The following is a 56,939-nucleotide window of genomic DNA, read 5'->3' as shown; positions in this document are numbered from 1 at the left end:
CGGACGCGGCCGACGTACTTCCCGGCCGCTGTCTGCCTGCGGATGTTCTGGCACCAGTCACTGTCGAGGTCACACGGCGCTTCGCCGGTGGCAAGGAACGCGTCGAAGCCGAGGTCTTCGCGGTCGGAGGCGTAGCCGCGGCGCGTCTCCAGGTGCCATGCCGAGTGCTCGAAGGTGTGGAAGAGCCGACCGAACTCCTCGGGCCCGACCAGCTTGGGCACGCGGCTCATCTCCTTGGGGCCGTGGTTCACGAGCAGCTCGCGGGGGACGGCCACCGCGGCGTCGTCCGGCCCGAGGTGCTGTAGCTGTGCCAGGTCTGCAGGGTCGGTGACCGGCCGCCCCTGGACGATGATCTCACCGCTGTCGACGTTCTCGTGCACAGCCGGGCAGCTGCCGTTCTTGCTGTCGGTGCCGTTGAACCGCAGTCGTCGTGCCATGGGTTGGCCCCTTCTGTCGCTGGTGCACCCAGCTTCGCCAGGCTCAACGCCTCGGTTCTACAGCGTGCACCCTGCCGTGTGAGACCACACCGGAACATTCGGCCAGACCTTGAGAACATTCGAGAACATCGCCTGGCAGCCCCCGCTCTTCGCTTCCTAGCGTCCTGTTCATGGCCGATACCGATGTGCTGCCGCACAGGGACGACGTCGACCCGTTCACGGCGACGGAGTCGCTGCGCGCCGCGCTCGACCAGGCCGGGACCGTCCTGCTCTCCCTCACCGCGGACCCCGGCTCACCCGCCCCGTATCTCGTCGACCTCGGACGCGTCCACGCGGACGTCGCCCTGAGACTCGCCACCGCACTCCAGCGAGGAGCAGCCGCGTGACCGACGCGTACAGGATCAGCGCCGTCCCCCCGAGCGTCGTGAGCGCGCTCGGCCTCCCCCCGCTGGAGGGGCTGACGGGGGGCCAGGCCCGGGGCGTCGAGTGCGTGTGGTGCCGCACGCCGCTCAGCACCGAGAGCGCCCTCGACATGGGCGAGCACGGCACCGCGGCCGACGGCCGGCGCTGGTACCCGCGCGCCTGCCACCCGTGTACGGGCGAGCAGGCGTACGGCGCCCTGTTCAGCCACGCACCGGGCTGCCGGGCGTGCACCGACTCCGGGGCAGGCTGCGACGTCGGCCGCACCCTGGTGCGCCTGGCCCGGCAGGGCCGCCGATGACGCAGGAGCAGCGGCCGCGGCCGCTGGCGGAGCGGCTGCGGGAGGCGGAGCGGTCCGCCGGCCGGGCGGGCGGCTACTGCTGGCTGGCGCACCCGGACGGCGGCGCGACCTGCACACGGCGCCCGCACAGCGACGGCCGGCACGTGGACCACTACAACGGCCGGACCTCCCACACGGACACGCACGGCACGGTGTGGGTGGAGTAGCCCGGGACCTGCGGCCGCTCCTACTGCCCCGTCGGGGTGGCCGCACCGGGATCCTGCGGCCGGCCGGTCATGGGCGGTGCGGGTCGTGGGTGGGAGCGGCCGCCCGACGGCGTGCAGGACCGGACGGCCACCCGACATGGGGACCGGCGCAAGCGGCTCGCGCCCCCCTGAACGCGCCGGGCGTCCCGGAGATGTCGCCCCTCCCCACGGCGTCCCGGCACAGGTGACCCCCGTCCTCCCGGTGGAGGGCGGGGGTCGCTGCTGTGGTGTCCGACCTGCCGCCTACGCAGTGATCGTTGAGGACGAACTCAGGAGGTGGGCTCTCGGAGTGAGCGTGTAGCGAGAGTGTGCGAGATCGCAGCCGCCCTGTCCGGCGGTAGCGCCTCTGAAGGCTCACACCACCGCCGGACGTGCGCGAGGAACCAGAACTACCAGGTGGGCGCGGACGGTTTCGAACCGCCGACATCCTGCTTGTAAGGCAGGCGCTCTACCCCTGAGCTACGCACCCGAGGACGAGTCGACAGCCTACATTGCCCGAGGCCGTGCCCCGCAAACCCGTATCGGGTGGACACGGGCCGCATGGGCGGGGAGCGCGGGCGGGAGCCCGCGACCCCGAGGACGCCCCTGAGCGCCTCTGGGGGATGTCCCCAGCAGAGATCCGGGAGCGGCCCGGATCCCCCGGGGTGCGCGCGGGCCGTACCGTCGAAGAGTCGCGCAGGCCAGGGGGCCGCGCACCCGGTTCACCAGGGGGAATGTCATGGGGCGCTCCATTCGGGCCCGCTCGGCCGTCATCGCCGCCGTCTGTGCGGCCGTCACCGCCGGAGCAGTGCTGACCGGCTGTTCCTCGCCGGACGACGACGCCGAGCCCGAGCACCGCTCCTTCGCCCTCCAGGGCCGCACCCTGACCGTCGACTCCGACGACTCCGAGCTGGAGCTGGTGGCCGTGGACGACGGGCGGCCGGGCCGGATCGAGGTCACCCGGTGGTTCGACGGCAGCGTGGTCCTCGGGGGCGACCCGAAGGTCACCTGGTCCATGAGCGGCGACCGGCTCACCCTGCGGCTGCACTGCTCCGGGTTCGTCGCCGACTGCAGCGCCCGGCACCGCGTCGAAGTGCCCCGCGGCGTCGCGGTGAAGGTCGAGGACGGCGACGGCAGCGTCCGCGCGAGCGGGTTCGAGGAGGCGCTCGGCATCCGCACCGGCGACGGCTCCGTGCGGGTCGCCGACAGCAGCGGCCCACTGGACCTGCACACCGGCGACGGGTCCATACGCGCCGACGTCGACGCCCGGGAGGTCCGCGTCAGCACCGGCGACGGTTCCGTCCACCTGGTGCTGGGCGTCGCGCCCGACCTCGTCCGGGCGCAGAGCGGCGACGGCTCCGTCACGGTCGAACTGCCGCGCGCCGCCTATCAAGTGAGCACCCGCACCGGGGACGGCCGGATCCGGGTCGACGTACCGCGCGCGGACTCCAGCAGCCATGTCGTCTCCGCCCGTACCGGCGACGGCAACATCACCCTCCGCACCCGCTGACCCGGGCCGCCCGTCCCCGGCAGCCGCCGAGGGAGGGGCTGCCGGTCGGACAGCGCCCGGCCGCTGACCACGGCCACCACCGCACCGGGCGGCCGGCCGCGGGAGCCAACCGCTGCCAGGAATGCAGCCCGGAATGCACCCCGGAATGCAGCCGGAACCGGACGGGAGGCGGAAGGACCCCCGTGGAGCGGCCCGGATCTCCGCGAGCGCACCTTCGCGACTGCGGAGCAGGGCTCGTCGGGGCCGGCGGGCTCCGGACGAATCCGGAACCCGCCGAGGCGGCACGGGCGGGTTCCGGTTGCCCTCCGGCCGCGGCGGGAGGAGGAGAGGAAGAGGGGAAGAGGCTCGCTGGGCGGGGACGCCGGAGGCGGGGCACAGGGTGACGCGGGGGGCTCCGGTTGCCGGTGGGGCGGCGGTGGAGGCGGGCTCGCCGCCCTGGGGTGCCGTATCTGTCTGCGATATGTTTTCCCTCGTCGACGGGTACGGGTGCACTGCGGAGGCAAGCGGAGGCAAGAGGACGCCGGCAGGAGGACGACACCGGCCGGGTGCGACAGCACGGGAGAGGGATGTGACGGCGAGACCACCCCAGCCGTATGCGGCGCCGCCGCGGCACGTCCGCCGCCCCGCGGCGGCCCCCGCCAGGGTCTCCCCCGCCCGCGGCGCCCTGCGTGACGCTCTCGCCCTGGCCGCGCTGCCGCTCGTGCTGGCCGTGGCGCTGCCCGCCTCGTTCGCGGGCGGCGGTACCCGGCGCTGGTTCGGCGGGCGGGCCGAGAGCCAGCGGGCGCAGGCGCAGGCCGCGAAGGACGACGCGGCGGCCGCGTTCTACGAGCTCGACACGGCCCAGCGGGACCTGCGGATCTCGATCGAGACCATCACAGCGGTCGACGACAGCCCGGCCGCCCGGCGGGCCACCGCCGGCTTCGCGGAGCTGGGCCACCGCATCGACGAGGCCAGCCACCGGTACATCCAGGCCGTGGACGCCCATGACCTGGACCGCGACGACCTGGAGGCGTCGGCCGCGGCCCGCGCCCGCACCGAGCTGACCGCGGCCAAGGACGAACTGGGCCGGGTCAAGCAGGACCTCGACCGGTTCGCCCAGAGCCTCGGCCCGCTGCTCGGCAAGGCGGAGACCCAGCTGGCCCGGGTCGCACCCGCCCTGGAACGGGCCCGGCAGGCGCTGCGGTCCGCTTCCGAGGCGCTGGACTCCGTACGCGGCTCCGGGCTGCGCGCGGACGGCCTCGCCGCCCGGCTCGCGGCGCTCGCCCCGGAGCTGACCCTGCTCAACCAGGGCGCCGGGCAGCACGGCGTGCCGCAGACCCTGGAGCGGGCCGAGCGGGTGTCCCGGGAGGCCGGGGCGATCCGCGCGGAGGCCGAGCGGCTGCCGGAGCGGGCCGCCGAGATCGACCACCGGCTGGTGTCGCTGCGCACCCGTGCCCAGGCCCTCACCACGCGGGCCGGACAGGTCGAGCCCGTGCTCAGCGAACTGCGCCGTCGCTTCACCGCCGCGTGCTGGCAGGACCTCCAGCAGGTGCCCGAGCGGGCCGGGGAGCACGTCCGGCAGGCCGAGCGGAAGCTGGCCGAGGCGCGGACCGCGCGTGACGAGCAGCGCTGGGCGGACGCGACCGCCCTGCTGTCGACCGTGCGGGTGCTGCTGAACAGCACCGACGAGGCCGTCTCGGCGGCCGGTGACCGGCTCACCCGGCTGAACGCGGTACAGAAGGACCCACAGCAGGAGGTCGAGCGCACCCGGTTCGCGATCCGGGACGCGCAGCGGCTGGCCATGACCGGCCGCACCACACCCGACCCCCGGCACGCGCGGCCGCTGGACGAGTCGGTGGCCCGGCTGGAGCGGGCCGTGGACACGCTCCAGGGGCGCCACCCCGACTACTGGCACTTCCTGACCGAGACCGAGGCGGTGCGACGGAACGTGGCGCGGGTCGTGGGGCAGATCCGGGAGGAGCGCGGAGCCGGGCACTGAGCCGGGGACCGGCCGCCGGGGACCGCCGGGCAGCGCGTTCGCCGTCGCCGGGAAGGGGCGGGGAGGCGTGGCCCCCGTCCGGCGGGTGCGGCGGCGGCGTGGCCGGCCGCGCCGCTCCCCGCGCCCCCGGGCACGGCCCCGCGCCGCACGGGCCACAGCGTGCAGGGCGGCATCCCAGTCCGGCGGGTGCGGCCGCGGCGTTGGCCGGCCGCACGGCTCCCCGCGCCCCCGGGCACGGCCCCGCGCCGCGCCGCAAGGGCCGGGGCGCGGGTACGGTCTCGCCGGTGCGGTGGGGTGGGGGCGTTTGCGCGGGTGGGCGGGCGGGGCGGATATTGGGGAGTGGTACGGCCTGCGCTGGCACCGCGCGCCCAAGGGAGGCGGACATGGCCACACACACGCTCCACTCCGGATCGCGCCGACGGATCAGGCTCGACGAGCACCTTCCCGTGGACCACCGGCTGAGCCGGGTCTACCGGGTCGGGGCCGGGCTGATGGGCCTGGCACTCATCGTGTTCGGCGTCCTGGGGCTGACGAACAACATCGGCTTCTTCGACACGGGCGGGGACACGGTCGCCGGCCTCAACACCAACGGCGCCCTGAGCGTGGTGTCCCTGTGCGTCGGCGGACTGCTGTTCGTCGGCATGGTGATCGGCGGCAACTTCGCGTCCACGCTGAACATGACGCTGGGCGTGCTGTTCATCCTCAGCGGCTTCGTGAACATGGGCCTGCTGGAGACGGACTACAACTTCCTCGCCTTCGAGATCCAGAACGTGCTGTTCAGCTTCGTCGTCGGGATCGTGCTGCTGTTCTTCGGCATGTACGGCCGGGTCGGTTCCGCCCTGCCGCACGACAACCCGTACTGGCGGGCCCGGCACGGCGAAACGGGGGGCGGGCAGGCGCGTGGCGGGCAGCCTCCGGGGGCCGAGCCCCCCTCGTCGGCCGTACCACCGCCCTCGTCGGCCTCGTCGGCCTCGTCGACGGGACGGCTCCCGCAGAGCTCCCCGCCGCCGGAGGACGCCGGTTAACCTGTGCGCATGCCTCGCTACGAGTACCGGTGCCGCACCTGCGGAGACACCTTCGAACTGAACCGCCCCATGGCGGAGTCCGCCGCCCCGGCGTCCTGCCCCGCCGGACACGCCGACACGGTGAAGCTGCTGTCGACCGTCGCCGTCGGCGGCACCGCGAGCACTGCCGCACCCGCGCCGCCCGCCGCGGGAGGGGGCGGCTGCTGCGGCGGAGGCTGCTGCGGCTGACCGACCCCCTGGCCGGGCCCGGCCGTCGCCCGGCCGGCCTCCTGGCCGGGCGGACGCCGGGCCGGGCGGACGCCGGGCCGGGTCCTGCCCCGGAGCACGGACGGGCCCGCCCCCCTACGGCGTTCCGCCGCGGGTCGCCTTCAGGAGCTCCCGGATGATCCGCTCCCCGGCCAGCGCGCCCCGCTCCGGCAGTGCGGTGACCGTCGGCGCGGTCCAGCCGGCGTCGGCCAGTTCACCGTGGCCCGGGCGCCAGGCGCGGTCGGCCACCAGCAGCAGGTCCGCGTCCAGCAGGGAGTCACCGGCCGTCAGCGTCAGTCCGGCGCCCGTCCGCCGGGCCACCTCGCGCACGGCCGCGCTCTTGGTGAGCGGCTTGGGGACGGCGTAGAGCTTGCGGCCCTGCAGGGAGACCGTCCAGCCGCGGTTCTCCGCCCACGCGGCGAGTTCCTTCACCCACTCCTCGGGCAGCAGCTCCCGCTCCACGACGAGGTACGCGAACAGGTCCTCCGCGACGCGGTGCTTGCGGACCCAGGACGGGTCCGCGGAGTCCTCCAGATGGGCGCGGACCTCGGCGAGCGGGGCGCACTGCGCGGCCAGCCGGGCCGTGACGGACGCGTGCCAGTCACCGTCGGAGACGCCGTCGACCAGGAGGTGCCCGCCGTTGGCGCAGATCGCGTACTCCGGGACCGGGCCGGGCAGGTTGATGCGCTGGTACTGCTTGCGGGTACGGGTCGTCGTCGGCACGAACACCGCCGCGTCGCCCAGCTCCGCCAGCAGGTGCGCGGCGGTCTCCGTCAGATACGACAGCGGCCTGCTCTCGTGCACCTCGACGCACAGCAGCCGCGGCGCCCGCGCGTCCGGCATGGTCAGTGCGAGGGCCGCCGAGGAGTAGATCAGCGTACGGTCCAGATCGCTCGCCACCAGCACCGGCATCAGAGCGCCACCGCCTTTCCGTCGGCGCCCGTGGCGCCGCGCGTGTACTTGGGATGGATCAGCCCGACACAGGTGTAGGGCAGTTCGGCGACCTCCTCGACGGGCACGCCGCGCTGCCCGGCGAGCAGCCGCACGTGGTCGAGGTCGGCGCCCGCCCCGGCGCGGGCCAGGATCTTCCAGGGCACCCGGCGCAGCAGCACCCGGGTGGTCTCCCCGACACCGGGCTTGACGAGGTTGACGTCGTGGATGCCGTACTCCTCGCTGATCCGCTCGACGGCCGCCCAGCCCTCCCAGGTCGGGGTGCGGTCCTGCGCGGCGAGTTCCTTCACCGCGCGGTCCACGTCGTCGGCCACCTCAGGGAAGCAGGCGGTGACCGCGTCGAGGAAGCCGTTCGAGACGTCCGCTCCGGCGAGGTCGCGGTAGAACTTGGCACCGTGGTAGTCGTCCGGGCCGACCAGGTCGGACCTGAGCACTGTACGCGAGATCAGGCCGGACACGGTGGAGTTGAGGCAGGCGGACGGGATGAGGAAGTCCTCGCGGGTGCCGTAGGTGCGCACGCAGGAGCCGGGGTCGGCGAGCACCGCGATCTCCGGGTCGAAGCCGGCCGCGCCTCCGGCCGCCTCGAACTCCGCTATCGCGGCGGCCAGTTCCCGGGTGATGGCGCCCTTGCCGGTCCAGCCGTCGACGAACACGACGTCGGCCGGGTCGTGGTGGGCGGCCAGCCAGCGCAGCGCGTTGGCGTCGATGCCGCGGCCGCGCACGATCGACACCGCGTAGTGCGGCAGATCCAGGCCGTGCCGGTACTCCGCCCAGCGGCGCATCAGCACGCCGACGGGGGTGCCCGCGCGGGCCAGGGACACCAGGACCGGGCGGCCGGCCGGGGCGGCCGCGGCGGGCCGGGAGCGTTCGGCCAGGACGAGTCCGGTGACCGCGCCGACCGCCTGGGCGAGCCGGGCCGCGGACGCGTCCAGCGCGGTGCGGAACAGTTCCTGGTACTGCTCGCTGGGCTGGTACTCCACGGGCAGCGACTCGGCGTAGTGCGCGCCGCCGCCCTGGATGGCCTCCTCGCGCTCCTCGACCGGCGCCTCCAGCGTGACCTCGGAGAGGTCCTGGAGCAGCCAGCCGACCTCCTCGGGCGCGTAGGAGGAGAAGGCGGGGCCGCGGAGGGGCGCGGGCAGCATGGCGGGTCCTTCGGCGGGAGCGGCGGACGGGCGGACGGACGGACGGGCCGCCGGGCGGGTGAGCGGGCCCGCGGGCCGCCGGGCAGAGGCGGGTGCGGGTACCGGCGGGAGCACGGCGACGGGTGCGGGCGCGGCTGCGGCGGGGCGTGCGGCCCCGGGTACGGCCGCGGGTACGGCCCCGGGTACGGCCGCGGGTACGGCCGCGGGTACGGCCCCGGGTACGGCCGCGGGTACGGCCGCGGGTACGGCCGCGGGTACGGGGACGTAGGACGGGACGACGGCGAGCAGGACGCGCGGGGTGTGGACCGCGAGCCGGGCCAGCAGCCCCCCGGGGGCGTGCAGTTCGGGGGTGTCGGCGGCGGAGTCGACGACGGCGACGACGGCGTCGAAGCCGGCGCCGGCGACGTTGTAGGCGTAGCGCTCGCCGGGGCCGTCGGCGGGCCCGTCGTGGGCGGGGAAGACCAGCCGGGTGCGGATCGCGTAGCCGGGGTCGTCCACGGCCAGCACGGGTGAGCGGGTCGTGGTGGAGAACCGCACCTGAGCCGCGGGCAGCAGCCGCTCCAGTTCCCGGGCGAGGCGGAGCGGGACGTACATCAGCTCCTCGAAGCCGAGGACCAGCACGCGGCGCGCGTCACCGGGCAGCGCCCCGGCCAGCCGGGCGGCCATCGTGGGCAGCTCGGCCTCCAGCCGGGTGCGGTGGGCGGGCGTGAAACCGTGCCGTCCGCCGTCGGGCAGGCCGTCCGGCCAGCGCAGGTCCACCCGGGCGGCGCCGGAGCCGCCGACGAGCGCGTGCGTGGCCGTACGCGGCTCCGTGGCCGCCGTACGCGACTCCCCGGCCGTACGCGACTCCGCGACCGTACGCGGCCCGGCGGGCGTACGCGGCTCCGCGACCGTACACGGCTCCCCGGCCGTACGCGACTCCGCGACCGTGCACGGTCCGGCGGGCGCAGTGGCCGCAGGGCCGGGGTCGTGCCGGGCCACGAGGGCCTGGCCCTTCTCCAGGACGCCCTCCGGGAGCGTCACGGTGCCCGAGGCGGTGGCCACCAGGTCCACGCGGACGCCGGTCTCCCGCGCGAAGTCCTCCAGCCGGCCCGCGTCCGCCGCGGACCGCATGTCGACCAGGGCGGCCACCACGTAGTGCCGTCGCGGATGGCTGCGATGCAGGTCGCGGATGGTGTTGAGCACCGTGTTGCCGGTGGAGAACTCGTCGTCGACCAGGACCAGCGGGCCGTCCCCGGCCAGCAGGTCCGGATCCTCGGGCAGCAGCAGGTGGGAGGTGGCGTGGGAGTGGGACTCCTCGAAGCCGCCCGCGCGGACGGCGCCGGTCACCGGGCGGCGGGTGGAGTGCAGATAGGGGGCGTGGCCGAGGCCGTCGGCGACGCAGTGGCCGAGGCCGGTGGCGGTCTCCGCATAGCCGAGGACGACCGCGCGGGCCGTCTCCCGCTCGCCGAGCAGTGCGCGCACCCGGCGGCCCAGGGCGAACCCGTGGCCGTGGACCACGGACGGCGCCTGCGGCACGTGCTTGCCGAGCACGTGGGACACCAGCAGGTGCGCGCGCTTCGGGTTGCGGCGCAGGGCCAGTCCCAGCAGTTCCGGCAGACGGTCGTCGCCGGCCAGCCGGACCCCGAGCCGCTCGGCGACCCAGGTCCCGGACCAGACGTCCACACCGGCCGCGCCGTCCACACCGGCCGCGCTGCCGGCGCGGCCGGCGCCGGCCGCGCCGTTCACGCCGGCCGCAGCGTCCGCGCCGGCCATGCCGTTCGCGCCGGCCGCGCCGTTCGCGCCCTCGTTCTCCGCGTTGTTCATGTGATCCCGTGTGTTCCCGTCGTCCGGTGTGATCCCGTGGTGCCGCGCACGCGCGTCCTGTCGTCCCGCGTTCGGGTGGCCCCGCGTTCCCGCGTGCTCAGCCGGGGACTCCGGCGGCCAGCAGCTCGACGAAGCCGACGTCCTCGCGGGCCACGCCGAACGCCTCGGCGCGCAGCAGGGTCCGCTCGGCCCAGGCGCGGTGCGGCTTCACCTCGTTCATCTTGTTGGTGTACGCCGACCGCAGTACACCCCCGCCGAGCCGTTCCGGGCGCAGGATGTCCTGGGCGTCGCTGTACTCCTCGTGGCTGACGACGGACAGCGCGTGCACCGGCAGCACGTGGGAGGGGTGGATGCAGGTCTTGCCGATGAGGCCGTTGGCCCGGTCCAGGGCGATCTCGCGGAGCAGTCCGTCCATGGCGTGCTCGATCAGCCGCTCGCGCAGTTCCTCGGCCTGGCCCGCCAGGAAGGGGCTGTGCCGCAACTGCGGCTTGAACATACGCTCCTGCACGCGGAAGTACTCCCAGACCGGGCCGGTCACGGTGAAGCCCGTGCCGTCGGCGCGGCCCAGCATGTTCACCACGTCGGCGATCACGGAGGCCACGATCTGTACGTCGTAGGCGGTCATGTCGGGACCCCGGCGCAGGCCGTAGGAGGAGCAGAAGTCGGTCACGCCCAGGCGCAGCGCCAGAACCCGGTCCCGGTACTTGTCGACGGCGCGGGCGATGCCCTCGAGGGTCTCCACCCGGGACTCCCGGTAGAGCAGCTCGGGCGACTCCAGCACGGGCATCGCGAACAGCCGCCGGGCGCAGGCCGCTTCGGCGGCGCCGAGCGCCTCCAGGAAGGGGATGCCGCGTTCCTCGGTGAACTTCGGCAGCACGAAACCGGACAACAGCCGCACGGCGGGGCCGATCCGCTCCACCAGGTCGGGAATCTGCTCGGGTGTGCGGACGCGGACGAAGAGCAGCGGCGGGTCCGCGGCGAGGGGTTCGCGGGCGGCGAGCGCGGCGAACTGGCGGACCAGGTTCTCCTCGGCCTCCGGGACGTCCGCGTCGTCGATCGAGTCCTCCAGGCACAGCACCATGGAGACCACGCCGCGGGCCGCCTGCTTGACGATGTCGTCGGCGAGCCGGGGCCGGGTGGCCGGGCTGTACAGCGTGGCGCCGAGGGCCGTGGACAGCAGCCGGGCCGGGGAGTCGACGGTGAACGCGCTCGGCTCCCGGTGGAACAGGCGCTGCCGCACCTCGGGGGCGATGTGCCCGAAATGACGCATGGAGCTCCCCTGGGTGTCGGATGGGTCCGAGAGACGGATGTGAGTGGCCGGTAATAGTACGTAGGAGTCCATGTCCGGGGTTCCCGCCGGGCATGAATTCGAGGTAACGCGGATGCGCACGGACGGCCGAAGGCCGTCGTCCCCCCGCATTGTCGTGGCCAGGACCGAGAGGGCAGGATGACGGCATGACGCACGCGATGCTGAAGGGGTCGAACGTCCCGCTCAAGGCCACCACGGTACGCGCCGTGCTGCGCTGGACCTCCGGGCCGGGGGTGCCCGACGTGGACGCCTCGGCGCTGCTCCTCGGCCGGGACGGCCGTGTGCGCTCCGACGAGGACTTTGTCTTCTACAACCAGCCCCGGCATCCGTCCGGGCACGTGTGGCGGCTCGGCAAGAAGCGCGGCCCCGAGGGGCTGACGGACACGATCCAGACAGATCTGGCCGCGGTCGAGCCGGGGGTCGGGCGGATTCTGCTCGTGGCTTCGGCGGACGGGGTGACCTTCGACCAGGTGCGGTCACTGCGGATCTCGCTGTTCGACCCGTCGGACGGCGCGGGTGACGCGCTCGCCTACTTCGACATCACGCCGCAGACGGGGCGGGAGACCGCGCTGATCTGCGGTGAGCTGTACCGGCGGGGTCAGGGGTGGAAGTTCCGGGCGCTCGGGGAGGGCTACTCGGACGGGCTGCGGGGGCTGGCCACGGACTACGGGATCTCGGTGGACGAGTCCGAGGGGGAGGTGCCGGACGGTGAGGCCGGGGAGACCTCCGCTGCGGCGTCCGTGCCGGAGGTGGCCCAGCCGTTGCCTCCGGAGGCACCCACCGCCGCGGTGCCTCGGCAGCCGGAGGGCGCGGGGGGCGCGGCGGGGACGCAGCCGGCGTACGGGTACCCGCCGGCGGGGGGCGCGGGGGCGGGGCCCGGGTACGGGTATCCCCAGCCCGTGGGGGCACCGGCGGGAGGGGCGGTGCGGTTGCCTCCTCAGGGGCCGCAGTTCGTGGGGCGGTAGTCTCCGGGGGCCTGCCGTCTGCTGGTGCGGCCGCGCCGTGACCTGTCGCGCCGTTCCCCTCGCCCCCCGGGGCATCACCGACGGCGGCGCACGAGGATCGGCACTGATCGGCCGGACAGCGACCCCGCGCGTGGGCGGGCACCGCCGCGCCGTGACCTGTCGCGCCGTTCCCCGCGCCCCGGGGCATCACCGTCGGCCGCGCACGAGGATCGGCACTGATCGGCCGGACAGCGGCCCCGCGCGTGGGCGGGCACCGCCGCGCCGTGGCCTGTCGCGCCGTTCCCCGCGCCCCCGGGGCATCGCCTGCGCCCCGGCCTCGGGGGCGGCCCACGCCCCCACACGCAGCGGTCTGCCCGGGCACGAGTGCGGCCACGCCGTGGCCTGTCGCGCCGTTCCCCGCGCCCATTACCTTCTTCGTAGAGCCCGGTTCGGGCTCGTGGCCTCCGGGGCCGCGGTCTGGCGGCAGGTGGGGCGGGGTCAGGTCTTGGTCTTGTAGCCCCGGCCCCACTGGAGGCCCCAGCCGTAGAGACGGTCGAGCTCGGCCTGGAAGCCGTAGACGAACTTGACCTCGCGGCGGACCACGATCTCGTCCTTGACGTTCTCGATGAGGACGATGGCGCAGGAGCGGGCCTGGGGGTGGCGTTCGTCGAGGCTGATCTCGACGCGGGGGCCGTTGGTGGGGTAGAGGGTGACGATCGCGTGGGTGCGGTCGAAGGCGGGGGTCTGGTCGTAGATGTAGGCGAAGACCAGCAGGCGCTTGAGGTGCTCGCGTTGGTCGAGGTTGACGTACATGGTCTCGCCGGAGGCGGAGCCGAAGCGGTCGTCGCCGCTGAGCTTGACGTAGGGCGGGGCGTTGACGTCGCCGAGGTAGCCGCCGAGGGGCTGGACCACGCCCTTGGTGCCGTCCTGGAGTTCGTAGAGGCAGCCCAGGTCGAGGTCGACGTTGACCATGCTCTGGCTGTGGCCCATGACCTCCGGCGGCTTCAGCGCGCGGAAGGGATGCCGCAGCAGGCTCTCGCGCTGGGGGCCGCCGATGTCGGACGTGCGCATCCGCCAGGAGAGGTTGATGCGCAGATGGCCGGTGGCGGCGCCCTGCTTGGTGAGGGAGACCTGGCTGTGCCGTTTGGTCAGCTCGATCGCGTTGGATGCCGCGCTTCCCGAGTCGAACTGTTGGTCCCGCCCGCGCCAGAGCCCGTCGAGCAGCCCCATGTCCCGCCCCCTGTGAGTTCGTCGAAGACCGGCGGGGCGGCGCCGAGGACCCGGTCCTCGACACCGCCCCGCTCGAAGCGTTCCTCACCCGTGAGGGTGTCACACCCCCGAGGGCACCTCGGTGCGTTCGTCCGAGCCCGCCTCGCCGTCGGCGGCCGCGAGAGCGCGGTTGCGGCGTACGGAGGACCAGAAGGACCAGGCGATGAGGACGACGCCGATCAGACCGGTGACGATCTCGCTGATCTCGTACCGGATGGTGACGAGGAGGATCGCGGCGAGGGCGCCGATGGCGTAGTGGGCGCCGTGCTCCAGGTACACGTAGTCGTCGAGGGTGCCCTGGCGGACCAGGTACACGGTGAGCGACCGGACGTACATGGCGCCGATGCCGAGGCCCAGGGCCATCAGGACGATGTCGTTGGTGATGGCGAAGGCGCCGATGACGCCGTCGAACGAGAACGACGCGTCGAGGACCTCGAGGTAGAGGAACATGAAGAACGCCGCCTTGCCGGCCAGCAGGGTCGCGGAGCGCGGCCTTCCGGCGCGCTCGGCCTCCTCCTCGGCCTCGTGCTCACGCTCCTCCTCCTCTTCGAGGCGGTCCTCGAAGAAGCCGGACAGACCGCCGACGACCATGTACGTGATGAGGCCGGCGATGCCGGAGAGCAGGACCGTCTCCGCCTTGTCCGCGTGCCCGGCGTGCAGGTGCGCCTGGGTGGCGAAGGTCATCGACGTGACGAGCAGGACGATCAGGGCGACGCACACGGACAGCATGTCGATCTTGCCGAGCTTGGCGAGAGGACGCTCCAGCCAGGCCAGCCACTTGATGTCCCGGTCCTCGAAGATGAAGTCCAGGAAGATCATCAGCAGGAACATGCCGCCGAAGGCGGCGATCGACGGGTGCGCGTCGGTGACGAGCTGCTGGTAGCGGTCCTTGTCGGTGAGGGCGAGGTCGACCGCCTCCAGCGGCCCCATCTCGGCGCTGACGGCCACGATGACGACGGGGAAGACGAGCCGCATGCCGAAGACGGCGATGAGCACGCCGACGGTGAGGAAGATCCGCTGCCAGAAGGCATTCATCTTCTTCAGGATTCCGGCATTGACCACCGCGTTGTCGAACGACAGCGAGATCTCGAGGACCGAGAGGATCGCCACGATACCGAAGGCGGTCCACCCCCCGTAGAAGACCGCCGCGACCAGGCCGAGCGCGGTGACCGCGAACGACCAGCCGAAGGTTTTCAGAACCACTGGCTACCCAATCCTTAAGGGGGTCCCCCCAAGCGAAGCTTGAGGGTGTTCCACCCCCGCACCGCACTCGGCTTTACGAAACGTTGACTCCGAAGTCTAGAGCGATGCCCCGCAGGCCGGACGCGTACCCCTGCCCCACGGCCCGGAACTTCCATTCGCCCTGGTAGCGGTAGAGCTCGCCGAAGATCATCGCGGTCTCGGTGGAGGCGTCCTCGCTCAGGTCGTAGCGGGCGAGCTCGGCGCCGTCGGCCTGGTTGACGACACGGATGAACGCGTTGCTGACCTGGCCGAAGGCCTGGCCTCGCTCGTCGGCCAGGTGGATGGAGACCGGGAAGACGATCTTGTCGCACTGGGCGGGGACCTGGTACAGGTCGATGATGAGGGACTCGTCGTCGCCGTCACCCTCGCCGGTGAGATTGTCGCCGGTGTGCCGCACCGAGCCGTCCGGGCTGGTGAGCTGGTTGTAGAAGACGAACCACTCGTCCCCGAGCACCCGGCCGCCGCTGCACATCAGGGCGCTGGCGTCGAGGTCGAAGGGGGCTCCGGTGGTGGAGCGCGCGTCCCAGCCGAGCCCGATCATCACCTGCGTGAGGTTCGGTGCGGCCTTGGACAGGGAGACGTTTCCTCCCTTGGCGAGCGTGACGCCCATGTTGCTGATCCCTCCCCGTGTTGATGCTGTGGTGCCGGACGCCGCGGCAGCCGGTGCCGCGGTGTCTGTCCTGCGCGTCCGGCGCCGCACACGAGCGGTGCGGCGCCGGACGGAGACCTCGAACGAACGGCTCAGACGTTGACGCCGAAGTCCTGCGCGATGCCGCGCAGGCCCGAGGCGTAGCCCTGGCCGATGGCGCGGAACTTCCACTCCGCGCCGTGCCGGTAGAGCTCGCCGAAGACCATGGCGGTCTCGGTGGAGGCGTCCTCGCTCAGGTCGTAGCGGGCGATCTCGGAGCCGCCGGCCTGGTTCACCACGCGGATGAACGCGTTGCGGACCTGGCCGAAGGACTGCTGGCGGTTCTCGGCGTCGTAGATGGAGACCGGGAAGACGACCTTCTCCACGTCGGCCGGGACGCCCGCCAGGTCGATCTTGATCTGCTCGTCGTCGCCCTCGCCCTCACCGGTGAGGTTGTCGCCGGTGTGCTCGACCGAGCCGTCCGGGCTCTTGAGGTTGTTGAAGAAGATGAAGTGCTGGTCGCTGATGACCTTGCCGGTGTTGTTCAGCAGCAGCGCGCTGGCGTCGAGGTCGAAGTCGGTGCCGGTCGTGGTGCGCACGTCCCACCCCAGACCGACGATGACCGCGGTGAGGCCGGGGGCCTCCTTGGTCAGCGATACGTTGCCGCCCTTGCTGAGGCTGACTCCCACGACTCCTCCATTGGTGTCCAGGGGCGCGGTGCCCCGTCGTGCGTCGGTATCGGATCAAACGACTCGATCCTAGTGACGGGTTCCCGACCTGCGCAGGTGCGGGGCCGAAGAATCAGAGGGTGTCGAGCGCGGAGACGTACTGGTCCAGGTCACGGGCGTCGGGGAGACCGTTGACGACGGTCCAGCGGACCACGCCTTCCTTGTCGATGACGAAGGTGCCGCGCACCGCGCAGCCCTTGTCCTCGTCGAAGACGCCGTAGGCGCGGCTGACCTCGCCGTGCGGCCAGAAGTCGCTGAGCAGGGGGTACTCCAGGCTCTCCTGCTCGGCGAACACGCGCAGGGTGTGGATGGAGTCGTTGGAGACGGCGAGCACCTGGGTGTCGCGGTCGGCGAAGCGCGGCAGGTTGTCCCGCACCTCGCACAGCTCGCCGGTGCACACGCCGGTGAAGGCGAACGGGTAGAAGAGCACGACGACGTTCTTGTCGCCGCGGAACTCGGAGAGCCTCACGGTGCGGCCGTGGTTGTCCTTGAGCTCGAAGTCCGGTGCCTTCTCGCCGACCTGGATGGCCATCTCGGGCGGTTCCCTTCGGTAGCTGTTCGGGTGGAGGCCAGCCTACGAGGCGAAGCGGCCGGGCCGGCGCAGGGGCCGGGCAGCGGGCGGACCCGGCCGGCACCGGCCGGGACGGCCGGGACCGTCGGGCAGGACCGTCGCAGAGAACCGGCCGGCAGGGCCTGCGGTCGTCCCTGCCGGCCGGGCCGGGAGCGTGCGGCGGACCGGGAGGGCCTGGCGGGCCGGGGTTCGCGGGGGCCGGGGGCACACGCGGCCGGGGGACGCGGGGCGGCCGCAGGGCACGCTCGACGGGACCGGGCCCCGGCGGGCGCGGCGGCACGGGAGCCGGCAGGTGCGCCCGGGTCCGGCAGGCCCGGGGCGGGACCGACAGGCCGATGACTGACCGGCAGGGGCCGGCACACCGGCCGGGTGGGCGCAGGGCGGAAGGACACAGGACCCGGGAAGACGCAGGACCCGGGAAGACGCAGGGAACTCCGGGGCGGGCCGAGGAGGCCCGGGCGGGCCCAGGAGGGCGCAGGAGGCCCGGGGCGGACACGGGGCGAATCGCCGCGCGTGCGCCCGCACGGGCGCCTCACCCCTGGGCGTGCAGGCGGGGGGGCCGGATGGCGGACGGGCCGAGGCAGGCTCGGCCCGTCCCCCGGTTCACGACGAGACCGGGCTCAGCGCTTCTTGGCCGCCGACTTCGGCGTGACCAGGCGGCTGGCGTTCCAGTCCTGGCCGGCGTTGATGCTCTTGCTCTGGGTCAGCCCGGCGGTGGTCGCGGCCTCGCCGATGTCGCTCGGCTCGACGTATCCGTCGCGGCCGGTCTTCGGCGTCAGGAGCAGGATCTGCCCGCCCTCTTCCATGTAGGCGATGGCGTCCACCAGCGCGTCGGTCAGGTCCCCGTCGTCCTCGCGGAACCAGAGCACCACGGCGTCGGCCACGTCGTCGTAGTCCTCGTCGACGAGCTCGGTACCGGTGGCCTTCTCGATGGCCTCACGGAGCTCCTGATCGACGTCCTCGTCGTAGCCGATCTCCTGGACCACCTGGTCGGGCTGGAAACCCAGCCTCACGGCCAGGTTCGTCTCCGCGTGGTCCGCGGTCGCGCTCACGGCTTGCCTCCTGATCATGTCTTGGGAAATAACTCAGCCACGCGCGTGCGCGAGGCATTGGCCGTAGTCCACACGGGCCGGGCGGATCGCGCAAGTACCCGGCCGTCGAGACCGCCGAAACGGTGACGATCCTGGCCGTGTCACCGCAACTCCCGTCACCCTCTCGTGATCAAAGGTGACACACACCACACCTTTCTGCCCCCTTTGGGCGTTTGGGAACCGTCTGCGGGTACCAGACTCGAACGTGATTCCACCGACATGCCGTGCTCGCCGGTTACCTCACGGTAGAGATGACGATTGCCGCCCCTAGGTACACGATGGGGAGCGGTGCAGGCGGACCGGAACCCGCTCCGGCGGGTAGCCCGGCAGACCGGCATACGGCCCTCCGAAAGGTAAGGAACAGCGTGGCTCCCGGATCCGATCGCAATCCGATCATCATTGGCGGCCTCCCGAGTCAGGTTCCTGACTTCGATCCCGAGGAAACCCGGGAGTGGCTCGACTCCCTGGACGCCGCCATCGACGAGCGCGGCCGCGAGCGGGCCCGCTACCTCATGCTGCGCCTGATCGAGCGGGCCCGCGAGAAGCGCGTGGCCGTGCCCGAGATGCGCAGCACGGACTACGTCAACACCATCGCCACCAAGGACGAGCCGTTCTTCCCCGGGAACGAGGAGATCGAGCGCCGCATCCTCAACGCCACCCGCTGGAACGCGGCCGTGATGGTCTCCCGCGCCCAGCGCCCCGGCATCGGCGTGGGCGGTCACATCGCCACGTTCGCCTCCTCCGCCTCCCTCTACGACGTCGGCTTCAACCACTTCTTCCGGGGCAAGGACGAGGGCGACGGCGGCGACCAGGTCTTCTTCCAGGGCCATGCCTCCCCCGGCATCTACGCACGCGCGTACCTGCTCGACCGGCTCGGCGAGGAGAACCTGGACGCGTTCCGCCAGGAGAAGTCGAAGGCACCGTACGGTCTGTCCTCCTACCCGCACCCGCGGCTGATGCCGGACTTCTGGGAGTTCCCCACCGTCTCGATGGGCCTCGGCCCGATCGGCGCGATCTACCAGGCCCGCATGAACCGCTACATGGACGCGCGCGGCATCGCCGACACGTCCAGGTCGCACGTGTGGGCGTTCCTCGGTGACGGCGAGATGGACGAGCCCGAGTCGCTCGGTCAGCTCACCATCGCCGCGCGCGAGGGCCTGGACAACCTCACCTTCGTCGTGAACTGCAACCTCCAGCGCCTGGACGGCCCGGTGCGCGGCAACGGCAAGGTCATCCAGGAGCTGGAGTCGGTCTTCCGGGGCGCCGGCTGGAACGTGATCAAGCTGATCTGGGACCGCTCCTGGGACCCGCTGCTCGCCCAGGACCGCGACGGCATCCTGGTCAACCGGATGAACACCACGCCGGACGGGCAGTTCCAGACCTACGCCACCGAGTCCGGCGCGTACATCCGCGAGCACTTCTTCGGCGACGACCACCGGCTGCGCGCGATGGTCCAGGACATGACCGACGACCAGATCCTGCACCTGGGCCGCGGCGGCCACGACCACAAGAAGATCTTCGCGGCGTTCTCCGCGGCCAAGGCGCACAAGGGCCAGCCGACGGTGATCCTCGCCAAGACGGTCAAGGGCTGGACTCTGGGCCCGAACTTCGAGGGCCGCAACGCCACCCACCAGATGAAGAAGCTGACGGTCGACGACCTCAAGCGCTTCCGCGACCGGCTGCACCTGCCGATCTCCGACAAGGACCTGGAGAGCGGTCCCCCGCCGTACTACCACCCCGGCCGGGACACCGAGGAGATGCAGTACATGCACGACCGCCGTCAGTCGCTCGGCGGTTACGTCCCGACCCGGGTGGTGCGCTCGAAGCCGCTGCCACTGCCGGACGACAAGACGTACGCGACCGTGAAGAAGGGTTCCGGGCAGCAGTCCATCGCCACGACCATGGCGTTTGTGCGGCTGCTGAAGGACCTTATGCGGGACAAGGAGATCGGCAGGCGGTTCGTGCTGATCGCGCCGGACGAGTACCGCACGTTCGGCATGGACTCGTTCTTCCCGAGTGCGAAGATCTACAACCCGTTGGGCCAGCAGTACGAGGCGGTGGACCGGGACCTGCTGCTCGCCTACAAGGAGTCGCCGACCGGGCAGATGCTGCACGACGGCATCTCGGAGGCGGGCTGCACGGCCTCGCTGATCGCGGCGGGCTCCGCCTACGCCACCCACGGCGAGCCGCTCATCCCGGTCTACGTCTTCTACTCGATGTTCGGTTTCCAGCGCACCGGCGACCAGTTCTGGCAGATGGCCGACCAGCTGGCGCGCGGCTTCGTGCTGGGCGCGACCGCGGGACGCACCACGCTGACCGGGGAGGGTCTCCAGCACGCCGACGGGCACTCGCAGCTGCTCGCCTCCACCAACCCGGGATGCGTGGCCTACGATCCCGCGTTCGGGTACGAGATCGCGCACATCGTGCAGGACGGCCTGCGCCGGATGTACGGCGGCAGCGAGGAGCACCCGCACGGCGAGGACGTCTTCTACTACCTCACCGTCTACAACGAGCCCATCCAGCACCCGGCGGAGCCCGAGGGCGTGGACGTCGAGGGCATCCTCAGGGGCGTCCACCGTGTCGCCGAGGGCACCTCCGGCTCGATCCCGGCGCAGATCATGGCCTCCGGGGTGGCGGTGCCCTGGGCGCTTCAGGCGCAGCGGATCCTGGCCGAGGAGTGGAACGTACGGGCCGACGTGTGGTCGGCGACCTCGTGGAACGAGCTGCGGCGGGACGCCGTGGCGTGTGAGGAGCACAACCTGCTGCACCCGGAGGAGGAGCAGCGCGTGCCGTACGTGACGCGCAAGCTGTCCGGGGCGCAGGGACCGTTCGTGGCGGTGTCGGACTGGATGCGGTCCGTGCCGGACCAGATCGCACGGTGGGTGCCGGGGACGTACCAGTCGCTGGGCGCGGACGGCTTCGGCTTCGCGGACACCCGCGGTGCGGCGCGCCGGTTCTTCCACATCGACGCACAGTCGGTGGTGGTGGCCGTGCTGACGGAGCTGGCGCGGGAGGGCAAGGTGGACCGGTCGGCGCTGAAGCAGGCGGTCGACCGGTACCAGCTGCTCGACGTGAGTGCGGCGGACCCGGGCGCGGCGGGCGGCGACGCGTAGGCCGCGGGCCCGGCGCCGGGCCCGGCCCGGCCCGGCCCGCGACCCCGTCGCGGGCCCGGCGCCGGGGTCGCGGCAACGGCGTGGGCCGTCGCACACGTGCGGGGGCCCTGCCGGTGCCGCGGGCGCCCCTACGATGCTGGGCATGAAGGAACGAACCGCGCTGGTCCGCTGGGAGCAGCACACGCAGCGGCCCCTGCTGGCGCTGGCCGTCCTCTTCGCGGTCGCCTACGCGGTGCCGATCGTGGCGACCTCCGCGAGCGGCACGATCACCTGGGCGTGCGCGATCACCGAGTGGGTGGTGTGGGGCGCCTTCGCGGTGGACTACGCGGTGCGGCTGAGCCTGGTGCGGGACCGGCGGTCCTTCATACGGCGGCACTGGCTGGACCTGTGCGCGGTGCTGCTGCCGTTGATACAGCCGCTGCGGCTGCTGCGGATGGTCTCCACGCTGCTGCTGGTCGGGCAGCGGGCGCGGATGGCCTCGCAGATCCGGCTGACCACGTACGTGGCGGGCTCGGTGGTGGGGCTGCTGATGTTCGGCTCGCTGGCCGTGCTGTCCGTCGAGCGGGACGCGCCGGACGGGAACATCCGGACGCTGGGTGACGCGGTGTGGTGGTCGTTCACGACGATGACGACCGTGGGGTACGGGGACCACTCGCCGACCACCGGGATGGGGCGGGTCCTCGCGGTGGGGCTGATGCTGTCCGGGATCGCGCTGCTGGGTGTCGTCACGGCGAACATCGCGGCGTGGTTCATCGCCCGGTTCGACCGGGAGGACGCCGAGGAGCGGCGGCAGACGGAGGCGATCGCCCTGCTGACGGAGGAGGTGCGGTTGCTGCGGGCCGAGGTGGCTTCCCTGTCGGGGGCCGCGAGGTCCGGGGAGGGGGGCTCGTTCGCGGGGGCCCGGGTGCCGGCTCCTGCGGAGGATGCGGGGCCGGGGTGAGCGCAGGGCTCCGCCGGGGTGTCCTGAGCTGCGGGAGTGCGGCCGCGTCGTGGCCTGTCGCGCAGTTCCCCGCGCCCCTGACCAGACGGAACCGCCGTCCCCCGGGTGACACACCGTCGTCGCTCCTCGCGCAGTTCCCCGCGCCCCCGGAAGGGGGAACCGCCGTCCCCCGAGTGACACACCGTCGTCCCTTTTCGCGCAGTTCCCCGCGCCCCTGACCAGACGGAACCGCCGTCTCCCGAGTGACACACCGTGGTCGCTCCTCGCGCAGTTCCCCGCGCCCCCGGAAGGCGGAACCGCCGTCCCCCGAGTGACACGCCGTCGTCCCTTTTCGCGCAGTTCCCCGCGCCCCTGACCAGACGGAACCGCCGTCCCCCGAGTGACACGCCGTCGTCCCTTTTCGCGCAGTTCCCCGCGCCCCTGACCAGGGGGAACCGCCGTCCCCCGGGTGACGCGTCGTGGTCGCTCTTCGCGCGGTTCCCCGCGCCCCCGGGTGGGCCGGCCGCGGCGCGTGCCGCGGTACGGGTGGCTCGGGTCGCCCTCGGCAGAGGCCTTCGGCGGCGTCCCGGGTGGGCGCCGCCGAAGGGGTGGGTCAGATGTGGGCTGCGCCCGGACCGGCTTCGGCGTTGGCGCCCCGCTTGGTGAGGAGGGCGACGAGGACGGCCACGGCGGCGACCGCGGCGGCGACGAGGGAGGCGAGCGACATGCCCGACATGAAGGTCTCGTGCGCCACGTCGGTGATCTTCGCGGCGATCTGCTCGGGGGTGCCCGGTGCGACGGGGGCCACGCCGACGCGGACCGCCTCGGAGGCCTGGTCGAGCTGGTCGGGGCCGAGCCGGGGCAGACCCGCACCGGCCCAGTTGCCGGCCAGGTCGCGGTCGACCTTGGAGGCCATGACGGCGCCGAGGACGGCGGTGCCGAGGGAACCGCCGATCTGCATGGCGGCCTGCTGGAGGCCGCCGGCCACTCCGGACAGCTCCAGCGGGGCGTTGCCGACGATGACCTCGGTCGCGCCGACCATGACCGGGGCGAGGCCCAGCCCGAGCAGCGCGAACCACAGGGACATCAGGGCGCTGCCGGTGTCGGTCTCCAGGGTCGACATGCCGAACATGGCGGTCGCGGTGAGGATCATGCCGCCGGCGAGGGGGACGCGCGGGCCCAGCCTGGTGATCAGGGCACCGGCCAGCGGGGAGCCGACGATCATCATGCCGGTCAGCGGCAGCAGGTGCAGGCCGGCGTCGACGGGGCTCATGCCGTGGACGTTCTGGAGGTAGAACGTCACGAAGAACAGGCCGCCCATGAACGCGATGGCCATCATGACCATCAGCACCACGCCCGCGGACAGCGGCACCGAGCGGAACAGGGTGAGCGGGATCAGCGGCTCGCGCACGCGTAGCTCCCACAGCGCGAACACGGCGAAGCCGAGCAGCGACACCCCGATGAAGGTCCAGGTCAGGCCGTCCCCCCAGCCCCACTCGGGAGCCTTGATCAGCGCCCAGACCAGGCAGAACATCGCGCCGGACAGCAGGGCGATGCCGAGCAGGTCGAAGGAGCGGGGGGCGTTCTCGGCGCGGTGGTCGAGGAGGATCAGCGCGCCCAGGGCGAGCGCGAGGACGCCGACGGGGACGTTGATGAAGAACACGGACTGCCAGTTGACGTGCTCGACCAGCACGCCGCCGAGGATCGGGCCGCCCGCGGTGGAGGCGCCGATGACCATGCCCCAGATGCCGATCGCCATGTTCAGCTTCTCGGCGGGGAAGGTGGCCCGCAGCAGGCCGAGCGCGGCCGGCATGAGCAACGCGCCGAACAGTCCCTGCAGGACGCGGAAGGTGACGACCGCGGCGATCGAGGAGGACAGGCCGATCGCGCCGGAGGCGGCGGCGAAGCCGGTGACGCCTATCAGGAAGGTCTGGCGGTGACCGAAGCGGTCGCCGAGTTTGCCCGCGGTGATCAGGGTGACCGCGAGGGCGAGGAAGTAGCCGTTGGTGATCCACTGGACGTCGGCGAAGCTGGCCCCCAGGTCCTTCTGGATCGCCGGGTTGGCGATGGCCACGATGGTGCCGTCCAGGGCCACCATCATCACGCCGACGGCGACGGTGAGCAGGGTGAACCACGGGTGCCCGCGCAGGCCCCGTACCGGTGCCGGGTCCGGTGGGAGCGGTGCGCCGTCCCCCGGGCCCTTCGTGTCGATGGTGGTCTGACTCGTCATGCTCCGAGGCTAGTGTCAGGGACTGACAGTTGACAAAGGATTTCACTAGTCGGTAACTGACACGTATGGAAACCCTGCGCGACCGCAAGAAGCAGCGCACCCGCGAGGCCCTGGTGCGGGCCGCGCTCGAACTGTTCACCTCACAGGGGTACGACCGGACCACCGTCGACGAGATCGCCGAGGCCGTGGAGGTGTCGCCGCGTACGTTCTTCCGCTACTTCGACGGCAAGGAGGACGCCGCCCTGGCGGTCGCACGGCTGGCCGAGGAGCACTTCTACCGGGCGGTCCGCGCCCGGCCGCCGCACGAGCCTCCGCTGGAGGCGCTGCGCCGGGCCGTACTGGAGGGCTGGGACACCATCAGCGAGGTCATCGAGTCCGTCGTACCGCTGGAGCTGTATCTGCGGATGTACCAGGTGATGGAGTCGACGCCGGTGCTGCTCGCCGCGCATCTGCGGCGCTCCGCCGACACCGAGGAGCGGTTCGCGCGGCTGGTCGCCGAGCGCGAGGGCCTCGACGTGGACGCCGATCCGCGGCCGCGGGTGGCGGTGGCCGCCTTCGGCGGGGTGATGCGGATGGCCGAGCGGCAGTGGAGCGCACGGGAGGATCTGAGCGTGGCGGCGATCCGTGAGCTGACCGCCGCGTACCTCGACCAGGTGGGACCGGCCCTCGCGGGCACCGGCCGGCCGGCCCGGAGCGGATCCCGCGACGGAGACACCCGTCACGAAACGTGATCCGCGTCACTCGGTTCACGCGAGACCGCGCCGTTCTCCTAGTGTGTCCTCCCAGTGACTTCCTTCGACACCTCCCCGCAACTCAACGTCTGGCGCATGCTGCTCGCCCTGGCCGTGGTGTTCGTGATGCTGACGACCAGCGGCTGGACCGCGCTGCGCGGCCATCGCGCCGGCTCCGAGCTGACGGCCTCGCGGTCGGCGTGGGAGGGCGGGAGTGTCGGCGGGCACCGGCTGCCGGAGCTGCCGGCCTCCCCCGCCCTGCTGTCCCGGTTCTTCGCCGCGCTCACCGACGGCCAGCAGGCCCTGCTCGCCCGCCGCTACCCGCTCGCCGTCGGCAACATGAACGGCGCCCCGGCCGCTCTGCGCTACCGGGCCAACCGCATCGCGCTCGGCGAGGCGCGCGAGGCGGAGCTGGCCCGGATGCACGACGGGCGGCTCACCCCCGAGGGGCAGCGTCTGGCCGGCCGCCGGATGCACCGGTTCGAGTCCCTGATGGAGCCGGGGCGGCAGATCCTGGCCTTCGACCCGGCGGGCAGCGGACGGGTCGCCGAGGTGCTGGGCGACCTGGGGCGCGCCGAGCGGGTCTCGGTGGTCGTGCCCGGCGTGGGCACCGACCTGCTCACCTTCCAGCGCACCCGCGGCCGCTACTCGGCTCCGGCCGGGATGGCGGGCGCCCTGTACGACGCGGAGCGCGCGGCGGACCCGGCGACGTCCACCGCCGTGATCGCCTGGGCCGACTACACCGCCCCCGGCGGACTCGGCATGGACGCGGCGACCGCGTCGCGCGCCGAGGCGGGGGCCGTGCGGCTGACGGCACTGCTGCGGGCGCTGCCCGGGGCGGCGCCGGTGTCGCTGTTCTGCCACAGCTACGGGTCCGTGCTGTGCGGGGTGGCGGCGCGTGCGCTGCCCGCGCGGGTGGCCGACATAGCGGTGGCGGGGAGCCCCGGCATGCGTGCCGCGACGGTCTCCGGGCTCGGCACCCCGGCCCGGGTGTGGGCGATGCGCGACGCCGACGACTGGATCGAGGGCGTGCCCCATCTGGAGCTCGGCGGTCTCGGCCACGGCGCCGACCCGATGTCCGACGCGTTCGGGGCGCGGGTGCTGTCGGCCCGGGACGCCCGGGGGCACGCCGGCTACTTCGTGCCGGGCACGGACAGCCTCAGGAACTTCGCCGGGATCGGCACCGGCGCATACCGATCGGTGGACTGCGCCGACGAATCCGGCGCGTGCCGGGCGGGTTTGTCCGGCGCCGCGACGGCCGGACGCGCGTAGCGGCGGAAGAACCGCGGTGTGCGCGGGAAGGGGACGGAGGAGCTCGTGCCGCATACGATGAGCCGCATGGGTGACGTACTGGCCGGATTTCATGCCGCCTGGGAGTTCGAGTCCGACTCCGTGCTCATCCGCTACGAACGGGGGATTCGGACGCCCAGGCTGTTCCAGACGCTCCGGGAGCGGCGGGTGCCGCTGGCGGCGCTGCGCGGGGTGTCGCTGACGCCGGGTCGGCGGGGCACGGTGGTGCTGAGGGCCGAGTTGCGGCCCGGTGCCGATCCGCTGCTGGAGGCCGCCGCCGGCCAGCTGAAGGAGGGCAGCGACCCCTACCGGCTGGTGCTGCCCGCCGAGCGCGAGGTGCTGGCGGAGTACTACGCCGACGAGCTGCGGGCCGGGCTGGACGGTGACCGCGGCGAGGCCGCCGACCGCTTCCTGGTGGCGCCGCCCGAGGCTCCGCTGCAGTTCAAGGCCTACGACGGCAAGGCCACCTTCGACGGCTCCACGGTGCAGTTCCGCTGGTTCTGGACCGGGGCGTCCTCCGCCAAGTGGAAGGCCGGGGACCAGAGTTTCACGGTCGACGAGCTGAGCGGCGTGGAATGGCGGTCGCCGGAGGTGTTCGAGGGGCATCTGCGGCTGCTGACCCGCGACGAGGGGCAGGCACCGCAGGCCGACCAGGACCCGGCGGCGGTGGTGTTCGGGCTGGGCTACGGGCCGGTGCACGAGTCGCTGCCGTTCGCGGCGGCGGTGCTGGCGGCGGTGCGGGAGAAGGGGCCCGTCGCCGCGGTGGCGGCCGCACCCCGGCGCAACCCCGCCGACATCGCCGAGCGCATCCGGCACCTGGGCGAGCTGCACCAGGCCGGCCTGGTCACCGACGAGGAGTTCTCCGAGAAGAAGGCCGAACTCCTCGCCGAGCTCTGAGTCTCCGGGCGCCGGGCTCCGGGCTTCCGGGCTCCGGGCTCCGGGCTTCCGGGCTTCCGGGCTTCCGGGCTTCCGGGCTCTGGGTTCCGGCCTTCCGGTGCCTCCGGTGCCTCCGGTGCCTCCGGTGCCTCCGGTGCTTCCGGTGCCTCCGGTGCTTCCGGTGCTTCCGGTGCTTCTCAGCCTCCGGGCTCTCCGCCGCACGTGCCGCGGCGGGACGTCGGCCGGCCGCGGCGCGGCGCCGTCGTCGTCGGCCGCGCGGCTTCCCGCGCCCCGTCGAGCGCGCCGCCGGTCCGCGGCGGACCTCGCCCGCCCGCTCAGTGCCCGGCGTCCAGGGCTGAGGTGTCCTCTCCGGCCGGGGCCGCCGCGCCGGCGTAGATGCCGATCTTGCGGTCCAGGACGCTGAGCGTCTCGCGCAGCTCGGCGATCCGGGAGAGCACGTCCCGTCGGGTGGACTCCAGCAGTGCGCGGCGTTCGGGGTAGGTTCCGGGGCCCTGCCGGACCAGTTCGGCGTAGCGCACCATGTCGGCGACGGGCATGCCGGTCAGCCGTAGCTTTCCGACGAGGTCGAGCCAGTCGAGATCGCGGTTGGTGTAGCAGCGCTGGCCGGTGTGGGAGCGGTCGACGTGGGGCATCAGGCCGATCCGCTCGTACCAGCGCAGGGTGTGCGCGGTGAGGCCGGTGAGGGCGGCCACCTCGCTGATGGTGTAGCCGTCCGCGCCGTCGGGGCGGGGGTGCCGGGGCGGCTCGGCGCAGGTGTCCGTCCGGGATGCCGGTTCGGTGGTCACGGCCGTGGTGTGCGTCACCGTCATGGTGACCACGCTATGACCTTCGAGTGCGCTCCAGGCAAGCGGATCGCGCAAGGGGTCGCCGTCCCGTGGGCGTGAATCCCCACCGGAGGTGCCGCCGCCGTACGGCGTCCCGGGTGCCGGGCCCCTTGATGCAGGCGCGGGCGGCGGGCGCATAGGCTCGGGCACATGTCGCTGAAGAGCCTCGCGCTGATCGAGAACTGGCCGGTTCCCACCGCCGCGGCGGGTGTCGTCCGTGCCGACGGCACCGTCCTGGGGGTGCACGGTCCGGTCGGGCTGCGCCTGCCGCTGGCCTCGGTCACCAAGCCGCTCGCCGCCTATGCCGCGCTGGTGGCGTACGAGGAGGGTGCGATCGACCTGGACGAGCCGGCCGGGCCCGCCGGGGCGACGGTGCGTCATCTGCTGGCGCACACCTCGGGGCTGGCCTTCGACGAGCACCGGGCGACGGCCGCGCCGGGCGAACGACGGCTGTACTCGAACGCCGGGTTCGAGGAACTCGGCGACCACATCGCGAAAGCCACGGACATCCCGTTCGCCGAGTACCTGCGGCAGGCGGTGCTGGAGCCGCTGGGGATGACCGGCACGTCGCTGGAGGGCTCCTGCGCCAAGGACGGCGTCTCCACCGTCGAGGACCTGCTGCGGTTCGCGGCCGAGGTGCAGGCGCCGCGGCTGCTGGACCCGCGTACCGTGGCCGCGGCGATGACCGTGCAGTACCCGGGCACCAAGGGCGTGCTGCCGGGCTACGGGCACCAGAACCCCAACGACTGGGGCCTCGGTTTCGAGATCCGCGACGGCAAGTCCCCGCACTGGACGGGTGCCTCGTCCTCGCCGCGGACGTTCGGTCACTTCGGCCAGTCGGGCACGTTCCTGTGGATCGACCCGGACGCCCCGGTGGCGGGCGGCGGCGCGGGCGCGGCCTGCGTCGCCCTGACGGACCGGGCGTTCGGGCCGTGGGCCGTCGAGGCGTGGCCGGTGTTCACCGACGCGGTCCTGGCGGAGCTTGGCCGGTAGCGCCGGACGGTCCCGGCCCGGTGGTGAGGAGTTCGCCCTCGCCCTCGGTGTCGATGTGCGGCAGGATGCGGTCCAGCCACCGCGGCGTCCACCAGGCGTGCCGGCCCAGCAGGGTCATCACGGCGGGCACCATCAGCAGCCGGACCACGGTGGCGTCGATGAGCACGCTGACGGCGAGGCCGAGGCCCAGCATCTTGACCACGATGTTGTCGGTGATGATGAACGCGGCGAAGACGCTCACCATGATCAGGGCCGCGCAGGTGATGACCCGGGCGGTGATCTCCAGCGCGTGGGCCACGGCACCCTTGGCGTCCCCGGTGCGCAGCCAGAACTCGTGCACCCGGGAGAGCAGGAAGATCTCGTAGTCCATGCTGAGGCCGAAGATGATGGCGAACATCATCATCGGCACATAGCTCTCGATGGGCACCTTGCCGTGCACGCCGAGCGCGGGTCCGCCCCAGCCCCACTGGAAGACGGCGACCACCACACCGTAGGAGGCGGTGATGGACAGCACGTTGAGGATCGCCGCCTTCAACGCGACGAGCGGACCGCGGAAGACCGCGAGCACGATCAGGAAGGCCAGCGCCACCACCACGCCGATGATGAGCGGCAGCCGTTCGGCGACGATGTTGCGGAAGTCGACCTGGCCGGCCGTGGTGCCGGTGACGTAGCCGCGGGCGTCGGTGCCGGAGACCGCCTCGGGCAGCGTGTCGTCGGCGAGCCGGTTGACCAGGTCGGTGGTGTCGGGGTTCTGCGGGGACACCGTCGAGTAGACGGTGCCGAGCAGGACGTCGCCGTCCTGGGTCGGGGTGAGCGGGGTGACGAACGCGGCGCCGGACACGTCGTTCAGCGTCTGCTGGGCGTGCGAGGCGAGGTCGGAGCGCTGCGCGGAGGGCACCGCGGACTGGTCGATGACGATGGTCAGGGGCCCGTTGGAGCCCGCTCCGAAGGCGTCGGTCATCAGGTCGTAGGCGCGCCGGTCGGTGAAGGACGTCGGGTCGGCGCCGTCGCCGATGTGGCCCAGCTCGATGGTGAAGACCGGGATCGCGAGGACCGCGATGACGGCGACTCCGGCGGACAGGAAGCGCAGCGGTCTGCGCTCCACGCGCTGGGCGTAGCGGTGCCAGGTGCCCCGGGCCGCCTCGCCGGGTGCGGCCCCGGTCTCGGCGACCGGCCGGCGCACCGCCCAGCGGTCGACGTTCCTGCCGATCAGGCCGAGCAGGGCGGGCAGCAGGGTGAGTGCGGCGAGCACCGCGGAGACGACGGTGACCGCGGCGGCGAGACCGAGTTTGCCGATGAAGGTCACGCCGGAGGCGTACAGGCCGAAGAGGGCGACGATCACGGTGGTGCCGGAGACGAGGACGGCGCGGCCGCTGGTGGCGGTGGCGTGCCCGGCGGCGCGCACCGGGTCGGCGCCGTCGATGAGGTTCTGCCGGTGCCGGGTGAGCAGGAACAGGGCGTAGTCGATGCCGACGCCGAGGCCGATCATCGTGGCGAGGGTCGGGGACACGGTGGCGAAGACGAAGGCGGTGGCGATCAGCCCGAGGCAGGCCAGGCCGCCGACCACGCCGACCAGCGCGGAGACCAGGGGCAGTCCGGCGGCGATCACGCTGCCGAAGCCGATCAGCAGGACGACGACGGCGACGCCGAAGCCGATGGCCTCGCTGAGCCGGTCGTTGGGTGCGGGCCGGGCCAGCTCACCGAGCCCGCCGCCGTACTCGACCTCGGCCCCGGCGTCCTTCAGCGGCTGGACGGCGTCGTCGACGCCGTCGAGGTAGGAGTCGCCGAGGGTGTTGGGCTGCTTGTCGAAGCGGACCGTGATGTAGGCGGTCTGCCCGTCGGAGGACACCGGCCCGACCTGGGTGGAGGGGACGTCCAGGGGGTTCTGCACGCCGAGGACGTGCGGCAGCTTCTCCAGGTCGGTGACGGTCCCCGAGATCTGGGAGGCGAGACCGGTCAGGGCCTGGTCGTCGTGGAGGACGATCTGGCTGCTGTAGCCGCCGGCCTGCGGGTCGTGCTGCTTGAGGACGTCCAGGCCTTCCTGGGACTGCGTGTCGGAGAGGGAGAAGTTGTCGGAGTAGGTGCCGCCGTAGAGGTGGTTGAGGGTCTGGACGACACCCAGGGCCACGACCCAGGCGACGATGACGACGACGAAGCGGCGCGCGCACCACTCTCCGAGCCTGCGCAGTCGGCCGGCCGAGGCCTTGGCCTCTCCCCCGCCGGCTGCCTGCTCCCCTCCCTCTGCACCGTCGCGGCTCACCATACGCTGGCTTCTCCCCTGTCGGGCGGGTGTTCCGGGCTCTCCCAGTAGACGCCGGGGGCGGCCCGGCGGCATCTCAAACCCGCCGTGATCCCGCCGTGCGGGGGACACCCGCGGCCGGGGCGGCCCGCAGCCCTCCGGCCCTCCGGCCTCCGGCGGTCAGGCGGGACCGGGGTCCGCGGAGCCGGAGTCGGCGGGACCGGAGCCCGCGGAGCCGGAGCCCGCGGGACCGGAGCCCGCGGGACCGGAGCCCGCGGAGCCGGAGTCCGGTCCTGCGGACTCCGCCATCTCCCAGAGCAGCAGCTCCGCGGAGGTCACCGCGGTCGCGGTGACGCCGTCGGCGCCGGTGATCCGCGCCGAGTCCCCCGCGCCGAGCACCGCCCCGGCGTCACCGTCCAGGATCTCCGCCTCGCCGCGCACGACATGGACGTACAGGTACGGCGTGCCGGGGACGGCCGTGCGCTCGCCCGGGGCCAGCCGCCGCACGTGCAGCAGGGCGCCGGCCTCGGGGACGGCGTACGGGGTGGAGTCGGCGATGCCGGTCACGGTGCGGTAGGCCGGCTCACCGCCGGGGTCGAGGGGCGCCAGCCACATCTGAAGGAACGTCAGCGGGGTGGCGCCGTCGTTGCGCTCGACGTGGCGCACACCGGCGGCCGCGCTGAGGTGCTGCACGTCGCCCGGACGCACCCGTGTCTCCCGCCCGGTGGAGTCGCGGTGCGTCAGCTCGCCCGCCACGACCCAGGTGACCAGCTCGGTGTGGCTGTGCGGATGCTCGGTGAAGCCGGCGCCGGGGGCGAGCCGCTCCTCGTTGCAGGCGACCAGCGCCCCGAAGCGGAGGTTGCCGGGGTCGTAGTGCGGGCCGAAGGAGAACGCGTGCCGGGTCGCGATCCCGGCCTCCGGCTCCCCGCCCGGGTAGCGCTCCGCGGCGCGCCGTACGTCCATCACGGACCCACGGTAGCCCCTCGCGGGACCGCCCCGGGGCCCCCGCAGGCCCCCCGTAGCGCATGCTCCCGTCCGGATAAGGCAGTCTTGTCCCCGTGCCCGAACCCGAAGCCCGCGCCTCCGACGCCGCACCGCACCCCGTCCACCCGCACGCGGCGACGCTGCGGCGACTGGAGAAGTCCTCCGGATCGCTCGCCGCCCAGGCCATCGCGCGGATGGACGAGACGCTGCCGTGGTACCGGGCGATGCCGCCGGAGAACCGCTCCTGGATCGGGCTCGTCGCCCAGGCGGGCATCGCCGCGTTCACCGAGTGGTTCCGGCGCCCGGACGCCCCGCAGGCGATCTCCACCGACGTCTTCGGCACCGCCCCGCGCGAGCTGACCCGGGCGATCACCCTGCGCCAGACCGTGGAGATGGTGCGCACCACCATCGAGGTGATGGAGAGCGCGATCGAGGAGGTCGCCGCGCCCGGCGACGAGCGCGTGCTGCGCGAGGCGCTGCTGGTCTACGCCCGGGAGATCGCCTTCGCCACCGCCCAGGTGTACGCGCAGGCCGCCGAGGCACGCGGTGCCTGGGACGCGCGCCTGGAGTCGCTGGTGGTGAACGCCGTGCTGAGCGGCGAGGCGGACGAAGGCGCCGTCTCGCGGGCGGCGGCGCTGGGCTGGAACGCGCCGGAGCACGTGTGCGTGGTGCTGGGCACGGCACCCGACGGGGACTCCGAACTGACCGTGGAGGCGATCCGGCGGGCCGCCCGGCACGCCAAGCTGCAGGTACTGACCGGGGTGCTCGGCGACCGGCTGGTGGTGATCGCGGGCGGCAGCGACAACCCGCTGGGCGTGGCCCGGTCGCTGATCGGCCCGTACGCCGCCGGGCCGGTCGTCGCCGGGCCGGTGGTGCCCGACCTGCTGGCCGCCACCCGGTCCGCGCAGGCCGCCGCGGCCGGCCTCAAGGCGTGTTCCGCCTGGCAGGACGCCCCGCGGCCGGTGCTGGCGGACGATCTCCTGCCGGAGCGGGCGATCGCCGGAGACCCGAGCGCGCGCGAGCAGTTGGTGGAGGAGATCTACAGACCGCTGGAGGAGGCCGGTTCGGCGCTGCTGGAGACCCTCAGCGTCTACCTGGAACAGGCGAGCAGCCTGGAGGGTGCCGCACGGATGCTTTTTGTGCACCCCAACACCGTGCGCTACCGGCTTCGACGTGTGACTGACGTCACTGGCTGGTCGCCGTCGGATGTTCGGTCGGCGTTCACGCTGCGGATCGCGCTGATCCTGGGACGTCTGGCCGACGGCGACCTCCCTCTGTAGCGCTTTGTGGGAAGTCCACAAAACCCCTTCGCGTTCTTCGTCCTAGTCCCCACGGGCGGCTCCGCCCGTCCACAAGAGAGAGTGTGAGAGTGTTCGTACTCGTCGCTCCCGGCCAGGGCGCCCAGACGCCCGGCTTCCTGACCCCCTGGCTCGAACTGCCCGGCGCCGCCGACCGGCTGGCCGCCTGGTCCGACGCCATCGGGCTGGACCTCGCCCACTACGGCACCAAGGCCGACGCCGACGCGATCCGCGACACGGCCGTGGCGCAGCCGCTGCTGGTCGCCGCCGGACTGCTGTCCGCCGCGGCACTCGGTGACATCGCACCGGGCGCGGTCGCCGGCCACAGTGTCGGCGAGATCACCGCCGCCGCCTTCGCCGGGGTGCTGGACGACACCGCCGCGCTCACCCTGGTGCGCCGGCGGGGCCTGGCCATGGCCGAGGCCGCGGCGGTCACCGGGACGGGCATGTCGGCGCTGCTGGGCGGCGACCCCGAGGTGTCCGTGGCGCATCTGGAGAAGCTGGGCCTGACCCCGGCGAACGTCAACGGTGCCGGCCAGATCGTGGCCGCGGGCACGCTGGAGCAGCTCGCCGCGCTGGCCGAGGACAAGCCGGAGGGCGTCCGCAAGGTCGTTCCGCTGAAGGTGGCCGGCGCCTTCCACACGCACCACATGGCCCCCGCGGTCGACGCGCTGGCCGAGGCGGCCGAGGAGCTGTCCCCGGCCGACCCGAAGGTCTCCTACGTCTCCAACAAGGACGGCCGCACCGTCGCCGACGGCACCGAGGTGCTCTCCCGCCTGGTCGGCCAGGTCGCCAACCCGGTCCGCTGGGACCTGTGCATGGAGACGTTCAAGGAGCTCGGGGCGACGGCGCTGATCGAGGTCTGCCCCGGCGGTACGCTGACCGGTCTGGCCAAGCGGGCGCTGCCGGGTGTGGCGACGCTGGCCCTGAAGACCCCCGACGACCTCGACGCGGCCCGCGCACTGCTGGCCTCCGCGGCGGACTCCGCTGCGGCGGGCGCCTGACCCCGTCCCCCGAAGGAGCCGAACGGACATGTCGAAGATCAAGCCCGCCAAGGGCGCCCCGTACGCGCGGATCCTGGGCGTGGGCGGCTACCGGCCGACCCGGGTCGTCCCCAACGAGGTGATCCTCGAGAAGATCGACTCCTCCGACGAGTGGATCCGTTCGCGCTCCGGCATCCAGACCCGGCACTGGGCCGGTGAGGACGAGACGGTCGCCGCGATGTCCGTGGAGGCGTCCGGCAAGGCCGTCGCCGACGCGGGGATCACCGCCGAGCAGATCGGCGCGGTGATCGTGTCGACGGTCTCGCACTTCAAGCAGACCCCGGCGGTCGCCACCGAGATCGCCGACAAGCTCGGCACGGACAAGGCGGCCGCGTTCGACATCTCGGCCGGCTGCGCGGGCTTCGGCTACGGCCTGACCCTCGCCAAGGGCATGATCGTCGAGGGGTCCGCGGAGTACGTCCTGGTCATCGGCGTCGAGCGGCTGAGCGACCTGACCGACCTGGAGGACCGCGCGACGGCGTTCCTGTTCGGGGACGGCGCGGGCGCGGTCGTCGTCGGCCCCTCGGACGTTCCCGCGATCGGCCCCACGGTCTGGGGCAGCGAGGGCGACAAGTCCGAGACCATCAAGCAGACCGTGCCGTGGACGGACTACCGCGACGGCGGTGTCGAGCGCTTCCCGGCCATCACGCAGGAAGGCCAGGCGGTCTTCCGCTGGGCCGTGTTCGAGATGGCGAAGGTCGCCAAGGAGGCGCTGGACGCCGCCGGGATCTCGCCCGACGAACTCGACGTCTTCATCCCGCACCAGGCGAACGAGCGGATCATCGACTCGATGGTGAAGACCCTCAGACTGCCGGAGTCCGTCACGGTGGCCCGTGACGTGCGCACCACCGGCAACACCTCGGCCGCCTCGATCCCGCTCGCGATGGAGCGGCTCCTGGCGACCGGGGAGGCGAAGAGCGGCGACACCGCGCTCGTCATCGGCTTCGGGGCGGGTCTCGTCTACGCCGCCACGGTCGTTACCCTCCCCTAGGCACACCGCCACACCCTCTGAAACATCTACGAAGGAGCGCCGACATGGCCGCCACTCAGGAAGAGATCGTCGCCGGTCTCGCCGAGATCGTGAACGAGATCGCCGGCATCCCGGTCGAGGACGTCCAGCTGGACAAGTCCTTCACCGACGACCTGGACGTCGACTCGCTGTCCATGGTCGAGGTCGTCGTCGCCGCCGAAGAGCGCTTCGACGTCAAGATCCCGGACGACGACGTCAAGAACCTGAAGACCGTCGGTGACGCCACCGAGTACATCCTCAAGCACCAGGCCTGATCAGCCGATCACTGCTTTGGGCTGACTGCCCCGCCACCCGGCGGTGGCGCCGCTGATTCCTCGAATCTGGAGAAAGTATTCCCGTGAGCTCGACCAATCGCACCGTGGTCGTCACCGGTATCGGCGCAACCACACCGCTGGGTGGCGACGTGGCCTCCACCTGGGAGGGCCTGGTTGCCGGCAAGTCCGGTGTCCGGCCCCTGGAGCAGGAGTGGGCCGCCGAGCAGGCGGTCCGCATCGCCGCCCCGGTCGCCGTGGAGCCGACCGAGGTCATTCCCCGGCCGCAGGCCCGCCGCCTCGACCGCTCCGCGCAGTTCGCGCTGATCGCGGCTCAGGAGGCCTGGCGGGACGCCGGCTTCACCACCAAGGCCGGAGAGAACGGCGAGGACGGCAACGACGTCGACCCCGACCGTCTGGGCGCGGTCATCGCCTCCGGCATCGGCGGCGTGACGACGCTCCTCGGCCAGTACGACGTGCTCAAGGAGAAGGGCGTCCGCCGCGTCTCCCCGCACACCGTCCCCATGCTCATGCCGAACAGCCCGTCGGCGAACGTCGGTCTGGCCGTGGGCGCCCGCGCGGGCGTGCACACGCCGGTCTCCGCGTGCGCGTCCGGCGCCGAGGCGATCGGCTACGCCATCGAGATGATCCGCTCCGGCCGCGCCGACGTGGTCGTCGCCGGCGGCACCGAGGCGGCGATCCACCCGCTGCCGATCGCCGCGTTCGGCAACATGATGGCGATGTCCAAGAACAACGACGACCCGCAGGGCGCCTCGCGTCCCTACGACGTCGCCCGCGACGGCTTCGTCCTGGGTGAGGGAGCCGGTGTCGTCGTCCTGGAGTCCGCCGAGCACGCCGCCCGGCGCGGCGCCCGGGTGTACGCCGAGGCCGTCGGGCAGGGCATCTCCGCCGACAGCCACGACATCGTGCAGCCGGAGCCGGAGGGGCGGGGCATCTCGCACGCCCTGCAGAACCTGCTCGACAACACCGACCTGGACCCGGCGGAGATCGTGCACGTCAACGCGCACGCGACGTCCACCCCGGCCGGTGACATCGCCGAGCTGAAGGCGCTGCGCAAGGTGTTCGGCGAGGACGCCGACCACATGGCGGTGTCCGCGACCAAGTCGATGACGGGGCACCTGCTCGGCGGCGCCGGCGGTGTCGAGACCGTCGCGACCGTGCTCGCCCTGTACCACCGGGTGGCCCCGCCCACCATCAACGTCGAGAACCTCGACCCCGAGGCGGAGGCCAACGCCGACGTCGTCCGGGGCGAGGCCCGCAAGCTGCCCGTCGAGGGCCGTATCGCCGCGCTGAACGACTCGTTCGGCTTCGGCGGGCACAACGTGGTCCTGGCGTTCCGGACGGTCTGACGGACGCCGTCGCACCGACACGTCGAGCGGCCCGGACTCCTCGGAGTCCGGGCCGCTTCGTGTGCTGTGCCGACCCCGCCGTGGGGCCGCCGGGCGGCCCGCGGCGGGGGCTTCTGCGTCCGGGAGAGGCGGCCCGTGCCGACAGGACCGGGCCGGCCGGGGCGGGCCGGGGCGGGCCGGTGCGGACGGCTGACGGCCGGGCGGGCGGGCGGGCGGTGCGAACGGCCCGGGCGGGCGATACGCGGGGCCGGGCGGGCGGGCGGTACGGCCCGGGCGGGCGGGCCGGCACGGACCGCTGAGGCGGTCGTACGAGCCCGCGCGGACGGGGAGGGCCGGGCGGGCCCGGTGCGGACGGGGACGCGCTCAGACCACCTGGTGCAGCCAGCGGACCGGGGCGCCCTCGCCGGCGTACCGGAACGGCTCCAGCTCGTCGTCCCAGGGCTTGCCCAGCAGCCGGGTCAGTTCGGCCTCCAGCTCGGTCTCGCCGCGCCGACTGCGCAGCAGCGCCGCGCGCAGCCGGTCCTCGGGGATGAGGATGTCGCCGTGGATACCGGTGACGGCGTGGAAGATGCCGAGGTCGGGGGTGCAGCTGTAGCGCTCGCCCTCGCTGGTGGCGCTGGGCTCGGCGGTGACCTCGAAGCGCAGCAGGTGCCAGCCGCGCAGCGCGGAGGCCAGCTTGGAGGCCGTGCCGGGCTCGCCCTGCCAGGAGAACTCCGACCGCCAGGTGCCGGGCGCGGCGGGCTGACGGATCCAGTCGAGGTTGACGCGGGTGCCCAGCACTCCGGCGACGGCCCACTCCACGTGCGGGCACAGCGCGCGCGGAGCGGAGTGCACGTACAGAACTCCACGTGTCGTCACCGGGACCTCCGGGCAGAGCAGGACAGGCGGGCCGAGCGGGTGGCAGGACAGCCACGCTGATGGCGAGGCTACCGTGCGCCGGGGCAAGGAGTGTGACGTACCGTCGGTCCCGGCGCCCGGAAACCCGCACCATTCACCCGGCAGGACGCCTGCGCGTGGGCGGACCGTCACGGCCCGCGCGTCCGGGAACCCCCGGACGTTGTCATGGTGGGGGCCGTGTGCGGAGGCGGCCCCGTCCGTCGGCCGAGAGGACCGGTGAGGATGCGCGAGCGGAGACGGATCGTGACGGGGGTCGCGGCGGGCGTGGCGGCGGCCGTCGCGGGGGTCGTGGGGGTCGTGGGGGTCGCGGCCTGCGACGCCGGGGGCGGGGACTCCGCCCCGTCCGGCACCCGGGCCGCACCCGCCCGGCCGACGCCGACGCCCGTGTGGAACCGCAGCCCGCGCTCGGTCGCGGCGGTCGGCGACTCCATCACGCGCGCCTTCGACGCGTGCGGGGTGCTGTCCGACTGCCCCGAGGCGTCCTGGGCCACCGGCAGCCGCCCGGACGTGGACTCGCTCGCCGTGCGGCTGCTGGGTCCGGCGCGGGCGGCCGGGCACAGCTGGAACTACGCCGTGTCCGGGGCCCGGATGGCGGATCTGCCGCGGCAGATGGCGGCCGCCGTGACCCGCTCCCCGGAACTGGTCACCGTGATGGCCGGGGCCAACGACGCCTGCCGGGAGACCCCGGAGCGGATGACGCCCGTGGCCGCGTTCCGGGCGTCCTTCGAGGAGACGCTGAGCACCCTGCGCCGGTCACTGCCCCGTGCGCAGATGTACGTGGCGAGCGTGCCCGACCTCAAACGGCTGTGGGCCCAGGGCCGCACCAGCGAGCTGGGCCGGCAGGTGTGGAAGCTGGGCGTGTGCCCGTCGATGCTGGGCGACGCGGAGTCGCTGGACGAGGCGGCGGTGCAGCGCCGGGAGACCGTGCGACGCCGCGTGGAGGCGTACAACGAGGCGCTGCGGGAGGTGTGCGCGCGGGACACGCGCTGTCGCTTCGACGGCGGCGCGGTGTACGCGTACCGGTTCGGCACCGGGCAGTTGAGCCGGTGGGACCGCTTCCACCCGAGCGTCGACGGACAGGCCCGCCTCGCGGAGATCGCCTACCGGACCGTCACCGCCCCCGAGCACTGAAGCACCCGCGCCCGTCACCACGACCGCACCGGAACGTGGTCCGGCGGGATCCGGCGGGATCCGGCGGGATCCGGCGGGATCCGGCGGGATCCGGCGGGATCCGGCGGGATCCGGCGGGATCCGGCGGGCGCGGGTGCCGCCGCGGTCCGGCCGGACGCTGCCGGGCGGGCGGCGGAAGCCCTCACCCGGGCGCGTCCCCGTCGGCGTTTCGCTGCATGCGGCTCCACGGTGATCCGGGAGGTGGCGCCGACGGCCGATACGACGGAAGCCGCGCCGACGGTCAACTCCGGCCGTGAGGGGCCCGGGCGGGGGTGTCGTTCGTGGCCGCAGACGGGGGCGCGTCGTAGTCGGTGCCGTGGGGGACAGGGGGCGTGTCGGCGGCCGGGTCGGCGGCCGGGTCGGCGGCCGGGTCGGCGGCCGGGTCGGTGGGGGTGGGCTCGCCGAGGAGGTCGCGGGCCATGAGGGTGGCGCCGGCGACCGCGCCGGGCATCAGGAAGACCGCGACGAAGGGGACGAGGAAGGCCAGACCCAGAGGCGTGCCGAAGCCCCAGGCCAGTGTTCTGCGGGTGCGGAGCAGGCGGAGCCGTTCGCGCAGTTCGACGCCCCGGCGCTGGAGCGCGACGGCGGTCAGCTCCTCGGTGAGGAAGAAGCCGGTGACGAGGAAGCCGACCGCGGGGACGACGGTCTGTCCGGCGACAGGCACGAAGCCCAGTGCGAACAGCAGCACGCCCCAGCAGGAGGCGCGCAGCAGGATCCGCAGGCTGTCCCGGGCCGAGATCCACAGGTCCCGGATCAGCGGCAGCCCCGACTCGGGTGCGGTGCCGTCGGGGGACACGTCCCGGTCGACCGCCTCCGACAGGCTGTCGTAGAAGGGCTGTCCGACGAGCAGCGTCACGGCGGTGAAGGTCAGTACGGCCAGCAGCAGGCCCAGCGCGAACAGCACGACGGTGAGGAAGCCGCGGAACAGGCCGTTCCAGGGGCTCGACCAGTCGTCGGCGAACGGCGTCGCCCACGCCACGGCGTCAGCGCCCCACACGGCGAGGGCGACCAGCGCGGCGACGTACAGCACGAGGGTGATCAGTCCCGGCAGCAGGCCGAAGCCGTACCGCCTGCCGTGCTGGGCCACCCAGCGCTGGCCCTTGACGAGATAACCGAAACCGGCCCCCAGATCGCGCATGTCCCGCACTCTACCGGCCGACTTCGCGGGTCCGGCGGGACGCCCTCGGCGCACGCGCAGGCGCACGACCGGCCGGACGGACGGACACGACGGCGGCCCGGACGCCCGCAGAAAGGGCACCCGGCGCCCCGCCGCTCACCAGGCCTCTTCCTCCCCGGCGGCACGGCGGAGCGCGAGTGCTACAACAGGCGCATGCCGCAAGAATCCTTCCACGCCCCCTCAGGACTCCGGCCGCACCGGGTGGCCGTCCTCGTGGACGAGAACACCAACCCCTTCGAACTCGGCTGCGCCACCGAGCTCTTCGGCCTGCCCCGACCCGAACTGGGCCGCGATCTGTACGACTTCACCCTCTGCACGCCTCACGACCGCACCGTGATGCGCGACCGCTTCTTCACCCTCTCCGGAACGGCGGGCCTGGAAGCGGCCGAGTCCGCCGACACCCTGGTCGTCCCGAGCCGGCCCGAGGCCGGCCGGCCCCGCCACCCCGACCTGCTGGACGCCCTACGCCGCGCCCACGCCCGGGGGGCGCGCCTGGTCTCCTTCTGCACCGGGGTGTTCGCGCTGGCCCAGGCCGGCGTGCTCGACGGGCGCCGGGCCACCACCCACTGGCAGAGTGCGGACCTGCTGCGCTCCCGCCACCCCGCGGTCCGCGTCGAGCCCGACGTCCTCTTCGTCGACGACGGCGACATCCTCACCTCGGCGGGCAGCGCCGCGGCACTGGACCTCGGTCTGCACATCATCCGCCGGGACCACGGTGCGGAGACCGCCAACACCATCAGCCGCCGGCTCGTCTTCCCCGCCCACCGCGACGGCGGGCAGAAGCAGTTCATCGAACGCCCCATGCCCGATCTGCCCGACGAGTCGCTGGCCCCGCTGCTCGCCTGGGCCCAGGAACGGCTCGGCACCCCCCTCACCGTGGCGGACCTCGCGACCGAGGCGGCCGTCAGCACCACCACCCTGCACCGCCGCTTCCGCGCCCAGCTCGGCACCACACCACTGGCCTGGCTGACGGCGGAACGCGTCACCCTCGCCCGCCGGCTGCTCGAACGCGGGGACACCCGCATCGACGCCGTCGCCCGCCACAGCGGGCTCGGCACCCCGGCCAACCTCCGCACGCTGCTGCGCCGTGAGACCGGGCTGACCCCCTCGGCCTACCGGCAGCGCTTCGGCACGGAGACGGAGCCGGGTGCCCGGACGTGACGGGTCCGGGCACGGACGGGGGCCGCACCCCACGTCCAAGGGTGCGGCCCCCGTCGTACGCAACGACCGGCGTCAGGCCAGCGTCACGGTGATGTTCCCGCGCGTCGCCTTCGAGTACGGGCAGATCTCGTGAGCCTTCTTGATCAGGGACGCGGCCGTCTCGGGGTCGGCCCCGGGGATCTCGGCCGAGATCTCGACGACGAGGCCGAAGCCGTCCCCGTTCTTGCCGATGCCGACCTTCGCGGTGACGGTCGAGCCGGAGACGTCGGCGCCCTCCTCGCGGGCGGCCACGCCGAGTGCGCCCTGGAAGCAGGCGCTGTAGCCGGCGGCGAACAGCTGCTCCGGGTTGGTGCCGCTGCCACTGCCGCCGAGCGCGACGGGCGGGTTGACGACGACGTCGAGCCGGCCGTCGTCGGTGGCGACACGGCCGTCGCGGCCGTTCTCGGCGGTGGCGACGGCCGTGTACAGGACGTCGGACTGCTGAATGGGCATGCGGTGGTCTTCCTCCTCGTCCGCCGTGACTCGCGCCCACGATCGACGGCGGTTTCGGAAAGAAGTTACCGCATGACGGAAACTCTTCACCAGAGCCTGGGCCGCTCCGCCCGCCCCACCGGGCGGGCCGGCGGGGCCGGAGGGCGATGAGGCGCGGCGGGCGGTGCGGCGAGCGGCGCGATGCGGCCCGACGTGCAGGACCGGCCGCCTCGGCCCGCCGACCCGCGGCCCCCGCCGCCCCGGCCGCCCCGGCCGGGCGACGCAGGGTCACGCGGACCGGGCGACCCGGCCGGGCGACCTGGCCGGGCGACCTGGCCGGGCGACCTGGCCGGGCGACCTGGCCGGGTGACCTGGCCGGGTGACCTGGCCAAAGAGGCGCTCAGAGCTTGACGATCATCTTTCCGGTGTTGTCGCCCCGCAGCACGCCCAGGAACGCCTCCAGGTTGCTCTCGATGCCCTGGGTGACGGTCTCGCGGTACTTCAGCGCGCCCGAGGCGACCCAGGGGCCGACCTCCTGGACGAACTGGGGCTGGAGGTCGTAGTGGTCGCTGACCAGGAGGCCCTCCATACGGCCGCGGGTCTGGATCAGCCGGGCGAGGTTGCGCGGGCCGGGGGCGGGCTCGGTGTCGTTGTAGACCGAGATCATGCCGCACACCGCGATGCGGCCGCCCTGGTTCAGGGAGCCGATCGCGGCCTCCAGGTGGTCGCCGCCGACGTTGTCGAAGTACACGTCGACACCGTCCGGGGCGGCCTCGCGCAGCTGGTCGGCGACGCGGCCGTTCTTGTAGTTGAAGGCGGCGTCGAAGCCGTACTCCTCGACCAGCAGCTTGACCTTCTCGTCCGACCCGGCCGAGCCGATCACCCGCGAGGCGCCCTTCAGCTTCGCGATCTGCCCGACCTGGCTGCCGACGGCCCCCGCGGCGCCGGAGACGAACACCGAGTCGCCCTCCTTGAGCGCGGCCGTGCGCAGCAGTCCCGCGTAGGCGGTCAGGCCGGGCATGCCGAGGACGCCGAGGTACGTCGACAGCGGCGCGGCCGCGGGGTCGACCTTCACGGCCTGCCCGGCGTCCAGGACGGCGTACTCGCGCCAGCCGAGGAAGTGCAGCACATGGTCGCCGACCGCGACGCCCTCCGCGTTCGAGGCGACGACCTCGCCGACCGCGCCTCCCTCCATGACCCGCCCCAGCTCGTAGGGGGCGACGTAGGACTTGGCGGCGCTCATCCGGCCGCGCATGTACGGGTCGACGGACAGGTACGCGTTGCGGACCAGGATCTGACCCTCGGCCGGCGTCGGGACCTCGGTCTCCACCAGCGCGAAGTCCTCGGGCTTGGGCCAGCCGACGGGACGGCTGAGCAGGTGCCATTCACGGTTGATCACGGGGGGTGCCTTTCGGGATCGCCTCGGCGGAGTACTTCAGTAACTGAAACAACCATGCAGGTGAATATTTCATGTTGTCAAGTAATGCGGGTAAGGTGGAGGCATGGCCCATCCCCCACAGCCCCGCCCCGACGAGCTGACCCTGGAGGTCGTCGACCTCATCGGCTCGGTCGTCGCCCGCTACCACGAGGAGTACGAGCAGGCCGCCGCCGGGCACGCGCTGACCGGGGCGCAGGCCAGGCTGCTCGGACTGCTCGCGCTGGAGGCCCTGCCGATGCGGAAGCTGGCGCAGCGGCTGAAGTGCGAGCCGTCGAACGTCACCGGCATCGTGGACCGGCTGGCGGCCCGCGGCCTCGTGGAGCGTCGGCCCGACCCGGCGGACCGGCGGGTCAAGGTCGCCGTCGTCACCGCCGAGGGCCGGCAGGTGGCCCGCAGCCTGCGCGACTCGCTGCGCTTCGCGAGGGAGCCCCTGGCCGGACTGTCCGTGGAGGAGCGCATCGCCCTGCGCGGGCTGCTGCGGCGGATGCTCGACGCACCGGAGTAGGGAGCCCGCCCGGCGGCCGCCCGGAGTGCCGCGCGGCGTGCCGCCCGGAGTGCCTCGCGGGGTGCCTCGCGGCGTGCCGCGTGGCCCGGCTCACGTTCCCCGCGAGGTGAACATCACCGCTGCCGTCTCCGTATGGAGAGGCGGCCCGCGCTCCCCCGCGCGGGCCGTCCACCGACGGAGGTTCCCTTGACCGGCAACGTCACCTCGCTGTTCCGCGGCACGGCGGCGCACAGCCCGTCGATGGCGGCGCTGACCCGCGAGGGCGGTGACGAGTCCGGTCCGGTGGACTTCTGCATCCCGTGCAACCCCTACTTCCCCACCCCGGCGATGTTCGAGGAGATGGCGGCCCGGCTGCGGGACATCATCACCTACTACCCGAGCGGCGCCGACACCATCACCGCCGAACTGTGCGCCCTGCTCGGCCTTCCCCCGCAGTGCGTGGCGATGGGCAACGGCTCCACGGAGCTGATCACCTGGATCGACCACCTGCTCGTCCGGGAGTCCCTCGGCATCCCCGTCCCCACCTTCGGCCGCTGGACCGACCAGCCGATGGAGACCGGCAAGCGGGTGGACATGTTCCCGCTCCAGGAGTCCGGCGGCTTCGCCCTCGACCTCGCCCAGTACGCCGCGTTCCTGCGGGCCCGCGGCACCCGCGTCGCGGTGCTGTGCAACCCCAACAACCCCGACGGCGGGTTCCTGCCCCGGCACCTGGTCGTGCAGTTCATGGACGCCATGGCCGATCTCGACCTCGTCGTGGTGGACGAGAGCTTCCTGGAGTTCGCCGACGCCGAGGCCGACCCGTCGGTGGTGCAGGAGGCCATGCTGCGGCCCAACGTGATCGTGCTGCGCAGCCTCGGCAAGAACTTCGGCCTGCACGGCATCCGCTTCGGCTACCTCGTCGCCAACCCCGCGCTGGCCGGCCGGGTCCGTTCCATGCTGCCGAAGTGGAACCTCAACTCCTTCGCCGAGCACGTGGTGTTCATGCTGCGGGAGCACGGCGCGGAGTACGCGCAGAGCCTCCAGCAGGTCCGCCGCGACCGGATGGAGATGTCCGGCGCCCTGTCCGCGCTGCCGGGCCTCACCGTCTATCCCTCCCAGGGCAACTTCCTCTTCGTGCGCCTGCCCGTCGGAGCCGAGGGAACCGTGGTCCGCGACCGGCTGCTCACCGAGCACCGGCTCCTGGTCCGCGAGTGCGGCAACAAGATCGGCTCCTCCAGCCGCTTCCTGCGTCTCGTGGTGCGCCCCCAGGTCGACGTGCGTCGCCTGGTGTCCGGCCTGGAACAGGTGCTCTACGGGACCAGGAGGGGAGCGGCCGCCGTCCCCGAGCCGGGCAACGGGACCAGCTACAGCTCGGGGACGGCGGCCGTGGACCGGCTGGTCAGCGCCACCAACGGAGCCGGGCTGCGGGCCGCCCCGCCCCAGTCCCTCCCGCCGGAGCCCGCCGCGGCGCCCCCGCAGCCCGTCGGGGCGGGCGCGCCTCCACAGCCGGCGGCCGTGCCCGCTGCGCCACAGCCGGTGGCCGTGCCCGCTGCGCCGCAGCCGGCGGCCGCGCCGGCCTCCCCGCAGCCCGTCGGCGCCCTCGCGGCGCCCCAACAGCTCACCCCGGCGCCGCAGCTCGCCGCGCCCGCGCAACTCGGCCCGCCCGCGCAGCTCGCCGCGCCCGCGCATCCGGCCCCGCCCGTCTCCGCCGCCCTGCCGCAGGCCGGCCCGTTCGTGCAGCCGGAGCCGGTCCTCCCCCAGCCGGTCCCGGCGCTCGGCCCCGTGCCGGTCCCCCGGCCGGATCCGGCCCCGGGGCCGGTGCCCGCCCCCCAGCCGGTGCCCGCGGCCGGGCTCACCCCGCCGGGCGTTCCCGCACAGGGCGGACTGACCGCCGCCGAGGTCAGAGGCACGAACGGCCTCACGCCCGCCCCCGCGACCGGCTGGCCGCACACGGGCGGACCGGACGCCTACCCCAGCTGGCCCGCGGCGGCCGGATAGCGCCCGGACCCGCGGGACGGCCCCGCCGAAGTCCCCCGTCGGCGGGACGGCCCCCGTCGAACCGCCCCGCGGCCCTCCACCCGCGCACCGCTCCCCGCGCGCCTCCCCCCGCGCCTCCCTCAACCGCCGCACCCCGTCCCCCGGCGGGCCGCGGCACCCGGCCGCGGCCCGCCCCACCGCCGTACGCACGCCGTCGGCGGCAGCACCGTACGCCCCTCAACGGCCCGGCCCGGGCCGGTTCCCCTCCGCCGGGCCGGCCGGTCGCGGCGGATGCCGGCCGGCCGGGCAGGTCCCTCCGCGCTACGGACCGGACCGTGCCGCGGCCGCCGCCGTGAGCAGCGCCTCCGTCTCCGGGTGGGATCCCCGTCGCGCCCACTCCAGCGGGGTGTACCCGGTCCCGGCGTCCTCCCGCAGCAGCGGGTCGGCACCCCCCTCCAGCAGCGCCCGCACCGCGTCGGTGTGGCCCCAGCAGGCGGCCCCGCACAGGGGGGTGCCCTCGCTGCCGTGCCCGCTCTCGGTGTCGGGGCCGGCGCCCGCGGCCAGCAGCAGCCGCACCAGGCCGGCGCTGCCGTTGACCGACGCCTGGTAGAGCGGGGTCGTCCCGTCCGGGTCGGCCGCCTGTGGATCGGCCCCGGCCCGCAGCGCCGCCCGCACCCCGTCGAGGTCCTCCAGCAGCACGGCCGTCACCAGCCGGCGGGCCAGCTTCTTGCTTCTGCGCCTGTTCACAGCCGCCGACCCTACGGCGCGGGCCCGGCCCCGTCCTCGGCTTTTCGCGCCGCCTCCCCGCCCGAGGCCCGCCCGCCCCGGGGCCCGCTCGGCCGGCGCCCCCTTCCCCAGCACCCGCCGCCCGCGCCCCTTCTGCCGCCCGCTCCCGCTGCCCGGCCCCTCCTGCGTAGGCCGTTCGCCCGGATACCGGCCGCGCCGACCCCCGTACCGGGTAATCCTCCGTGGCGAGCCGGGCGGGCGGCCGCCGGGCGGCTGCCGCCTGGACACAATGACCGCTCACGCGCCCCTCACGGACCGTCAGGGAGGCTCCCATGGAGCTGAGCAGACGCACCTTCCACACCCTCGCCGGCGCCGCCGCCCTGAACCTCGCCTGGGACGGGACACCGGCGGCCGCGCACACCGCGGACCGGCCCGCGGGACCGCCCGAGGCCGCCGGCCCGGACGCCGGGCGCCGCGCCGTCCGCGCCGAACCGCCCGCCGCCGACGGCCTCCGCCACACCGTCGGCTTCGACCGCCACTCCCTCCTAGTCGACGGCGAGCGCCTGTTCGTCTGGTCCGGCGAGATGCACCCCTTCCGGCTGCCCAGCCCGTCCCTGTGGCGGGACGTGCTGCAGAAGATGCGCGCCTACGGCCACAACGCGGTGAGCGTGTACGTCGCCTGGAACGTCCACTCCGCCGCCCCCGGCCGCTACGACTTCACCGGCGTCCGGGACCTCGGCCTGTTCCTGCGCACGGCCGCCGAGTGCGGGCTGTTCGTGATCATGCGGCCGGGCCCGTACATCAACGCCGAGGTCGACGCCGGCGGCTTCCCCGGCTGGCTCACCGCGACCGCCGGCCGGGCCCGCACCGCCGACCCGGTCTACCTCGGCCACGTCGACGAGTGGTTCACGGCGGTGAACCGTGTCGTCGCCCGCCACCTGTACACACAGGGCACCGGCACCGTGCTGCTCTACCAGATCGAGAACGAGTACGACTCCTTCGTCGACGAGCCCGCCGGCCGCGACTACATGGCCCACCTGTACGCCAAGGTCCGTGCCGACGGCGTCGACGTGCCGCTGTTCCACAACGACAAGGGCCGCAACGGCCACTGGGTGCCCGGCTCGTTCGACACCGGTGTGGAGAAGGGGCGTTGGCTGTACGGCTTCGACGGGTATCCCAGCCCGTCCAAGACCCCGCCCGACTGGGGCCACTTCGGCATCGGAGGCGCCCGCGGGGGTGCCACCGCCAGCCCGGACACCCCCGGCTTCGTACCGGAGTTCGGCGGCGGCTGGTTCGACCCGTGGGGCGGGGTGTGGTTCCAGGGCAAGGGGTACGAGCAGGCGCGCCGCAACTGCGACGCCGCGTACGAGCGGCGCTTCTACCTCACCAACCTCGCCAACGGCATCACCCTGCACAACGTCTACATGACCTTCGGCGGCACCAGCTGGGGCTGGCTGCCCGCGCCCGCCGTCTACACGTCGTACGACTACGGCGCCGCGATCGACGAGGCCCGCCGGCCCACCGCCAAGCTGGTGCCCATGCACCAGCTCGGCCATCTGCTGCAGCGCGTCCCGGAACTCTCCCGGCTCGACCGGGCCGCGGACGTCACGGCGGCGGACGGGCGGGTCAAGGTGTACCACCTCACCGCCGCCGGCGACCTCACCGCCGCCGGCGACGACGGCCGGCGGGACGGCGGCGACACGCACGTGTACGTCCTGCGCAACGACAGCACCGGCACGGTCGCCACCACCCTCCCGGCCGGCGGCGTCGACCTGCCGGTCACCGTGCCCGGGCGGGACGCGCGGCTGCTGGCCGCCGGGCTGCGGCTGGGGCGGACCACGCTGAGGTACTCCTCCGCGCAGCCCATGCTGGGCCTCACCACCGGGCGCCAGGACGTCGTCGTCCTGACCGGTCGCCCGGGGGAGTCCACCCGAACCGCGCTGGAGTGGGCGGACGAGCCGGAGGTGCGGCTGCTGGAGGGGCGGGCGACCCACTCCCACGGGCAGGGCGTCCTGCGCGTCGACGCCGAACTCGGCGGCCTCACGCGCCTGCTGATCAGCGGCGGCCGGGCCCCCGCCCCCGTACTGCTGCTGCTCGCCGACGACGACACCTCGCTCCGGCTGTGGCCGTACGAGACACCCTCCGGGTCGGTCCTCGTGCACGGCCCCGCCCTGCTGCGCACGGCCGAGGCCGCCGGGGACACGCTGCACCTGACCGGGGACACGGTCGAGGAGGCCGCCCTGGAGGTGTGGGCGCCGCGCGGCATCCGGGAGGTCACCTGGAACGGGCGCGCCGTGCGCACCGCCGCCACCGCCTCCGGCAGCCTGCGCTCCGCCGCCCCGCTGCCCGGGGTCGGCGCCGTCCCGCTGCCCTCCCTGCGCGGGGGCTGGCGGCAGCGGCACGAGAACCCGGAGTCGGCGCCCGGCTTCGACGACTCCGCCTGGCGCCGCGCCGACCTCACCGCCTCCCGCAGCACCACCCCCGTGCCCGACGGGCAACCCGTGCTGTTCGCCGACGACTACGGCTTCCACTACGGCGACGTCTGGTACCGGGGCCGCTTCACCGGGGGCGCCGGCTCCGGCACCCTGTCCCTCGGCTACAGCACCGGCACCCAGGGCCTGCTGATGGCCTGGCTGGACGGGGAGCCGCTGGGGCACCACCGGATGCCCGTGCCGGAGGCCGCCACCGCACGCAAGGGGAGCTGGCAGGCCACGGCCCGGCTCGCGGTGCCCGAGCGGCTGCGCGGGCCCGGCGAGCATGTGCTGGCGGTGCTGGTGCGGCGGATGCAGCACGACATGGACGGCAGGTCCGAGGACACCCACAAGGTGGCCCGCGGCCTGACCGGCGTGGCCTTCGCCGGAGCGACACCGCGGATCGGCTGGCGGCTGCAGGGCGAGGCGGCCCACGACCCGGTGCGCGGGCCGCAGAACAACGGCGGCCTGTACGGCGAGCGGCGGGGCTGGCACCTGCCCGGCCATCCCGACGGGGACTGGACGTCCGTGCAGATGCCGGGCGCGGCCCGGCGGCAGGGCGTCACCTGGTACCGGCGGTCGTTCCGGCTGGACGTCGACCCCGGCACCGACGCCTCGATCGGCCTCGTCCTCGACGACGACCCGGCGCTCGCCTACCGCGCCCAGATCTTCCTCAACGGCTGGAACCTGGGCCAGTACATCAACGACGTCGGCCCGCAGCACACCTTCGCCCTGCCCAACGGCATCCTCCGCACCCGTGGCGCCAACACCCTCGCCCTCGCCGTGCTGTCCGACGGCACGACGGCCTCCGGGCCGGGCGAGGTACGGCTGGCGCTCCAGGGCGCGGCGGCGGGCGGGGTGCCGGTGGAACCGGTGGACTCACCCGGGATGTGAGGCGGCCCAGGGGCGGCGGCCGCCCCTCCGGGCGACGGGGTCCCGGTGACGGGGTGCTGCTCCCCGGGGGCGGCGTCGCTCCCGGGCCCGGCGCTGCCCCGAGTCGGCGGCGGCCGCGGTCTGCGGAGCGGGGGCGATGCCCCGAAGCCCACCGGGCGGGGCGGGCCCGCTGCCCGGACGCCCCGGTGAGCCGCCCACCCACGGCGCGCGGACCCGCCCCCACCCCCGGCGCGCTGAGCTGCCCTCACCCACGGCGCGCGGGCCTGCCCCGGCCGCCCGCGCCGGAGCCGTGCCACGCCGCGGAGCGGCATCTCGTGCGCAGGACGCACGGGTCCGCGCAGAAACGATCGTTCTTCGTTCGACAACGGCCCCCGGATCGAGTGACGCGGACCGTCCCGGCCACGTAGTCTCGAACAGCCCGCCGTACGGCGGGGGAAGGGGGCGTGATGGACAGCGCGGGGGCGCGCGGAAAGGCGGCCCGGTGGGCAGCGGCGCTGTGGCGGCCGAGATCGTCCTCCGCGATGCGCGCACTGGCCCGCGACCTCGGCGCCGCGCTCGGCGGCAGACCCGAGCGGCCGGCCGACGTGCGCGAGCTGTGCCGGGCCCTGTGCGAGGAGATGGGCGCGCGGCGCGGCGGGCGGCGCGTGGAGCTGCGGTTCGAACGGTTCCCCGACGAGATCGAGGTGACCGGGCTGTGCGTGGAGTTCCACGACTTCGACCTGGTGATCGTCGAGGAGCGGGCGGAGGCGTCCCAGCAACTGGTCATCCTCGGGCACGAGCTGTGGCACCTGCACGCCGGGCACCGCCACCACCACGGGGTCGGTGCGGCGGCCGCGGCGCGCGCGCTGGCCGGCTGGGGCGGGTCCGCGCTGGCGGTCGCCGCCCGCAACGGCTCCCGGCAGGCCGACGAGGCCCAGGCCGACGACTTCGGGCACCGCCTCGCCGCCGCGTTCCGCCCCCTGCTGGCGGCCGAGGGCCCGCGCCCGCGGACCCCGCTGGACCCGGTGCAGCGGTCCATGGGCTACCGGGGCCGGCGGTCCCCGCGGCACCGCACGGCACGGCACCCGGACCAGCCGGGCCCGGCGCCCGCGGACCGCGGTACGCCGGGGCCCCCGCGGCCGGAGCCGCATCCGGCGGCCCCGCACCCGGCTCCGTACGCCCACCGGCACCCGGAGGCGTGCTCGGGCCCGTACCCGGACCGGCAGCCCGGCCCGTCCTCGGGCCCGCCTCCGGTCCCGCACCCGGACCAGGGCGGGAGCACCACCGGTACGGAGCGCGGACACGGGGGTCCGGCGCGATGAGCGGACCTCACACGGTGCCGCTGGCGCTGGCCGTGCCGCGGGTGCTCACCGACCTCAACCTGGCCATCTGGCTGCCGACCGCACTGCTGGCCACCGCGCTGGCGATCAAGCTGCCCAGCATCGTCAAGATGTGGCGGGACCCGCTGCTGCGGGCGGTCGGCGGGCTGCTGCTGTTCGGCTGCGCGGTGTTCGTGTTCGCGGCGCCCTCCACCATCGCCTGGACCAACCGGGTCACCGGGGTGCCCAACATCGCGGCGCCGTGGGTGTATTCGCTGCTGACCGCGCTGTGCGCGTCGTGGCTGCTGCTGGTCGTGGCCTGGCGCAACGGGGCGGACCGCTCCGACGCCACCCGCCGGGCGACCCGCAGGGTGGTCGCCCTGTACGCGGGCGTGGTGGTGGCGCTGTGGGTGCTGTTCGCGTTCGCCGACGTGCCCGTGGAGCGGACGCGTGACCTGGACACGTACTACGCCAACACGCCGTTCATGCGGGAGCAGATCGTGCTGTACCTGCTCGCGCACACCGTGGCGTGCGCGGTCACGGCCCGGCTGATCTGGAACTGGATCCGCACCGACGGCCTCGACGCGTGGCTGCGCGGGGGCCTGCGCCTCCTGGGCGTCGGCTACACCACGAACCTGCTGTTCGACGCGTCGAAGCTGTCCGCGGTCGCGGCCCGCTGGACGGGCAACGACCTGGACTGGCTGAGCACGTACGTGGCACCGGTGGCGGCGTGTCTGTCGGCGACCCTGGTGGCGGTGGGCTTCATCGTGCCGCACGCGGGCCAGTACCTGCACGAGCACGTCCGGATGCGGGCCGAGCGCCGCCGGCTGCGGCCGCTGTACCTGCTGGCGCGTACGGTGTCGGGGGGCCGCGAGCCGTTCGACCCGCGCGCCACCGCCGAGTTGCGGCTGATCCGCCGCGAGACGTTCATCCGGGACGCGCTGCTCCAGCTGTCCCGGTACCTGGACGACGGCCTGCGGGCCCGCGCCCACGAGGCAGCGCTCGCCCTCGGGTCCGCCCCCGGGCGGGCCGCCGCCCTGGCGGCCTGCGTCACCCTGCTGGACGCCGTCGAGACCCGGCGGCGCCACCCCGAGCGCGAGGGCGACGACCCGGCGGACACCGCGTACCTGATGCGGGAGATCCTGGCCGTGTCGCTCGCCCTGCGCCGCACCGAAGACATCGAGGCGGTCCGGGTCCGGGCCGCCGCCCCGGCAGAAAGCGCACGTGCATGACCGAACGTCCCCCCTCCGACGGCAGAACGGCCGTGGTCCTCGGAGGCTCCCACTCCGGCATGCTCGCGGCCCGCGCCCTGGCCGGGTCCGCGGCACGGGTCGTGATCGTCGAACGCGACGTCCTGCCCGACGGTCCCGCCCCCCGCAAGGGGCTGCCGCAGGCCCGGCACGCGCACTTCCTGTGGTCCGGCGGGGTGCGCGCCATGGAGGAGCTGCTGCCGGGCATCGGCGAGGCGCTGCGGGCCGCGGGCGGCCGCCGGATGCCGGTGACGACCGACATGGTCGCCCTGTCGGCGCAGGGCTGGTTCCGGCGCTGGCCGGAGTCGCACCACGTGATCCTGGCGGGGCGGGACCTGCTGGACGCGACGGTCCGCGCCGAGGTCCTCGCCGACGAGCGGATCGAGGTCGTCGAGCGGGCGCAGGCGCTGGGCCTGACCGGAACGGCCGACGCGGTGACCGGTGTCCGCATCCGCACCGAGGACGGCTCCGAACGCACCCTGGAGGCCGGGCTGGTGGTCGACGCGACCGGCCGCGGTTCCGGCGCGTCCCGGTGGCTGGCGGAGCTCGGGCTGCCCGAGCCGCGGCGCCGCGAGGTCGACTCCGGCCTGGCCTACGCGAGCCGCCTCTACCTGGCGCCCGAGGGGGCGCGCGGCCACTTCCCGGTGGTCAACGTGCAGCCCGACCCGCGCGCGGGCGGGCCCGGCCGGGCGGGGTTCCTGCTGCCGGTCGAGGAGGGCCGCTGGATCGTCACCCTCAACGGCACGCGCGGCGGCGAACCCGGCTGTGACGCCGAGGACTTCGTCCGCTTCGCCCGCGAGGAGCTGCGGCACCCGCTGATCGCCGACCTGATCGACCGCGCCGAGCCGCTGACCGGGGTGTCCTGCACCCGCAGCACCGTCAACCGCCGCCACTTCTACGAGCGGACCCGGAGCTGGCCCGACCACTTCGTCGTCCTCGGCGACGCGCTGGCCGCGTTCAACCCGGTCTACGGCCACGGGCTGTCGGTCGCCGCCCAGTGCGCCCTGATCCTGCGCGACGAGGTGCGCCGCCGCGGCTGGGGCACCCCCGGCCTGGCCCGCCGCGTGCAGCGGGCGCTGGCCCGCCCGGTGGGCGCCGCCTGGGACCTGGCCGTCACCCAGGACGTCTTCTACCCCGGCGCCACGGAGCACGGCCCGACCCTCCGCGAACGCCTGGTCTCCGCCTACGTCGACCGCCTGATGCACACGGCTACCGGCAACGGCCGCATAGCCCGCCGCGTCACCGACGTCACCTCCCTGGAGAAGGGCCCCGAGGTCCTCCTCACCCCCGCCGTCCTCCTGGCAGCGGTGGCGGGGCCCCTGAAACCGCCCCTGCCCGGCCCGCCCCTGACCGCGGAGGAACGCAAGGCCGCAGACCTGCTGCCGTAGCCGGACGAAGGCCGCCTCGTGCCACAGCCACCCGCACGAGGCGGCCAGCGCACTCCGCAACACGTCATGCTCAGCGCCAGCCGATCGGAAGCATCGCCCGCACCGCCCTCACTCTCGACGGAATCGGGAAGGGATCACGGGTGAGAATACCTCAGCGATAAATACAGTTGCCGAACCAGCAGGCTCTATGCCGCTCCTGTCGCGCGAACCGCACCGCTCCACAAGGACGGCGCCATATACTCCTGGTCGACCCTTTCACAGCCTCGACTCGAATAGCCCATCAAAGGCGTCGGCGAGCACAGCCATGACTTCCACTTTTTCCCTGGACTTCAGGACCATACCGAGAGTTGCCGCCGGATCTTCAAACACCAGCGTGTCATCGAAGAGGATGTGCACGTTCACCGCGAGGTCGTCGCGATAACCGCCAGTGAGGTAATCATGCTCGATCCACACTCGACGCTGATACGTCGAATCCGCGCGGGCCCGGACCGCAGACACGACGTTTCTGCGCATGTCTGGGAATGAGACATCGCTCAGTTCGGCGAGTTCCACGACGTCCAATTCATCCAGCCTTGAAGGGATACGTGATCACCACGGTGAGCAGTCATCTCATTCATACACTCGTCCAGCCGCCATCACCATGGCAACCATGGACCAGCATTCCGCAGAAGGCAACTCTTTCCCCATCCCCCGAAAGAATCCGTCAGAGTCCAAAACCCAGGCAGACATCGCCTCCAGGAGACTCGCAATATCTCCGTTCTCCCAGGCTTCTGGGCATTCCTCAAAATTCCGGGCAGCGGCTGCCAGGAAGAGTGAGAGACTCTCCTTACCATCAACCGCATGCGCCTCTTCCCAGAAATCCATCATTCACCTCACTCGAATTGAAGTTCCGTCATTCAGCGTCGTAAACTTCCACGACTCTTGCTCAACCTGACGGGGGGTAGCCTTGACAAACCGGACAGGCACTTCTGCCTGCTTGAACGCGTAAAGGCGCCTATTATCGAGAGAGTAAATCTTGCCATCACGCTCAAAAACTCTAATCGGGGGTATGTCACCGGCCTCAACTTCCCCGCTCCGCAACTGAGCGACTGTGTCATCGAGTGACTTGCCGTCCTTATAAGAGCGCTTAATGCTGTCCTGAGTGTATCTGATCCTCCCAGGATTCATCCTTCCCGACGCGGGCAGGCCACCTGGTTTGGGCTTCGGAGTTCCTCCTGCTTGGCCCGAAGCCTCACGAAATGCCTGGCCCAGCTTGTCCGCTCCGGATTGGGAAAGGTTGTAGCCGACCACGGTGCCTGCTGCACCGATGGCTATCTGGCCCGCTCCTGCGACGCACAGCACGCCGACGGCGCATTCAGCGATTCCCCCGATGCCGACGAAGAGGCTCGTCCCCCCCACCACGCCTCCGCCGAACACTTCTGCGAGTCCGGACCAGAAGTCCTGATCCATCAACAGGCTGGCGGCGTAGTTGCCCACGTACGAGTCCGAATCCGAGGGCCCGCTGTCGTACTCACAGGTCCCGGTTCCGTACTTCTGGGAGCAGGCTTCTTCGACCTTGCCCGAACTACCGGCGCTCGCCGTGCCCTTCACGGTGGGTAGCGAGACACAGTGCGGCGCGCAGCCCTCGTGAGGTCGGCCGTTGCCCGCCCTGCCGTCGGGGCGGGTCGGGCAGGGTGTGCCGTCGCCGGCGCCGCCGCAGGCCAGGCCCATGCCGGTGGGGTCGGAGTAGGTGACGGGGTTCTGGGTGGCGTAGCTGTAGCCGTTCAGGGTCTGGTGCTTGTCGAGCTCCAGGAGGGGGTCGACGCTGAGGAACTGGCCGGTGGTCGGGTCGTATTCGCGGGCGCCGATGTGAGTGAGGCCGGAAGTCTCGTCCGCGGGCTTGCCGAGGAACGCCTTGTCGTCGGGCCAGTTGGCGGGCTTGGTGCCGCGGGGGGCGCCGAAGGGCGTGGTGTAGCGCTTCGTGGGGGCGAACGTGCCGGATTCAAGGGCGAGACTGCCGGTGCCGTGGTGGTCGGAGGCGAGGAAGCTGAGCTTCGTCTCCGCGGTGCCCGCCGTGGCGGTGCGTACGGCGATGGTCTGGCCGTTGGCGGTGTAGTAGCGGGTGCCGCTGACCGTCTTGGCCGTGCCTTGCGTGGTGAGGCGGACTTCGGAGTCACCGAGGTAGAGGACGGTGTCCGTGTCACCCGAGGTGGCCGTGTCGCGACGGATGAGGAGCTGGCCCTCGGTGTCGTACAGGTAGCTGCTCTGCCCGTCGGGGTGGGCGGTGGTGGCGATCCGGCCTTCAAAGTCGAAGGTGTGGGTGGTGGTCGCGGAGGCGACCGGCGGGTCGCCGATCCAGGAGCCCGCGCTCCACTGCAGTTTCCAGTCCGCGTCGTAGACGGCGAAGCTGCCGCCGTCCTGCAGGGTGGCGAAGTGGCCCGAGCCCGCCCCCTTCGCTGTGCTGGTGGACCACAGCTTGGTGTCGTCGGCGCTGTAGACGACGAAGTCGCCGTCGTCCTGCATGGTCGCCCACGCTCCGGGGTTGCCGGCGGTGTTCGAGTGCCAGCGCACCGTGCCGGTGTCGCGGTTGTAGATGACCAGATCGCCGTCCGCGGTCATGACCATGCGGGCGAGTTGGCTGCGCACCTCCTCACCCGAGGTGAGCTTCCAGCCCGCGCGCAGGTACTGGTGTGCCACGGACGTGGTGCGCTGACGGGTGTTGCCCGCGTCGTCGTAGCTGAAGGACTGCGTGCGGGTTCCGTCGCCGGTGGTGGTGACCTTCTGCAGAGCGTGCGGCCGGCCGGAGCCGGGGGCGGGGTAGGCGTAGGCCCGTTCGGTGTTCTGGCCTGCGCGGTTGCCGATGCCGTGCTGGGTCTCGGTGGCGCGCTGGCCTGACTGGTTGTAGGTGTAGGAGGTCCAGTAGGGGGCCACGCCGTCGATGTTGGCGGCGGTGCGTCCGGTGGCCGAGCAGTCGGCGGTCTTCGGGGTCCATGCCTCGGTCAGACGGCGCTGACCGTCGTACGTGAAGCACTGGTGGTCCGCCTTGCCGGTGCCGCCGAAGGTCGTCGCGTCGAAGACCGAGGTGACGTTGCCCGCGTCGTCGCGGGTGAAGGCGAGGTCCTGC

Annotated in this window: 47 protein-coding genes, 1 tRNA gene and 2 pseudogenes (2 of these 50 running past the window's edge); 27 read left to right on the top strand and 23 right to left on the bottom strand. The window is 73.3% G+C overall.

Translation table 11 applies throughout. From position 1 onward, the window contains the following. Positions 1–437 carry the 5' portion of a DUF6879 family protein gene (locus AC5K6T_RS04075; protein WP_493205690.1) on the bottom strand. 310 nt of this gene lie to the left of the window's left edge, so 437 of the gene's 747 nt are visible here — the first part of the coding sequence; it begins with the start codon at positions 435–437; its stop codon lies off the left edge, out of view. Between the two features lie 170 nt (positions 438–607). Here AC5K6T_RS04075 and AC5K6T_RS04070 point away from each other — a divergent pair, with 170 nt between their 5' ends. From AC5K6T_RS04070 to AC5K6T_RS04060, 3 genes are read left to right on the top strand one after another with little or no spacing between them, the layout of a single operon-like run. Further along, positions 608–823 (top strand): hypothetical protein, encoded by a 216-nt coding sequence (locus AC5K6T_RS04070; RefSeq protein ID WP_493205688.1) that lies wholly within the window; start codon positions 608–610, stop codon positions 821–823. Then, on the top strand, positions 820–1,158 hold the full coding sequence (locus AC5K6T_RS04065) for a hypothetical protein (RefSeq protein WP_493205686.1): 339 nt from the start codon (positions 820–822) through the stop codon (positions 1,156–1,158). Before AC5K6T_RS04070 ends, AC5K6T_RS04065 begins: the two co-directional genes overlap by 4 nt. Continuing rightward, positions 1,155–1,364 (top strand): hypothetical protein, encoded by a 210-nt coding sequence (locus tag AC5K6T_RS04060; RefSeq protein ID WP_493205685.1) that lies wholly within the window; start codon positions 1,155–1,157, stop codon positions 1,362–1,364. Before AC5K6T_RS04065 ends, AC5K6T_RS04060 begins: the two co-directional genes overlap by 4 nt. A 436-nt stretch (positions 1,365–1,800) precedes the next feature. Here AC5K6T_RS04060 and AC5K6T_RS04055 read toward each other — a convergent pair. After that, a tRNA-Val gene (locus tag AC5K6T_RS04055) sits at positions 1,801–1,872 on the bottom strand. A gap of 249 nt (positions 1,873–2,121) precedes the next feature. Between AC5K6T_RS04055 and AC5K6T_RS04050 the strand changes: the two genes are divergently transcribed. From AC5K6T_RS04050 to AC5K6T_RS04035, 4 genes are all read left to right on the top strand, one after another. After that, positions 2,122–2,892 (top strand): DUF4097 family beta strand repeat-containing protein, encoded by a 771-nt coding sequence (locus AC5K6T_RS04050; RefSeq protein WP_493205683.1) that lies wholly within the window; start codon positions 2,122–2,124, stop codon positions 2,890–2,892. Positions 2,893–3,460: 568 nt separating this feature from the next. Then, positions 3,461–4,870 (top strand): coiled-coil domain-containing protein, encoded by a 1,410-nt coding sequence (locus tag AC5K6T_RS04045; RefSeq protein WP_493205681.1) that lies wholly within the window; start codon positions 3,461–3,463, stop codon positions 4,868–4,870. Positions 4,871–5,253: 383 nt separating this feature from the next. Then, positions 5,254–5,895, top strand: coding sequence for a DUF4383 domain-containing protein (locus tag AC5K6T_RS04040; protein ID WP_493205679.1), 642 nt, complete (start codon positions 5,254–5,256; stop codon positions 5,893–5,895). Between the two features lie 9 nt (positions 5,896–5,904). Continuing rightward, on the top strand, positions 5,905–6,123 hold the full coding sequence (locus AC5K6T_RS04035; protein ID WP_493205677.1) for an FmdB family zinc ribbon protein: 219 nt from the start codon (positions 5,905–5,907) through the stop codon (positions 6,121–6,123). A 114-nt stretch (positions 6,124–6,237) separates the two neighbouring features. On the opposite strand, the gene AC5K6T_RS04030 is transcribed toward AC5K6T_RS04035, so the two are convergent. From AC5K6T_RS04030 to AC5K6T_RS04020, 3 genes are all read right to left on the bottom strand, one after another. Then, complete coding sequence (locus AC5K6T_RS04030) at positions 6,238–7,053, bottom strand: HAD family hydrolase (protein ID WP_493205675.1); 816 nt, start codon at positions 7,051–7,053, stop codon at positions 6,238–6,240. Then, complete coding sequence (locus AC5K6T_RS04025) at positions 7,053–9,989, bottom strand: phosphoribosyltransferase (RefSeq protein WP_493207323.1); 2,937 nt, start codon at positions 9,987–9,989, stop codon at positions 7,053–7,055. Before AC5K6T_RS04025 ends, AC5K6T_RS04030 begins: the two co-directional genes overlap by 1 nt. 148 nt (positions 9,990–10,137) lie before the next feature. Then, positions 10,138–11,310 carry an HpcH/HpaI aldolase/citrate lyase family protein gene (locus AC5K6T_RS04020; protein ID WP_493205673.1) on the bottom strand — a complete coding sequence of 391 codons (1,173 nt, stop codon included), beginning with the start codon at positions 11,308–11,310 and terminating at the stop codon, positions 10,138–10,140. Between the two features lie 185 nt (positions 11,311–11,495). On the opposite strand from AC5K6T_RS04020, the gene AC5K6T_RS04015 reads away from it, so the two are divergent. Then, positions 11,496–12,314, top strand: a complete 819-nt coding sequence (locus tag AC5K6T_RS04015; protein ID WP_493205671.1) for a TerD family protein — start codon at positions 11,496–11,498, stop codon at positions 12,312–12,314. Between the two features lie 477 nt (positions 12,315–12,791). Here the strand turns inward: AC5K6T_RS04015 and AC5K6T_RS04010 are convergent, their stop codons facing one another. From AC5K6T_RS04010 to AC5K6T_RS03985, 6 genes are all read right to left on the bottom strand, one after another. Then, positions 12,792–13,523, bottom strand: coding sequence for a TerD family protein (locus tag AC5K6T_RS04010; protein ID WP_493205669.1), 732 nt, complete (start codon positions 13,521–13,523; stop codon positions 12,792–12,794). Between the two features lie 99 nt (positions 13,524–13,622). After that, a complete protein-coding gene (locus tag AC5K6T_RS04005; RefSeq protein ID WP_493205667.1) occupies positions 13,623–14,765 on the bottom strand; it encodes a DUF475 domain-containing protein in 1,143 nt (380 codons plus the stop codon). Positions 14,766–14,838: 73 nt separating this feature from the next. Further along, complete coding sequence (locus AC5K6T_RS04000) at positions 14,839–15,414, bottom strand: TerD family protein (RefSeq protein ID WP_493205666.1); 576 nt, start codon at positions 15,412–15,414, stop codon at positions 14,839–14,841. A gap of 131 nt (positions 15,415–15,545) precedes the next feature. After that, complete coding sequence (locus tag AC5K6T_RS03995) at positions 15,546–16,121, bottom strand: TerD family protein (protein WP_493205664.1); 576 nt, start codon at positions 16,119–16,121, stop codon at positions 15,546–15,548. A 112-nt stretch (positions 16,122–16,233) separates the two neighbouring features. Then, entirely contained in the window at positions 16,234–16,692 is a 459-nt protein-coding gene (locus AC5K6T_RS03990) for a peroxiredoxin (RefSeq protein ID WP_493205663.1), read from the bottom strand. A 659-nt stretch (positions 16,693–17,351) separates the two neighbouring features. Then, entirely contained in the window at positions 17,352–17,783 is a 432-nt protein-coding gene (locus tag AC5K6T_RS03985) for a DUF3052 domain-containing protein (protein WP_493205661.1), read from the bottom strand. A 404-nt stretch (positions 17,784–18,187) separates the two neighbouring features. Here AC5K6T_RS03985 and aceE point away from each other — a divergent pair, with 404 nt between their 5' ends. Next, complete coding sequence (gene aceE, locus AC5K6T_RS03980; protein WP_493205659.1) at positions 18,188–20,935, top strand: pyruvate dehydrogenase (acetyl-transferring), homodimeric type; 2,748 nt, start codon at positions 18,188–18,190, stop codon at positions 20,933–20,935. A gap of 142 nt (positions 20,936–21,077) precedes the next feature. After that, the gene (locus tag AC5K6T_RS03975; protein WP_493205657.1) at positions 21,078–21,875 is read left to right on the top strand and encodes a potassium channel family protein; all 798 of its coding nucleotides are present in this window, start codon (positions 21,078–21,080) and stop codon (positions 21,873–21,875) included. A 592-nt stretch (positions 21,876–22,467) separates the two neighbouring features. Here AC5K6T_RS03975 and AC5K6T_RS03970 read toward each other — a convergent pair. Beyond that, a complete protein-coding gene (locus tag AC5K6T_RS03970) occupies positions 22,468–24,084 on the bottom strand; it encodes an MFS transporter (protein WP_493205656.1) in 1,617 nt (538 codons plus the stop codon). 65 nt (positions 24,085–24,149) lie between these two features. Between AC5K6T_RS03970 and AC5K6T_RS03965 the strand changes: the two genes are divergently transcribed. The 3 genes from AC5K6T_RS03965 to AC5K6T_RS03955 are packed head-to-tail and all read left to right on the top strand — an operon-like array spanning position 24,150 to position 27,002. Then, the gene (locus AC5K6T_RS03965; RefSeq protein WP_493205654.1) at positions 24,150–24,815 is read left to right on the top strand and encodes a TetR family transcriptional regulator; all 666 of its coding nucleotides are present in this window, start codon (positions 24,150–24,152) and stop codon (positions 24,813–24,815) included. A 54-nt stretch (positions 24,816–24,869) separates the two neighbouring features. Next, positions 24,870–26,087: an alpha/beta hydrolase gene (locus AC5K6T_RS03960; protein ID WP_493205652.1), complete on the top strand. Its 1,218-nt coding sequence runs from the start codon at positions 24,870–24,872 to the stop codon at positions 26,085–26,087. Between the two features lie 57 nt (positions 26,088–26,144). Then, a complete protein-coding gene (locus AC5K6T_RS03955) occupies positions 26,145–27,002 on the top strand; it encodes a DUF4429 domain-containing protein (protein WP_493207321.1) in 858 nt (285 codons plus the stop codon). Between the two features lie 314 nt (positions 27,003–27,316). Here AC5K6T_RS03955 and AC5K6T_RS03950 read toward each other — a convergent pair whose 3' ends face one another. After that, on the bottom strand, positions 27,317–27,811 hold the full coding sequence (locus AC5K6T_RS03950; RefSeq protein ID WP_493205650.1) for a MerR family transcriptional regulator: 495 nt from the start codon (positions 27,809–27,811) through the stop codon (positions 27,317–27,319). A gap of 165 nt (positions 27,812–27,976) precedes the next feature. Here AC5K6T_RS03950 and AC5K6T_RS03945 point away from each other — a divergent pair, with 165 nt between their 5' ends. After that, complete coding sequence (locus AC5K6T_RS03945; protein ID WP_493205648.1) at positions 27,977–28,819, top strand: serine hydrolase domain-containing protein; 843 nt, start codon at positions 27,977–27,979, stop codon at positions 28,817–28,819. On the opposite strand, the gene AC5K6T_RS03940 is transcribed toward AC5K6T_RS03945, so the two are convergent. Continuing rightward, complete coding sequence (locus tag AC5K6T_RS03940) at positions 28,785–31,082, bottom strand: MMPL family transporter (RefSeq protein ID WP_493205646.1); 2,298 nt, start codon at positions 31,080–31,082, stop codon at positions 28,785–28,787. The genes AC5K6T_RS03945 and AC5K6T_RS03940 overlap by 35 nt on opposite strands. 279 nt (positions 31,083–31,361) lie before the next feature. Further along, positions 31,362–32,021 (bottom strand): annotated as a pseudogene (locus AC5K6T_RS03935) (pirin family protein); the annotation flags it as partial. Positions 32,022–32,116: 95 nt separating this feature from the next. Between AC5K6T_RS03935 and AC5K6T_RS03930 the strand changes: the two are divergent. The 5 genes from AC5K6T_RS03930 (at position 32,117) to AC5K6T_RS03910 (ending at position 37,034) form a co-directional block, all read left to right on the top strand. Further along, positions 32,117–33,322 (top strand): PucR family transcriptional regulator, encoded by a 1,206-nt coding sequence (locus tag AC5K6T_RS03930; protein ID WP_493205644.1) that lies wholly within the window; start codon positions 32,117–32,119, stop codon positions 33,320–33,322. An 89-nt stretch (positions 33,323–33,411) separates the two neighbouring features. Beyond that, positions 33,412–34,344: an ACP S-malonyltransferase gene (locus AC5K6T_RS03925; protein WP_493207320.1), complete on the top strand. Its 933-nt coding sequence runs from the start codon at positions 33,412–33,414 to the stop codon at positions 34,342–34,344. 28 nt (positions 34,345–34,372) lie between these two features. Then, complete coding sequence (locus AC5K6T_RS03920) at positions 34,373–35,374, top strand: ketoacyl-ACP synthase III (RefSeq protein WP_493205643.1); 1,002 nt, start codon at positions 34,373–34,375, stop codon at positions 35,372–35,374. 44 nt (positions 35,375–35,418) lie between these two features. Further along, complete coding sequence (locus AC5K6T_RS03915; RefSeq protein ID WP_004988657.1) at positions 35,419–35,667, top strand: acyl carrier protein; 249 nt, start codon at positions 35,419–35,421, stop codon at positions 35,665–35,667. An 83-nt stretch (positions 35,668–35,750) separates the two neighbouring features. Then, complete coding sequence (locus AC5K6T_RS03910) at positions 35,751–37,034, top strand: beta-ketoacyl-[acyl-carrier-protein] synthase family protein (protein ID WP_493205641.1); 1,284 nt, start codon at positions 35,751–35,753, stop codon at positions 37,032–37,034. Between the two features lie 363 nt (positions 37,035–37,397). Here the strand turns inward: AC5K6T_RS03910 and AC5K6T_RS03905 are convergent, their stop codons facing one another. Next, positions 37,398–37,892, bottom strand: coding sequence for a DUF3145 domain-containing protein (locus AC5K6T_RS03905; RefSeq protein ID WP_493205639.1), 495 nt, complete (start codon positions 37,890–37,892; stop codon positions 37,398–37,400). A gap of 261 nt (positions 37,893–38,153) precedes the next feature. Between AC5K6T_RS03905 and AC5K6T_RS03900 the strand changes: the two genes are divergently transcribed. Next, positions 38,154–39,062 (top strand): SGNH/GDSL hydrolase family protein, encoded by a 909-nt coding sequence (locus AC5K6T_RS03900; RefSeq protein ID WP_493205638.1) that lies wholly within the window; start codon positions 38,154–38,156, stop codon positions 39,060–39,062. 280 nt (positions 39,063–39,342) lie between these two features. Here AC5K6T_RS03900 and AC5K6T_RS03895 read toward each other — a convergent pair whose 3' ends face one another. Continuing rightward, a complete protein-coding gene (locus AC5K6T_RS03895; RefSeq protein WP_493205636.1) occupies positions 39,343–40,239 on the bottom strand; it encodes an EI24 domain-containing protein in 897 nt (298 codons plus the stop codon). A gap of 192 nt (positions 40,240–40,431) precedes the next feature. Between AC5K6T_RS03895 and AC5K6T_RS03890 the strand changes: the two genes are divergently transcribed. Next, positions 40,432–41,439 (top strand): GlxA family transcriptional regulator, encoded by a 1,008-nt coding sequence (locus AC5K6T_RS03890; RefSeq protein ID WP_493205634.1) that lies wholly within the window; start codon positions 40,432–40,434, stop codon positions 41,437–41,439. A gap of 72 nt (positions 41,440–41,511) precedes the next feature. On the opposite strand, the gene AC5K6T_RS03885 is transcribed toward AC5K6T_RS03890, so the two are convergent. Both AC5K6T_RS03885 and AC5K6T_RS03880 read right to left on the bottom strand, forming a co-directional pair. Beyond that, positions 41,512–41,931 carry an organic hydroperoxide resistance protein gene (locus AC5K6T_RS03885; RefSeq protein ID WP_493205632.1) on the bottom strand — a complete coding sequence of 140 codons (420 nt, stop codon included), beginning with the start codon at positions 41,929–41,931 and terminating at the stop codon, positions 41,512–41,514. Positions 41,932–42,310: 379 nt separating this feature from the next. Continuing rightward, a complete protein-coding gene (locus tag AC5K6T_RS03880; RefSeq protein ID WP_493205630.1) occupies positions 42,311–43,309 on the bottom strand; it encodes an NADP-dependent oxidoreductase in 999 nt (332 codons plus the stop codon). A gap of 103 nt (positions 43,310–43,412) precedes the next feature. On the opposite strand from AC5K6T_RS03880, the gene AC5K6T_RS03875 reads away from it, so the two are divergent. Together AC5K6T_RS03875 and AC5K6T_RS03870 are read left to right on the top strand one after the other, a co-directional pair. Then, complete coding sequence (locus tag AC5K6T_RS03875) at positions 43,413–43,853, top strand: MarR family winged helix-turn-helix transcriptional regulator (RefSeq protein WP_493205628.1); 441 nt, start codon at positions 43,413–43,415, stop codon at positions 43,851–43,853. A 186-nt stretch (positions 43,854–44,039) separates the two neighbouring features. Further along, positions 44,040–45,830, top strand: coding sequence for a pyridoxal phosphate-dependent aminotransferase (locus tag AC5K6T_RS03870; protein WP_493205626.1), 1,791 nt, complete (start codon positions 44,040–44,042; stop codon positions 45,828–45,830). Between the two features lie 300 nt (positions 45,831–46,130). Here the strand turns inward: AC5K6T_RS03870 and AC5K6T_RS03865 are convergent, their stop codons facing one another. After that, positions 46,131–46,556, bottom strand: coding sequence for an ankyrin repeat domain-containing protein (locus AC5K6T_RS03865; protein WP_493205624.1), 426 nt, complete (start codon positions 46,554–46,556; stop codon positions 46,131–46,133). 311 nt (positions 46,557–46,867) lie between these two features. Between AC5K6T_RS03865 and AC5K6T_RS03860 the strand changes: the two genes are divergently transcribed. From AC5K6T_RS03860 to AC5K6T_RS03845, 4 genes and pseudogenes are all read left to right on the top strand, one after another. Further along, positions 46,868–49,900, top strand: a complete 3,033-nt coding sequence (locus tag AC5K6T_RS03860; protein ID WP_493205622.1) for a glycoside hydrolase family 35 protein — start codon at positions 46,868–46,870, stop codon at positions 49,898–49,900. Positions 49,901–50,346: 446 nt separating this feature from the next. Beyond that, positions 50,347–50,934: pseudogene (locus AC5K6T_RS03855) on the top strand (toxin-antitoxin system, toxin component family protein); the annotation flags it as partial. A gap of 263 nt (positions 50,935–51,197) precedes the next feature. After that, on the top strand, positions 51,198–52,430 hold the full coding sequence (locus AC5K6T_RS03850; protein ID WP_493205620.1) for an MAB_1171c family putative transporter: 1,233 nt from the start codon (positions 51,198–51,200) through the stop codon (positions 52,428–52,430). Next, positions 52,427–53,836 carry an NAD(P)/FAD-dependent oxidoreductase gene (locus AC5K6T_RS03845; RefSeq protein ID WP_493205618.1) on the top strand — a complete coding sequence of 470 codons (1,410 nt, stop codon included), beginning with the start codon at positions 52,427–52,429 and terminating at the stop codon, positions 53,834–53,836. The genes AC5K6T_RS03850 and AC5K6T_RS03845 overlap by 4 nt, the downstream gene beginning before the upstream one ends. A gap of 255 nt (positions 53,837–54,091) precedes the next feature. Here AC5K6T_RS03845 and AC5K6T_RS03840 read toward each other — a convergent pair whose 3' ends face one another. The 3 genes in view from AC5K6T_RS03840 to AC5K6T_RS03830 are tightly spaced (at most 57 nt apart) and all read right to left on the bottom strand, a layout consistent with a single transcriptional unit that may run on beyond the window. After that, positions 54,092–54,388 carry an SCO4402 family protein gene (locus tag AC5K6T_RS03840; protein WP_493205616.1) on the bottom strand — a complete coding sequence of 99 codons (297 nt, stop codon included), beginning with the start codon at positions 54,386–54,388 and terminating at the stop codon, positions 54,092–54,094. Between the two features lie 57 nt (positions 54,389–54,445). Further along, positions 54,446–54,703 carry a DUF7660 family protein gene (locus AC5K6T_RS03835; protein ID WP_493205614.1) on the bottom strand — a complete coding sequence of 86 codons (258 nt, stop codon included), beginning with the start codon at positions 54,701–54,703 and terminating at the stop codon, positions 54,446–54,448. Further along, positions 54,704–56,939, bottom strand: partial view of an RHS repeat domain-containing protein gene (locus AC5K6T_RS03830; protein ID WP_493205612.1) — the 3' end only. It continues 4,532 nt past the right edge of the window; 2,236 of the gene's 6,768 nt are visible here — the last part of the coding sequence; its start codon lies beyond the right edge, outside the window — the gene reads right to left on this strand; it ends in the stop codon at positions 54,704–54,706.

This window comes from Streptomyces sp. B8-7, assembly GCF_058833805.1.
The sequence above is the reverse complement of the archived record's forward strand: the minus strand, read 5'-3'. Positions and strand labels throughout refer to the sequence as shown.

Excerpts from the sequence above, each read along its gene's own strand:
- AC5K6T_RS04070 (WP_493205688.1), top strand. The coding sequence starts at position 608 with ATGGCCGATACCGATGTGCTGCCGCACAGGGACGACGTCGACCCGTTC.
- AC5K6T_RS04060 (WP_493205685.1), top strand. The coding sequence starts at position 1,155 with ATGACGCAGGAGCAGCGGCCGCGGCCGCTGGCGGAGCGGCTGCGGGAG.
- AC5K6T_RS04050 (WP_493205683.1), top strand. The coding sequence starts at position 2,122 with ATGGGGCGCTCCATTCGGGCCCGCTCGGCCGTCATCGCCGCCGTCTGT.
- AC5K6T_RS04040 (WP_493205679.1), top strand. The coding sequence starts at position 5,254 with ATGGCCACACACACGCTCCACTCCGGATCGCGCCGACGGATCAGGCTC.
- AC5K6T_RS04035 (WP_493205677.1), top strand. The coding sequence starts at position 5,905 with ATGCCTCGCTACGAGTACCGGTGCCGCACCTGCGGAGACACCTTCGAA.
- AC5K6T_RS04030 (WP_493205675.1), bottom strand. The coding sequence starts at position 7,053 with ATGCCGGTGCTGGTGGCGAGCGATCTGGACCGTACGCTGATCTACTCC.
- AC5K6T_RS04025 (WP_493207323.1), bottom strand. The coding sequence starts at position 9,989 with ATGGCCGGCGCGGACGCTGCGGCCGGCGTGAACGGCGCGGCCGGCGCC.
- AC5K6T_RS04020 (WP_493205673.1), bottom strand. The coding sequence starts at position 11,310 with ATGCGTCATTTCGGGCACATCGCCCCCGAGGTGCGGCAGCGCCTGTTC.
- AC5K6T_RS04015 (WP_493205671.1), top strand. The coding sequence starts at position 11,496 with ATGACGCACGCGATGCTGAAGGGGTCGAACGTCCCGCTCAAGGCCACC.
- AC5K6T_RS04010 (WP_493205669.1), bottom strand. The coding sequence starts at position 13,523 with ATGGGGCTGCTCGACGGGCTCTGGCGCGGGCGGGACCAACAGTTCGAC.
- AC5K6T_RS04000 (WP_493205666.1), bottom strand. The coding sequence starts at position 15,414 with ATGGGCGTCACGCTCGCCAAGGGAGGAAACGTCTCCCTGTCCAAGGCC.
- AC5K6T_RS03990 (WP_493205663.1), bottom strand. The coding sequence starts at position 16,692 with ATGGCCATCCAGGTCGGCGAGAAGGCACCGGACTTCGAGCTCAAGGAC.
- AC5K6T_RS03975 (WP_493205657.1), top strand. The coding sequence starts at position 21,078 with ATGAAGGAACGAACCGCGCTGGTCCGCTGGGAGCAGCACACGCAGCGG.
- AC5K6T_RS03970 (WP_493205656.1), bottom strand. The coding sequence starts at position 24,084 with ATGACGAGTCAGACCACCATCGACACGAAGGGCCCGGGGGACGGCGCA.
- AC5K6T_RS03965 (WP_493205654.1), top strand. The coding sequence starts at position 24,150 with ATGGAAACCCTGCGCGACCGCAAGAAGCAGCGCACCCGCGAGGCCCTG.
- AC5K6T_RS03955 (WP_493207321.1), top strand. The coding sequence starts at position 26,145 with ATGAGCCGCATGGGTGACGTACTGGCCGGATTTCATGCCGCCTGGGAG.
- AC5K6T_RS03950 (WP_493205650.1), bottom strand. The coding sequence starts at position 27,811 with ATGACGGTGACGCACACCACGGCCGTGACCACCGAACCGGCATCCCGG.
- AC5K6T_RS03945 (WP_493205648.1), top strand. The coding sequence starts at position 27,977 with ATGTCGCTGAAGAGCCTCGCGCTGATCGAGAACTGGCCGGTTCCCACC.
- AC5K6T_RS03940 (WP_493205646.1), bottom strand. The coding sequence starts at position 31,082 with ATGGTGAGCCGCGACGGTGCAGAGGGAGGGGAGCAGGCAGCCGGCGGG.
- AC5K6T_RS03920 (WP_493205643.1), top strand. The coding sequence starts at position 34,373 with ATGTCGAAGATCAAGCCCGCCAAGGGCGCCCCGTACGCGCGGATCCTG.
- AC5K6T_RS03915 (WP_004988657.1), top strand. The coding sequence starts at position 35,419 with ATGGCCGCCACTCAGGAAGAGATCGTCGCCGGTCTCGCCGAGATCGTG.
- AC5K6T_RS03900 (WP_493205638.1), top strand. The coding sequence starts at position 38,154 with ATGCGCGAGCGGAGACGGATCGTGACGGGGGTCGCGGCGGGCGTGGCG.
- AC5K6T_RS03895 (WP_493205636.1), bottom strand. The coding sequence starts at position 40,239 with ATGCGCGATCTGGGGGCCGGTTTCGGTTATCTCGTCAAGGGCCAGCGC.
- AC5K6T_RS03890 (WP_493205634.1), top strand. The coding sequence starts at position 40,432 with ATGCCGCAAGAATCCTTCCACGCCCCCTCAGGACTCCGGCCGCACCGG.
- AC5K6T_RS03885 (WP_493205632.1), bottom strand. The coding sequence starts at position 41,931 with ATGCCCATTCAGCAGTCCGACGTCCTGTACACGGCCGTCGCCACCGCC.
- AC5K6T_RS03875 (WP_493205628.1), top strand. The coding sequence starts at position 43,413 with ATGGCCCATCCCCCACAGCCCCGCCCCGACGAGCTGACCCTGGAGGTC.
- AC5K6T_RS03860 (WP_493205622.1), top strand. The coding sequence starts at position 46,868 with ATGGAGCTGAGCAGACGCACCTTCCACACCCTCGCCGGCGCCGCCGCC.
- AC5K6T_RS03850 (WP_493205620.1), top strand. The coding sequence starts at position 51,198 with ATGAGCGGACCTCACACGGTGCCGCTGGCGCTGGCCGTGCCGCGGGTG.
- AC5K6T_RS03845 (WP_493205618.1), top strand. The coding sequence starts at position 52,427 with ATGACCGAACGTCCCCCCTCCGACGGCAGAACGGCCGTGGTCCTCGGA.
- AC5K6T_RS03835 (WP_493205614.1), bottom strand. The coding sequence starts at position 54,703 with ATGATGGATTTCTGGGAAGAGGCGCATGCGGTTGATGGTAAGGAGAGT.